A 57,671-nucleotide genomic window follows, 5' to 3' on the forward strand; every position below is an offset into this window, starting at 1 on the left:
TAGCATTCCCCGTTACTTCTGTCAACACCTTTTTTACAACTTTTTTATGTTTTTTTAATTATTTTGTAAGTACTTACTGATCAATGGTTTAACGATACATTTACCGTTGCTGTAATCCGCCATAAAAACCACTCTTTCCGCAACTCCAGAATACACATTATAGTCAAACGCTTCAATAGGATAATTCTTACGTATCTGCCTCCAGGTTGAAAAAATATAATCCGGCAAATATTGACGAACCTCGTCTTTATCCCGCCAAAAGGCCATAGCACGTTCATTTAATTCAGCTGTTTTCCATCCCATCCAGCTGGGAAGCCAGTTAGGCTGAGAAACAAATACATCAAATCTTAATATTTCTTTTACATTTGTTTTTTCGGAAGGATAACAGTCACATGTAAATTCCCACAACAATTTTGTTACACCGCGAGCATTATGTCCCTGAGGATACAAGCCTCTGCTTTCCCACCATTCTGTCAGCTTGCGATAAAAATCAAATGCAGTTCCATTATTTGCCTTTATAAGATATGCTAAAACGTTATTAAACTTACCTGTATTGTAGGTATTTTCAAAAACATCTTCCAAAACTTTAAGAAAGCGTAATTCTTCATATCCCATATACTTAGTCTGAACAACCTCATAAGGCGGTTCACTCATATACAGCAAACCGTGTTCTTGAGCCTGACTTTGCATAACCGTCCCCTGCAGCACTTTTAAAAATCCTAACTGCAGCATATGCGGTCTCAGTCCATAAACATCGTTAAATGATTTTATAAACTCTTTTAGTCCTTCATATGGTAAGCCAGCAATTAAGTCGAGGTGCAGATGGATATTATTGTTTTGCAAAAGCCGTCCGACATTATCTGCTAATTTCTTCCAGTTATTTTCCCTGCCGATGGCTTCCAATGTTTTTGTATTTGTGCTTTGAACACCAATTTCGAACTGAAAACGACCTTCTGGTACTGTTTCCAAGAATTTCAATGTGTTTTCTGAAAGCAAATCAGCTTTAATTTCAAAATGAAAGGTCGTCTCTGTATCAGCCATGGATAAGTAATGCATGATAGGCAGAAAATATGTTTCATCCAAATTATATGTACGGTCAACAAATTTTACCAGTGGCACTTTCGCTTCCATAAAGTGTTCTAAATCCAACAGTACTTTTTCGAGCGGACGTCTGCGAACAGAATGAGAAATACCAGATAAACAGTAGGAACACTGGAAAGGACAGCCCCGTGTACATTCATAATAAACTATTTTATTTTCAGCAACTATAGTTTCCAAATCAGGGTATGGAAACCCCAACTCTGCCATATCTTCAACAACTGTTACACCGCCATTAATTTGCACAGCACCATTTTTATCACGATAAGCAATGTGCGCCGGCACCTTATCGTCAGCATTTTTTAATGCTTTTAACAATTCAGAAAAGCAAATTTCTCCTTCACCCTGTACAATAAAATCTATTTCACTTTTTTCGTTAAAAATTCTTTCTGGCTCAAAAGCCACCTCAGGACCGCCAACAACTATTTTCGCTACAGGCAGTACTTTTCTGACTAACTCTATCAAGCTGTAGACATAAGTTTTATTCCAAATATGCACAGAAAATCCCACAACTTCTGGCTTGGCTCTTGTTATCTCTGCCAATACCGCCAAAAGCGGAGTTTGTATGGTCTCTTCGATAAGCGTTACTTCTATTGCGTTTTTTCTGCAGAATTCGTTTACATAACGCAGTCCCAATGCTGTATGAACATATTTACTGTTAATAGCTACTAAAATACTTTTCATAAAATCACGCCTCTAACCTTTCATATGCTGTCTGTGTTATAATAATAAAGTATTTTAGATTTTGCAAGGAGTGAATTTAATTTATGACTAAAAATAACGAACCCGAGCATGGCAGTTTAGTGTCGCGCAGTAGTATAGACAGCCGTTTTCAATGGAACATCAATGATATTTATCCCGATCAGGAATCTTGGAAAACAGCAAGTCAGCAATTTAAAAAGGATGTTGACGCTTTTAGTCAATATAAAGGCCAACTGCATGACTGTCAGACTTTAAAAACGGTATTGCGGGAACAGGAAAAACTTTCCATCATTATCAGTAAATTATATGCCTATGCAAGACTTCAGCAGGATACTGATAATGCCAATCAGCAATTTCAGGCTCTGGTGGGCGAAGCCGAAGCTTTAGCCGCCGCTTTCAGCAATGCTGTTTCCTTTGTTGAGCCGGAGCTTTTATCATTAAGTCAGGAAAAATTAAACGATCTATTATCTGACTCTGATTTTAGTGATTATCGATTTTATCTTAATAATTTACTGCGATTATCCAAACATGTTCTTCCCAAAGAGCAGGAAGAACTGCTTTCATTGAGCCAGCTGGCAACTTCAGGCCCAGCTGCTATTTTCCGCAGCTTAGTCAGTGCTGATATGCAATTTCCTCTGGTTAAAAATTCAGAAGGACTGGATGTAACTGTCAGCGAAGGCAATTATTTGCTCAATATGACCAGCAATGACAGATTACTGCGCCGTAATTCTTTCAAAGGCTTAATGACTACTTACCATAAATACCGCAATACGCTCGCCAATACGCTTTCCAGCAATTGCCGTGTCAGTGCGTTTTATGCAACTGCCCATAAATATCATGATACTTTAGAAGCCTGTCTCTCTGAAGATAATATACCGCCAAGTTTATATGACGGTCTGATTGAGACCGTTCACGAAAATTTAAAACCTTTACATGAGTATATAGCCCTAAAAAAAGAAATACTTGGATTGGATGAATTTCACGCTTATGATATTTACCAGCCAATCAGCAATGCCGCCGACAGCTTTGCCTGTGATTTTGATGAAGCAAAGGTCAAAGTAACAGCAGCGCTCTCTCCTTTGGGCTATGATTATCAGGCCGCCTTACAAGAGGGTTTCGATAAACAGTGGATCGATATTTACGAAAACAAAGGTAAACGAAGCGGAGCTTATTCATGGGGAATCTACGGAGTACATCCTTATGTTCTGCTGAATTATCAGCCCCGCTATAACAGTATATCTACTCTTGCTCATGAAATAGGACATGCACTGCATAGCTATTTCAGCAATAAGTCCCAAACATATATCAACAGTGATTATTCTATTTTCTGCGCCGAAGTCGCCTCTACCACAAATGAAATCTTACTTTTAGAGCATACCTTAAAAACAGCTTCTCCAGAACAGAAAATCTATCTTCTCAACCAATTTCTCGAAGCCGTACGTACTACCGTTTACCGTCAGGTACAATTTGCTGAGTTTGAAAAGTTCATCCATAATGAAATCAACGAGGGCCGTACACTGCAGGCTGAAATGTTGGAAACCTATTGGTTGGGCAGCAACAAACGTTATTATGGCCCTGCGCTTACTGTAGACGCAGAATTAGCCAGTGAATGGTCACGTATCCCTCATTTCTATACCCCATTTTATGTATATAAATATGCAACCGGTTACAGTGCAGCCACCGCCTTTGCCTCGGCAATACTCGAAAATAAACCTAAGGCAGTAGAAAAATATCTGCACTTCCTTGCTTCCGGCGGCAGTGACTATTCTCTGAACCTGTTAAAAACAGCCGGTGTCGATTTAACGACCCCTTTGCCGGTTACCGTAACACTGCACAAATTTGCAGAAAAACTACAAGAATTAAAAACTTTACTTGGAAAATAACAAAAAGAAACTCCGCTTGTTTAAATAACAGGCGGAGTTTCTTTTCTCTAAAATAAATCAAATAAATTTAGTTTTTAGACTCAACTCTGAACACATTTTTTAATTATTTTACATAAAAAGCCGCATAATGAATACTACTACTGCTCCAATAGCAGCAAAAATCAAAAATGTAGGCAGCAAAAAGAAAAAGATCGCTAAAATACCGCCTAAAATCAACAACGTCATCAAAATACCGCTTCCGCAACCAAAACTATGAACACGGATCTGCGGACCGCCGTTATTTTGTTCATAAGTTCTACGCTCTGTGCGCATATCTTCTACGCGGGTTCCTCCTTCTGCATTACCATCCTGCTCAATAGTAACGCCATCAAAGGTATCTCTTTCTTCAGGGCGCAGAACCTGTACTTCGGCTTCAATACTACAATGACAATATGGACACTCCTGCGTGCCACGTTCTAATTCTTTTCCGCAAAAACTACATTTCATAGCAAAACTCCTTTTTCACGTTAGGAAAGCGCCATCAGCAAAATTCCTTCTTCGTTGATGTAACGTGGATCGTGTTTTTCTATCCCCAAAGTTACCCATATTTCCTTTGCCATACGCCTCATTACGTCCAAAGGAACATTGTGGCACAACTCAGCAATTTTTTCATCATCATAATTGTAGACACCATTTGTCTTGATAAAATCAAAAATAGCTCCTGCAGCCCAAATATCAGGCATTCTTACTTCTCTGCAGAACTTAACCTTAAAATCAGACCACAACTGTATGACCAATTTAATATCGCGTTCAGCAAAATGATATGGCTCCATCATCTGTCTGATTCTCAGAATAACTCTGTCCTTATAATCTATTTCCGTAGGAAGATAGTTTTTATGCTCAGTTTCATAGTTAAAATTATTCAGATTTACAAAAGCAGAATATAAAAATACCATATGCCGAAGCAGCATCGGATTTCTGGCTATAAATGCTTCCCAATCCGCCGCAGGATCCTGAATATTATACCATTCCTTACACGACTTCAGTGTATTAAACAGACGTTTCTGCGCTACTTTGCCTATTTTAAGACAGCTTACATAATTCATTATCATACTTTCATTATAAAAAATATGGCCCAGCAAAATAGCGTCATTTAAATCTTCCGATTCTTCCAGCGGCAGACTTAACGTATATTTTTCTCCACTCAGCCAGTCTGTACAATAAAAAGCACCGTCATCTGTATAACTGTCAATTTTGAATATAGCCAGCCTTGCTTTGCATAATTCTTCTAAAACATCACGGTTACGTTTGGCAAACTCTTCGTCGTAATCGTCACTCTCAGGCAGGCAAGTCCGTTCATAAAAGAATTCCAAAGGTCTTTTATCACTACGCAGCAAATGATAGTCAAACAAAAAATAATCCCAAAAGCATTCACTGGTTTCTTCAATACTATCTTTTTTTTCATCTTCATAGCCCATTAAAATACCATAATATAAAAACGCAGCTCTATCGAGGTCCAAACGAAAATATTCTCTCTCAAAAAACCTATGCAGTACCTCAAGCAATTCCTGCAGGCGCTCTCCAATATTTAAAAATATTTTAGCAGGTATATCCGGAGTCGCATTCCACGCTCTTTCTGCATTTGCTTCATCAAAGCTTCCATCCGGTAAAATTATATTCATTTTACCTTCTTGCAGCAATATTTCAGCAGCAGTAGCAGGTACCGTATCATTAGAAATGGCATTTTTACCTTTCAAATATTTAAACAACCCGTCACATGTTTCTAAAAAATCTTGTGTATTCTTATAATCAGGAGTAAACTCTGAAATATTTCTGCCGCACCAAGCTATACAATCAATAAAATCATCCGCATTCATATCTCCCAGAAACGTTTCAGCACTGCCAAGATATAAACACAGCATCGTTAAATTATCCCAACTACGATATAAATCACTGTTTTTTTTGCCTTTCCATGCTTCCATTCGTAAAAAGCCTTCGGCATATTCTTGTCTGAGCAATGTGTTCCAGCCTTCATCATGGGCATAAAAATCTTCTACTAAATCATACACATTGTCTTTTTCATTATTCATTAATCTAAAATCCTTCTTTCCCTGCAATGCTGTTATTATATCATAGCGTTCCCATGCTTTTCAATTGAACATTCTGTGACAGTAAAAAAGCTCCGATATCAAATATCGGAGCTTTTGGAGTAAGCAATTCTTATTCTTCACCGATTACCAAAACTTCTGGCTGCAATTCAACACCAACACCAGCTTTTATTTTGGTCTGTACGTCCTTAATAAGCTGTAAAACATCAGCAGCTGTAGCACCACCAACATTAACAACAAATCCAGCATGCTTAGTAGAAATCTGGGCGCCACCTACCGTATAACCCTTTAGCCCGGCCTGATCAATCAGAGTACCGGCAAAATATCCTGGTGGTCGTTTAAACATACTACCTGCACTTGGCATTTCTAACGGCTGTTTACTAATACGCCGGTGACTGAAATCATCCATTTTAGACTTGATTTCATCTTTATTACCGGAAGGCATTTTTAAAGTTACTTCTGTAACAATAAGTCCACTGTTCTGTAAACTGGTTTTTCGATAACCAAAGTTCAGCTCTTCAGCAGTAAGAACACGTTCATTTCCCTGTAAATCCATAACCTTTACACAATTGACAATATTCTGCATCTCACCATCATAGGCGCCAGCATTCATATACACGGCACCGCCAATACTTCCAGGAATACCTACAGCGAATTCCATTCCGGTCCTTCCGCATTCCATCGCTTTATATGAAGCTAATGCCAGTGAGTAACCAGATCCAAAGACCAACAAGTCCTCTGCTTCATAAAAATGCCGCAGCATATTCCCCAGCTTTATAACAATACCACGGATGCCCTTATCGCGCACTAAAACATTTGATCCATTGCCAAGTAAAGTAAGAGGAACAACAGTTTCCTTGACCACTTTCAAAACTTCCCGTAATTGTTCAATGGACTCCGGCAAAACCAGAATATCAGCTGGTCCGCCAATTTTAAAAGATGTATGCCCACTCATCAGCTCATTCAAACGCACAGTACAGGAAACAGAACTTTTCAGTTGTTCAGCTAAATCCAAAAACTCTTTATTCACCAGCAACTTCCTTCACTACGTCTCCGATAGATTTTGAAATATCACCCATCATCATTTGAAAACGCATAAAGGCATGCAGATACTCCATAGCAACTGTATTTAACCCTAAAATGCCAGTAAGCTTTTGTAATTTTTCATTTTTTTCTTCCGGAACTTCCTGTCCCTGATATTTCGCTAATTCTATTTCCTGGCTCAATTTTAAAAATTCCTCAGCCATCTCTTTGCCTTTTGGATCTTGCTCAAGAGCAGCTTTAGCTTCTTTTAATTTTTTGTATTCCTGACTTTCGCGCATAGCTTTGGCCAATTCATTTGCACAATCGTAAACGTTCATGCTGGTTCACCTCTTAAATTTTTTTAGCTTTTATATTATAGCATATCTAAATTTTCTGTAAAGCTTTAGTTCAATCCCTGCAGCGGTACATTTAAATGACTGTAAACCGTATCCGGTTCATATTCAAAATGCCACCATTCCATGTCGCTGACAGAAAAGCCTTCCAAGCTCATCAGCTGATGCAGCAAATCACGCTGGTAACGTTCTAAATCTGTCCCCCCTGTAAACTTGCTATATTGTCTGATGGACGGTTCATCAAAATCGCTGATCATTTCCACTGGTTCACCTGTTTCAAGATAATAAAGGCTTACGTCAACAGCTCTGCCTGTATTATGAGAAAACCCCTGCTCCGGAGTTGGCAGCATTTGTTTTTTATCATCTGGGAACGCGTCATAGGCAAGTTTGGATACAGACCACGGTCTGTAGGCTTCCCAAATAACAAGGCCATAACCATAATCAGCAAGTCTTTTCTGAACTCGTCCTAAGGCCCCAGCCGCTACTCTATCAAGATAAGCCTTCTTGACATCAACAATAGACATTCCGAAACAATTATTGGTTCCTGCATAACGCAAATCAAGCTTTATACCTGTTATAGCTTTTGTAACATCGACTAACTCCGCCTGCTTGCCAGTCGTCAATGCTGAAGGTATAACCGCTTCTGATGCAGCCTTTTTTAACCCCTGCCAATCAGACGGCTGCGGAATACGAAAAGGCTTTTCTCTATCTGGCCCAAAAAAGGCCCTACTGTAACGATTGCCGCCTATTTTACACGTAATGCCATAACCATCAGGATCACGTTCAAAACGCACACTGGTTTCAGTATTGTTCATCGGTCCCGCTTCCAGAAGAGTATATGAATCAAAGCGTTCCTTTTTCAGCGGAAACTGATTGCTGTTTGCAAATTTATAATCTTCACGGGTCGTACGGTATAAAAGTTCCAATTCGCCATTGCGTTCCCTTATAACGAACTGCTCACCATTCCCATAATACATACCCAATAGGTATTTCAAATCCTTTGGACATTCTCTGGGTTCAAGTACCGCAGCCTGTACAGGCAGGCTTTGTACAACAAGTCCCGCACATAAAAGTATTGTTCCAAGCAGCTTTTTTATCATCGTATAAGCTCCTTACGCACATCAGCCAATGCATTAAGCCTTGCACGCACCTTGTCTATATAAGCTAAATCAATGTCACAATAAATGATTTCCTCTGCACTGCCACCTTCAGCTATAATTTTTCCCATAGGATCTACTACCATCGAATGTCCGTAAAAAGGAGCCCCTTTAAAATTACCGACACAATTAACAGCAACAATATAGTTATGATTTTCTGCCCCGCGGGCCTGTGACAGTAAAGTCCAAATATCCCCCCGGGCCGACGGCCATTCTGCAGGCACAAAAATTATTTTTGCTCCCTGAAGTGATAAATGCCTGTACAATTCAGGAAATCGCAGATCATAACAAATAGTAGAACCACAAACAACTCCGTTCAACTCATAAGTATCAAAATTATCACCAGCAGCAAAAAAACGTTCTTCATTAAATAAACCAAAAAGATGTACTTTGCTGTAAGACGCTACAACACTGCCCTGTTTATCAATAACTACGGTATTATTATAAATTTTTCCATCTTTATGACGCAAAGGAATAGACCCTGCAACTACTGCACAGTGATGATCATTGGCAATCTTTCGTACTGCAGCAATCGTACTCCCATCTATAGTTTCGGCTTCTTCTTCAATTCGTCCTAAAGAATACCCTGTGGTCCAAATTTCAGGCAATACGGCAATGTCGCTGTTAGCAGCAGCCTCCTGCAGTAAGTCAAGCCCATGTACAATATTCCCAGGCGTGTTTTTCTCTACTATTTCCATTTGGATCAATGCAACTTTCATTTTCTTTCCTCCGGCAATAAGCCCTGTGCATCTAACCTGCGCACCAGCATTTTTTCTATTTGCCTTGTAATTCTTGTCATTGGAAATTCCTTCCCCTGTAACGAACGTACCCAAAGCACAGTAAACCCCATCCGTTTTGCTCCCAACACATCAGTTAAAAGCTGATCACCAATGACTAACACTTTACCCTGCTGCCTACCAAAACGTTTAAGAGCTCTTTTAAACCCCCAAGGCATTGGCTTTACTGCCCAGCTTACTGCTTCAATCTGAGCATCTTCGCTGATTTTCCGCAGTCTTTCTCCACCATTATTAGAAAGCAACACTATTTCAATTTCATTTTTGCGAAGTAATTCCAGCCAATTCAGTACATCTGCATCCAGCTGTACTTCATCACGCGGCAGTAAAGTATTATCAACATCTAAAATAACTCTTTCTACCTGTTGCTTTTTCAGCCATTCAACCGGAATCGACGCAATACTGTCAAAACGAAAATCCGGGCAAAAAATTTTTAACATAAAACGACTTTCTCCTTCGGAAAGGTAACTTCAAATCGTGTACCGACACCCGGGATACTAAACACCTGTGCTTTAGCCCCGTGAACACGGATAATTTCCTTGGCAATCGCAAGTCCAAGCCCTGTTCCAGGTACATTACGGCAATGAGATTTATCCACTTTATAAAATCGTTCCCAAATAAACGGCAGATCCTCTTCTGGAATACCCGGTCCCTGATCTGCCACTGAAAGCAGCACACTGCCATCTTCTTGCCTTACTGCAGTAAAAGAAATAGTGCCATTATCCGGAGAATATTTCAGAGCATTGTCACCCAAGATCATAATAAGCTGTACAAGTTGGTCGCCATTACCTACTACAGCGATATTTTCATCTGCATGAATAACCAATGTCACATGTCGTTTAACCGATTTAACCATCAGCTTTTCTGTGACATTTCGCACAATTTCTGCTAACGGTAAAGGCTCTATTCCTGTCGTCAGCTCATCACTGGCCTGAAAACGACTTATATTGAGAAGTTCCCTGATCATGCGTTCTAACCTGATAGTTTCTTCATTTATCAAAGCACGGTAGCGCTGGATCATTTCTTTATCTGTAATAGTACCATCGCTGATAGCCTCATTATAACCACGAATAATAGTTATAGGAGTCCTTAATTCATGCGAAACATTAGCAACGAAATCACGGCGGATTTTTTCAGTTCGCTCTGTCTTATCAACAAAAGCACTGAGGTCATTACCAAGTGCATTCAAAGCCCTGCCTAAAGCAGCCACCTCATCTTCGCCATGTACTTCTACCTTACGTGTATAGTCGCCGGAAGCTATAGCAGCCGCACTGTCTTTCATTGATATCAAAGGCCTGATAATAGAACGTGATAATCTCCTGACCATAAATAAGCTTAAAATAAGCGCCAGTACACCTACGATCGAAGTATATATATATATATCACGCAGAAAACTATCGAAACCGCTCAGCGGCTCTGCCAGCAAAATAGCTCCATGTGCCCCATCCTGTTTACCATACGGCACACCAACCAGCATAACCTGTTCTTTATAATACGGATGGAAAATCTGTGATTTTACCGATTTACCACTGTAAACATCTTTCAAGATACTGCGTACTTTAGTAGATAAATTGCCGCCTTTTATCTCTTTTCCTAAGAGCTCGGTTCCCTCTTTCGAATTATAATTGCGGATCAATTTGTTACCATCTGCATCTTCATCAGTATTAACCAAAGAAGCAGCCAAAAGATCATATTTATTGTCAAAAAGCCAAATACGTGCTCCAACCAGCCTGTCTACAGCAACTATATAGCGGTGCAGCGTTGTTCGATCAGTATCACGCAGCATAAAATATTCAATGGTTTCAGCCATTTCATTACCTTTTTGCGCCAGCTCCTGCTCTTTAATCTTAAAAAAATAGTCGGCGATAAGGTAAGAAATACCCGCTGTCACGCCGACTACAATAACTACGATCAAAGCCATGAAGCTGTACATAAGCCGGGTACTTAAAGACTTATTCACTCTTCACCTCAAATTTATAACCAACACCCCAAATAGTGGTAATATCCCATTTAGAATTTTCTGGAATGTTTAGTTTTTGGCGAATACGTTTGATGTGCGTATCCACAGTTCGTGTATCACCATAATAAGAATAACCCCAAATGGTTTCCAACAGCTGGTTTCGAGAAAAAGCCTTACCAGGATTGGTTGCCAAGCACCAGAGTAATTCCATTTCTTTAGCAGTAAAGGTCATTTTCTGACCAAAAGCAACCACCTGATACTCTTCCATATCAATTGTCAACCCGTCATATTCTACCCGCGAACGACCTTCCTGTTTTTCCTGGGCTCCAGCACGTCGCAGAACCGCTTTTATACGGGCAACTACCTCACGGCTATTAAAAGGCTTCGTAATATAATCATCCGCACCGATCTCCAACCCTAAAATACGATCATCATCTTCATCTTTAGCCGTCAGCATAATAATAGGTAGATCAGACATTTTGCGTACTTGCTTGCAAACCTCCAAACCGTCCATGACTGGCATCATAATATCCAAAATAAGAATATCCGGCTTCTCAGATTGTACTTTTAAAATCGCCTCGGCACCATCAGCTGCTTCGATAACATCAAAGCCTTCTTTTTCGCAATACATCTTAAGAATCTCGCGAATATGCTTTTCGTCGTCGGCAATTAAAACTTTTTGAATATCCATACTAATCACCTCATAACTATTCTTGCTTATTATTATACAATAGTTTTCTTTAAAAAGCCTGTTTTTATACTGCTTTCACAAAAATATTACAACTTAAACAGATTTATGACAAATAAATACATTTTCAGTCTCGTTTTTCTCATAAAAAAAGCAGACAAGAAAACTTGTCTGCTGAAAGTTATATTTTTATAAAACGCGGCAGGCTCCGTAATAACGTTCGCCCCAGTAACCTGTGAACGCATCAGCCACAACCACACCTGTGCTGGTGCCGGCATGGATAAATTTGCCATCGCCAAGATAAATACCGCAATGAGAAGCACCTGGTTCATAGGTAGAAAAGAAAATCAAATCTCCCGGACGCAGTTCGCTCATGGAAATCTGACGGCCATAATATAACTGGCTGTCAGCCATACGGGGAATGCTGATTCCTGCACGTGCAAAAGCATATTGAGTAAAACCTGAACAATCAAAGCCATAAGTACTGGTACCGCCAAAAACATAAGGCGTTCCCAGAACGCTGTATGCTGCTCGAATGACATTACGCACTGCAGCACTGCGACCGGAACGATTAGGAGGCATGTCTTTCTGCATCAATGCACGATAAGTATCATTGCCGATAATTCCGTCTACCTCCAAACTTTTATCTGTTTGGAACTGCTTTACAGCAGCTTCTGTTTCAGGACCAAATTTACCGTCAACATTAGATACTTTATATTGTAATTCTACCAGACGTTTTTGAATATCAATGACTTCTTGCCCTTCGTCACCACGTTCAAAAGACGCCAAGGCAGTCGCAATGTTCATAAAACAAAACATCATTGTCAATACTACACATAACAGCTTTTTTTTCAGCAAGCACCGCACATCCTTTCTCAACTGTAAATAATTATAACATAAACTTACAATATTGTAAAACTATCTTACTTTTTTCCGAGATGACGTCCTACAAGATACAGCGGTCTCTGCTTAACTTCTTCAAAAACACGTCCGATATACTCTCCCAAAATACCAATGCCTACTAATTGAATACCTCCCAAAAACAAGACACTGGCGGTCATTGTCGCCCAACCTGGTACAGCATCGTCAATAACATATTTAACATAGAAAACATGCCCCAAAACCATCAGGCTGCAAAGCCCGCAGAACACGCCGCAGTAAAAGGCCCAGCGCAATGGCAGATTTGAAAAAGAAGTAATCCCATCCAATGCAAAATGCAGCATTTTACGCAGACTGTACTTTGATTGTCCCGCAAAACGCGGCGGAGCCACAAATTCAACCTTAGCGACCTTAAATCCTAAGGTATTGATAAGCCCTCTGATAAAGCGCGCTCTTTCACGATACAGACGAAAAGCCTCCACAGCTTTTTGGTCCATAAGCCTGAAATCGCTGCCTCCGGGAGTGATTTCCACTTTAGACATGATATTGATGAGTTTGTAGTAAACTGCTGACGAAAAACGTTTCATAAACGAAACATTCTCTGTACTTAGGCGGATCGTCTGGACAATTTCATTTCCATCTTCCCACAGCCTCAGTAAGTCCGGAACTAATTCAGGCGGATGCTGCAAATCTCCATCCATTGTAATAACAGCATCACCATCAGCATAATCCAACCCGCAGGTCAGTGCCAGCTGATGTCCGTAATTACGAGAAAGCAAATAAGCCTGTACGCGCTCATCATTGCGGACCAATTCCGCCAAAATCACAGCACTGCTGTCTTTAGAACCATCGTCAACAAAAGTAAGATCGTATTCGTATGGCAGTGCCGACATAATATCTGTCAGCCGTTGGTAAAATTCCCTGAGATTGGCCTCTTCATTAAAAACAGGCACGACAAAAGAAATATGTTTCATTAATTTACCCTCACCGTCAATTTAGAATACTTTTATATTATATCACTATTTTGAAATTAAAATGAAGTGATTATGTGAATTTTTAGAAAAAAGAAAAGCTGCCTGAAACAGGCAGCTTAATATCCAAGAATACGAGTGCTCAATAAGCCGAGTTCTGTTCCGCAAAGCGGTGATGATCATTTATCTAGGCCTGTAATTACTCGCAGGCTCCAGCGACACAACCCGGAAGGTTCAGCGGGCCGCTTCATCCCTCCCCTATTTGGTCTTGCTCCGAATGGGGTTTACCTAGCCGGCCGGTTACCCGACCGCTGGTGCGCTCTTACCGCACCGTTCCACCCTTACCTGCATAGCAGGCGGTACACATTTCTGTGGCACTATCCCTGAGGTCACCCTCGCCGGACGTTATCCGGCATTCTGCCCTGTGGAGCTCGGACTTTCCTCGTTAACGCCTAAGCATCACCGCGATCATCTTTCGCACTCATATCGTTTGTTAATTTAACACATAGAGATTATTTAGTCAAGCTTCATGCAATAAAAAACGCTGCAGCATTTTATTGTATTCCCAAGGATTTTTTCCTTCATTTTTACTGAACTGATTCATAATCGCATCAATTTCATCAGCATAATGCACAATAAAGCTTTCTTTCGTTGCACATGCAACCGGCGAACCTTTTTCCTGTTCACCATGGTGTGATAAAACAATATGCAACAGCTGCTGCAGCTTAGGTCCTGTTACTTTTGCCTTGCCAGCTGCCTCCTGCACCATCACCGCCGACATAGACACATGCCCCAGCAATCTTCCTTCCATCGTATATGGAAATCCTATATCCGAAGAAATTTCTCTAATCTTGCCAATATCATGCAGCAATGCTCCTGCAACGATCAAATCCTTATCCACGCCACCAATACGATCTGCCAACGACTGAGCAATACCGGCAACATCAACAGAATGCTGAAGCAAACCTCCGATATAAGCATGATGTAAACGCATTCCCGCCGGATTGATCAAAAATTTATCATATAAAGTCCCGCTGAAAATATTTTCCAAAATCAATCTTATTCCCGGGGTCATAACTCCTTTGATAAGTTTTTGCAGCTTATTTTCATATTCCTGATGATCAAAATCACCATTAGGCAGCAAATGGGTAATATCATCTTCTGGCATAATCTCTTCCATCCGTTGTAAAACCAGCTGCAGCGTCATATCATTAGAAAATTTATTAATATCTACCATGCCGCCAACCATCATTACTTTAGGACCTTCCATAGACCTCATCTTATCTACAATGCCAGCTTCAAAAACAATAAACGGCATTTTGCCGCTGTTATCTTCCAGTAAACCGCGCGCAAACACACCGCCATTAGACGAATTACCAATTTTCTGCACACGCAGCAATACAGCTTGACACACTTTAGTGCCAGCCTTAAAATCACTGATCATATTTGTCACCATCCTCTAAAGCATACCGGTTACAGGTATTGCAAAATTTTGCTTTCCTTCGCTACCAAAACCTGAGCATTGAATCCGCCTGACGTTAGACGCAGTGCAATTCTGTCAGCAAGCGTATTTATCATAGGTAATTCAGTTCCCTGATGTGTAGCATCAATTATATTCAAGCCGCTGTATACTGCGTTCTGTGCAGTATGATATTTCACATCTCCAGTCACAAAGGTATCTGCTCCGGCAGCCAGTGCCTCATCAATGAATTCAGCACCTGCTCCACCACATACAGCAACCTTGCTTACCCTGCGTCCAGCGTCACCTGCAATTATATTGTCTAACTTTAAGACGGTTTTAATTTTTTCACTGAACTCCTGCAGAGTCATCGGCTCATGTAAACATCCAACCCGTCCTAAACCTGCTTCTCCACCGGCAGCAGGAACTAAAACTTCAGTATGCAGCAACCCAATTTTCTCTGCCAAAACATCATTAACACCGCCCAATACACTATCAAGGCTGGTATGTGCACTATAAACAGCAATTTTATTTTCAGCACAATCTAGAAGTAATTTATGCTGCCAGCTCCTGTCGGTCATCTTTTTTATTGGATCAAAAATAACCGGATGATGTGTTACAAGCATTTGTACTTTATGTTCAACGGCCTGCTCTACTACTTCAGGTGATACATCCAAAGCAACCATAAGTTTTTTTACCGTATTACTACTGCGCCCAACCAACAATCCAACATTATCCCAAGGTTCTGCTAAATTAGGCGGAGCTATGCCATCCATTACTTTAATGATATCATTTACCGTAGCTTCCATCGCCTAATCCCTCCAGTTCCTGCAATAAAGTGTATATTTCCTGATATTTTTCACTTTGCCTTGCTTCTGCACTGCGGCACATATTCAGCAGCATCTTTTGATATTGACCGCATACTTTAGCAAAATGTTTTTTGAAAAGCGGCGGCCTTTTTTCCAGCAAGCGCGGCCCTATTTCACATTCCAAGGCGGTGAAAGCAGCCTCAGCGCCACGTTCCAGAACAATGATTTCATAAAGATGCCGTCCTTCTTCAACAAGAACTTCATCATCAATACGCCAGCCGCTGGCATTGACCCAACGTCTTAAAGAAGGTGCTCCGGCCATCGGCTGCAATATCAGCTTTCTGGCTTTCTGTGCGGTTTCCGGCGAAGCTTCAAGGATTTCTATCATTGTGCCGGCACCCATACCAGCTATTATAATCACATCTGTTTCGCCAGGCCTAATAATACTTAAACCATTGCCCATCCGCACTTCTATTTTATCATTCATACCATACATAGCAACTGTATTACGTGCGGCAGCACATGGACCCTCAGTAATGTCACCAGCAACTGCTTTGATAATCTGTCCACGCTCTGCCAGCCATGCCGGCAAATATGCATGATCTGTACCTATATCTGCTATGCTTACGTTCTGTGGAACTAATCTTCCAATCGTTTCCAAACGCGCACCAATATTCATATTTCCTCCCATACCATTACTTTATCATACAAATTATAACATATTCCTGCCTTTCAGTTGGTTATTTCTTTGTGAAACTCAAATGCCTTCCCTTAAAGATTTTAAGGGAAGGCATTCTGAATAACTTAACCTTTAGCAATCAATTCAATCAGCTTCAAGGTCATCTGGCAGGATTTTTCCAATGCCGGCAGCGGCAAAAATTCACAGTTAGAATGAAAATTATGTCCTCCGGTAAAATAGTTTGGCGTTAAAATTCCCTGCGTAGAAATATAGGAACCATCCGTACCACCGCGCATGGCAATAGTATTTGGTTTTATTCCCAGCTCTGACATCGCCGTATAAATATAATCTATACATTTTCTATTCTCATCATTGACAGCATCTGCAATATTTCCATAAGTATCTGTTATCGTACATACTATTTCTGCACGAGGATATAGCTTCTGTAAAGATTCAACATTTGTTTTTATCAAACGTTTTCTAGCCTCATAAGTATTTTTATTATGATCACGTATATCCAGCTGAACTACGGCCTCGCTTTGATTGGAAGTAATAGACTTCGCCCAGATGTAACCTTCCGTTCCTTCTGTATGCTCCGGTGTCTGCATTCTGTCAAAACTGTTTACCAAATCAACAGCAGCCAGAGTTGGATTTACCATTACCCCTTTCGCCGACATAGGATGTGCACTTACACCTTTTATTTTTACTACCGCGCTACCGGCATTGAAAGTTTCATAAACAACTTCGCCCAATTCACAGCAGTCAATAGTATAAGCGAAAGCTACCGGAAATTTACTGAAATCCATTTTCTTTGCTCCGCGTAACCCACATTCTTCATCAGGTACAAAGGCTACATAGATATCTCCATGCTGCAGATCTTTATTTTGCATCAAAGTTTCCAATGCGACCACTACATTTGCTATGGCTGCCTTATTGTCAGCTCCCAATACACTTGTACCATCACTGAAAACAATATCCTGACCTTTGTATTTTAATAATTCCGGATGTTCTGCCTCGCGAAGATAAATACCCTGTTTTTTATTCAGGCAAACGTCACCGCCGCTATAAGACCGCACCACCTGCGGTTTGATATCAGCTGAAAGATTAACATCAACAGTGTCTAAATGAGCAATAAACCCAACCGGCGGGACTCGTTCACTGCTTCCAGCAGGTAAATTAGCAGGCAATTTACCTGTAAGAACAGAATATTCACTAATCTCAAGATTAACTAAGCCCAGTTCGGCAAGATCTTTTTTTAATAATTCAGCTAAACTTCTCTGACCTTCTGTAGAAGGAACTACTGTCTGAGAAGCATCGCTTTGACTTGTTACTGCTACATAACGTAAAAAACGTTCTAATAAACGTGTCTGCATTCTTCTGCCCCCTTAATGATCGTTAAAACCGTCTCGGATAAACATAATCTGCCTGGAACCCCAGTGGTATATCCAGCCACCAGAATAAGTATAACATAAAGGTAAGAGAAACCAATAATGCTATAGTATACGGCAGCATCATGGAACTTAATGTACCAATACCAGCATTTTTTACATATTTCTGGCAATACAGAATTATTAAAGGATAAAAAGCAAACATTGGTGTTACAACATTAACCGCAGAATCACTGACTCGGAAAGCAACTTGTGTCAGTTCAGGCGCAATTCCTACCGCCATCAGCATCGGCACAAATATCGGAGCCAGAATAGCCCATTTTGCTGAAGCAGAGGTAATAATAAGATTAAGCAACGCAACAAAAACAATAATACCGAAAACAGTTACCTGCGGCGGTAAATCCAATGATTTTAAGAATTCTGCGCCGGATACAGCAATCAGCGCTCCCATGTTCGATGCACCGAACGCATACAGGAACTGAGCTGCAAAGAAATAAAATACGATCAGCTGCACTAAAGTTTTAGTAATCTCTTCCATTGCCGCCGTAACATCTTTAGGCGATTTGAATTTACCGCAGGCAATGCCATATACTAAGCCAACCAAAGCTGCAAAAATAAAAATCAGCGACACTATCGACTGCATTATCGGAGCCTTAAAGCTGGCAATAACGCCATCAGGAGCACGCAGGATAGAATCTGCAGGATACAGTGCGGCGGCAAGCCCGGCCAACATCAACAACAATACCGCTGTAGCTATTTTAAAAGCCCTGTTCTCCGAAGGCGTAATCGAGCTGTTATTTTCGTTGCCCAAGTCCAGATCGTCATCAAGCGGACAAGCCTTCCAAAGCCATGGGTTAGTAATCTTTTCAGTTACCCACCAGCAAGCACCAATAACTATAAACGTAGAAGCAAACGCATAAAAATAGTTGCATAATACGTTTACCTGATATCCCGGATCAATAATCTGGGCCGCACTTTGGGTAAACCCCTGAATAACAGGATCAATAGCCGAAGGCGTATAGTTGGCAGCAAACGCGCCGGCAATACCTGCAAAAGAAGCAGCAATACCTGCTAAAGGATGTTTGCCTACTGCGTAAAACATATAAGCGGCTATAGGGATAATGATGACATAACCAGAGTCGGGCCCCAAATGACTGAGCATCCCTACCAGAATAACTACCGGTGTGATCAGAACTTTAGGTGTTATAGAAAGTATCTTTTTCAACCCCGTATTAATGTAACCAGACCCATCGGCAATACCAATACCAAGTGTTGCTACGATAACCATACTGAGCGGCGGAAAATTTGCATAATTAGTGACCATTTTGCTCATTAAATCTACTAACGCCTTCCCGCTGAGCATATTAGTTATTTCGATCGGCTTACCGGTCGCCGGATGCACATAATTGAAATGTATCTGCGCTAAAACTGCCGACACTACACAAACCAAAAGAAAGGCACTGATGAAAAGAATCGTAATATCCGGTATTTTATTACCGATACGCTCTATAAATCCTAATATGCCTCCTACCTGCTGTTTACTTTGACTTTGCTGCAATTTTGAAGCCTCCTAACTAATTTTATCTGAGAAATATCATAATTTAATATTATAGCAAAAGTCAGTCGGCAATACCACTTACTGCAGCAACCTTTATAAAAAATTTGTACTCTTTTCATAAAAAACTGCCGCAAGCTTTTCGCTCTTGGCAGATTCTTTTCTTTACGCTTTTCTCACTGCAGCAACCATCTCTTCAACATATTTTTTTACCGGCCCTGCGGCATCTTTTCCATATTGCTCAACAATCTTCACAATCGCGCTGCCAACTATCGCTCCATCACTTAGCCCAGCCATTTTTTCAGCCTGTTCCGGCGTAGCGATCCCAAACCCTACTGCAACAGGAGTATCGGTGACTTCACGAATACGTTTGACTATCGCTCCAATATCTGTAGTTATATTACTGCGGATACCTGTAACTCCCAATGAAGAAACAACATAAATATACCCCATGGCCTCTCTGGCGATCATTTGAATACGGTCATCAGACGTTGGAGCTATCAGTGAAATAAGATCAACATCGTATTTCCTGCAATTAGAAAGCAGTTCATTTTTTTCTTCATAAGGCAAATCAGGTACGATAACGCCATCAATTTCCAGCTGACGGCATTTTTCCATAAACCGCTCAGTTCCGTAAATAAAAATCGGATTGACATAAGTTAAAAATACCAGCGGTACCTGAGTGACATTTCGTACTTCTGCAAGCATATCAAAAAGCTTATCCGTAGTAGTACCTGCATTTAACGCTCTGACATTGGCCCGCTGAATAACTTCTCCTTCTGCAACAGGATCAGAAAAAGGTATGCCTATTTCAATAATATCGGCACCTGCTGCGGCCATTGCCAATATCAGTTCTTTGCTAACTTCAAGATTGGGATCTCCTCCTGTAATAAACGGGATGAAGCATTTCTTTTTATTTTTAAAAGCCTGCCTTATTTTACTCATGTAAATCTACCCCCATATATCTGGCAATCGCCGCTACATCTTTATCTCCACGTCCAGACAAATTGACGACAATGATTTTCTCCTTTGACATTTCAGGCGCAACCTTCATCGCATAAGCCAGCGCATGCGCACTTTCGATAGCAGGGATAATTCCTTCCGTTTCAGATAAATAACTGAATGCCCGTACTGCTTCAGTGTCTGTAATGGCTACATAGCTGGCACGTCCGGTATCATATAAATGTGCATGTTCAGGTCCGATCCCCGGATAATCAAGTCCAGCTGAAATTGAATACACCGGTGCTATCTGACCATACTTATCCTGCATAAAATACGATTTCATCCCGTGAAAAATTCCCAGGCTACCACGATTAATCGTAGCCGCAGTCTCTTCCGTTTCAATGCCGCGCCCTGCAGCTTCAACGCCAATGAGCTGAACATCCGTCTCAGAAATAAAATCATAAAATAAACCCATCGCATTAGAACCGCCGCCGACACAGGCCATCACAATATCGGGTAAACGCCCCTCTTTAGCCAGCATCTGTTCTTTTACTTCTTTTCCTATTACACGCTGAAAATCACGAACTATTTCCGGATAAGGATGCGGCCCCATCACACTGCCTAAAACATAGTACGTATCATTAACATTCGCAGTCCACGAACGCAAGGCTTCATTGACAGCATCTTTCAAAGTCATCGTGCCAGTTTCAACCGGCACTACCTTTGCTCCCAGCAGCTCCATGCGGAAAACATTCAATGCCTGCCGCTCTGTGTCTTCCTTTCCCATATAAACAACACATTCCATATCCATCAAAGCTGCTGCTGTAGCCGTAGCTACACCATGCTGCCCAGCCCCAGTTTCAGCAATCACACGTTTTTTTCCCATTTTTTTAGCCAGCAGCACCTGCCCTAAAACATTATTGATTTTATGAGATCCGGTGTGATTCAAATCTTCACGTTTTAAATATATTTTGGCTCCTCCTAGATCACGAGTCATTTTCTCGGCGAAATATAATAATGAAGGCCTGTTCGCATATTCGCGATATAAAGCCTGTAATTCCTCCATAAACTGCGGTTCATTTTTATAATAATCATATGCACGCTCTAATTCCAAAACCGCATTCATCAGGGTTTCCGGAATATATTGTCCTCCATGCCTGCCATATCTTCCTTTAGTCATTTTCTCTGCTCCCTTTCACTGCGGCAATAAATGCACGCATTTTTTCAAAATCTTTACTGCCGTCAGTTTCCACCCCGCCGCTCACATCAACAGCATATGGTTTTACTTCTAAAGCCTCTTGTACATTTTTCGCATCCAAACCTCCAGCAAGAAAAAACGGACGCTGCAATTTAATATTTTTTAAAATCTTCAAGTCAAAGCGCTGACCGCTGCCGCCATAGCCAGCCTTTGTATAAGTATCAAGCAGCAGATAATCACATTCATAATCAATCGTACTCTCAAAACTCTCTGTATTTCTCACGCGCAGAACTTTTATCACAGGCAAATTTATTTTACGGCGCAGCTCCCTGCAATACTCCTGACTTTCGTCACCGTGCAGCTGCACCATGTCAATAATGCGTTCTGCCGCCAGCCGTTTGATAAAATTAATATCTTCTTTTACAAAAACACCTACAGTTCGAACCCTCAAATCCAGTTCTGCCCGCAGTTTTGCAGCTTGCTCGGCCGAAACCTGCCTTGGACTGGCCGCAAAAACGAACCCGGCATATTCCGGCAACAGTATGTTGGCAAATTCGATATCTTCTTTACGTTTTAACCCGCATATTTTAACCTTAGTCATTTATCTCACCTGAAAGCCGCTGTAAATCTAAAGTAATATTATTGCTTCTCATCAGCATCTCACCAATCAAAACACCATTTACACCAGCGGCACGCAGCAGTTTGATGTCTGCTGCACACTTAATCCCGCTTTCAGAAATAAATATTTTATCTTGTGGTACAAGCGGCCTCAAACGCAGGCTATTCTGTAAATCAACACTGAAATCTTTCAAATTACGGTTATTGACGCCGATGATTTCTGCTCCAGCATTTAGTGCAGACTCCACTTCTGACTCATCATGTGCTTCAACTAAAACATCCAATCCCACACTGGCGGCAATATCTAAAAATTCTCTGATCATAGATGTTTCCAACAATGCACAAATCAACAGTACAGCATCAGCACCAATAGTTTTCGCTTCATAAATCTGATATTCACTGATTATAAAATCTTTGCGTAAAACCGGTAATTTTACTGCAGTACTGATCGCCTGTAAATACTCGTCTTTACCTAAAAAAAACTGCGGTTCTGTTAAACACGAAATCGCCGCTGCACCTGCAGCTTCATAATCTCTGGCCAGTCGCAGATAGTCAAACTCTTTGCTAATAATACCTTTAGAGGGTGAAGCCTTCTTGACCTCAGTAATAAAATTCATCCCATCTCTCGACAAACGAGTACGAAACCCACGGTTATTTTTAGGTAAACTCTCAGCGTCAGATCTAACTTTATTTAAATCTTTTATTCTTTGCAGTTGCTCTACTCTGAGCCGTGTAGCCGCTGCAATTTCATCTAAAATCATCATCCACCTCAACCATTGCTCAGAACGATCAGCTGCTGTAATTTCTGCAATGCTTTACCATTGTCAAGCGTTATCCTGGCAAGTTCAATACATTCTTTAATTGAACCTTTGCCTCCCAAATACAAACTCAACCCAGAATTTAAAACTACTGCATCACGTTTTGCGCCTTGTTCCTTACCACTCAAAATATCATAGGTTATACCTGCATTGATTTTTGCATCACCGCCCATAAGATCACTTTTTTTGCATGGGGTAAACCCAAAAGCCTGTGGGTCAAGTGTATAAGTCGTGATTTCACCATCATTAATCTCTGCTATCGTATTCGTTGAAGAAACAGTTACTTCATCAATCCCATCATTGCCGTAAACAACAATGCCACGCTTAACACCCAAGTTAGCAAGTACTTTCGCTAAAGGTTCTACCAACTCTTTTTTGTAAACTCCCAAAAGCTGCAGACTGGCAAAAGCTGGATTTGCCAAGGGGCCAATAATATTGAAAACCGTGCGTATTCCAAGCTCTTTACGCACAGGACCGGCAAATCTCATTGAAGCATGATACGCCTGCGCAAACAAAAAACATAAATCGATTTCCTGCAGCAGCTCTTTATTACGTTCAGCCGAAAGATCTATTTTCACACCCAGTTCTTCCAAAACATCTGCAGCTCCGCTTTTGCTGGAAACGCTGCGATTACCGTGTTTTGCTACAGGAACCCCTGCCGCCGCAATCACAAAAGAACTTGTTGTAGAGATATTAAAGGTATTCGCACAATCGCCTCCAGTACCTACAATATCCAGTACATCTTTACCCGGATCGATATGTGTGCATTTCTCACGCAAAACCTTTGCACATGCCGTTATTTCTTCAATAGTTTCACCTTTCATACGCATAGCCGTAATAAACGCCGCAATTTGAGCATTAGTAGCTTCACCGCTCATTATTTCCCCAAAAGCACCTATGGTCTCTGCTCCAGTAAGATTTTGTTTTTCTGCTAATTTATTTATTGCTTCATTGATCATTATTTTCACTCCTTACTATATTGCTAAAAAATTCTTTAAAATACTTAATCCGTCAGGTGTCATAATAGACTCTGGATGAAACTGGACGCCATAAATATCATAATCGCAATGTTTCACAGCCATAATCTCTCCATCGTTCGTAGTCGCTATGACCTCCAGGCATTCGGGCTTGGAATACTTATCAATTATCAGAGAATGGTACCGTGCGGCAGGTATTGTCTGTGGCAACCCTTCAAATAATCTGCTGTTCTTGTCTATTTTGATCATACTCTGTTTGCCATGTACCAGCTCACGGGCATGTACAATTTTCCCGCCGAACACCTCACCGATCGCCTGATGGCCCAGACACACACCTAAGATCGGCATCTTCCCCTGCAACTTTTCTAAAACAGTTTCGCATATTCCTGCATTTTCAGGAAAACCAGGTCCTGGTGACAGAATAATATGCGAAGGCTGCAAAGCTTCTATAGCTTCCACAGTTATTTGATCGTTACGATATACTTTAACCTCATCAGTCAGCATCCCAATAAACTGAAACAGATTAAATGTAAAACTGTCATAATTATCAATAATAATTACCATTACTTTGCTCCTTATTATTCTTTTGCTGTTTCTCGCAGCGCCTTCATACAGGCCCCTGCTTTATTTACTGTTTCTGCGAACTCATTGTCAATCACAGAATCGGCTACAATCCCACCGCCGGCCTGTATATAAACTTTACCAGCACGTTTTACCATAGTCCTTATCGTGATACAAATATCCATATTACCGCCAAAATCTATATAGCCCATACCACCGCCGTAAATTCCTCGACGCTGAGGTTCCAGCTCATCAATAATCTGGCAGGCCCTGATCTTCGGAGCACCGCTTAAAGTTCCGGCTGGAAATACGGACTGCAAAGCATCCAGGCAATCTTTATCTGCTCTCAATCGTCCAGTAACACGGCTGGTTATATGCATCACATGAGAAAATTTTTTAATTTCCAGATAATCAAGTACTTTAACAGTGCCAAATTCACTTACGCGTCCCACGTCATTTCGGCCTAAATCTACCAGCATATTATGTTCGGCTATTTCTTTGGCATCAGCCAAAAGTTCTTTTTCCAATGCCTGGTCCAGTTCTTCTGTCGCCCCTCTTGGTCTTGTACCTGCAATCGGCATCGTCGTAATCTCGTGTCCATTCACCTTCACAAGAGTTTCCGGCGAACTTCCTGCGATTTCAACATCATCATTTTTCATCAACACCATATATTGAGATGGGTTCGTCGTCCGCAAGATACGATAAGCATTAAAAAGATCCTGATCGTAGTCTGCTGTAAATTTCTGTGAATAAACTATTTGAAATACATCGCCATTCTTGATATATTTTTTGCATTTCTGCACATTAGCTGCATATAGATCCTTACTTTGATTAGATTTTACTTCACCAAGTTTGGCCGCTATAAATGGCCTCTGAGCAACCGAGCTAGACAAAAGCGCTTCAACGGCCGTAATTTCCCGCTCAGCTTTTGCATAATTCACCTCTAAATTATCTGTGCGTACATTCACAATAATAAAAAGTTTCTGTTTTAAGTGATCAAACGCTACTATTTTATCAAACAACATCAAATCAAAATCAGGAAAATCTGTCGCTTTTGTCGGGTCAAATTGCAGACTCGGCTCACAATACTGAACAAAGTCATAACCAAAATAGCCTACAAAACCTCCTGTCAAAGGCGGTATCCCTCCGATTTTAGGAACCCTATATTCTGCCAGCACCTCTTTAATACAATTTACAGGATCCTTGGTCTTGAATTTTACTTTAGCACCGTTAATAACTTCTACAACTTTATCTTTAGCTCTCAGTTTGACGATTGGATCATAGCCGACAAAAGAATAACGTCCCCAGCGCTCACCGCCCTCCAAACTTTCCAGCAGAAAATAATCGTTGCTGCTGTTTTTTACAGCTGCTAAAAATGCCAGCGGCGTTGTCATGTCAGCCAGACATTCTTTCGCAACTGGAACTGCTGTATAGTCTTTTTGATAGGCTTTAACTTCTTCCAGCGTAAGATTAAGCACTGTTTTCACTCCTTCATCGTTAAAATAAATAAAAAACCTGCCCTTGTTATAACAAGGACAGGTTGAAAAAACATATACCTGCGGTACCACCTTGATTCACGAAAATAAATCGTGCACTTAAAGCAGAGTGCCAACACACCCCTCGCCCTTAACGCAGGCGTTGCGTTGCAGAGTACTTTCGGCAAGCCGATTTGACTGCACCCTCAGCGGTCCATTTATCAAACTGCATTTCTATCCGGTTCCCAGCTCCCCGAACTCTCTGTAAGCGCATTTTTTGACTTGATCTCCGCCTCTACGGTTTTGTGGTCGTTATTTAATTGTTGTAAGTTTAGCACCATGTTTAACAAGCGTCAACAAGTTTTTCGCAAATCACTAAATTTTTTTTTCAACTTTCTAATTTTGTCAATCAGTTTACACTTTTAATAAATTCACAGAAAATTCCTGTTATTTTAATATTTATACAGATTCACTCTTCCCCGCTCAAAACAATTCTGCACACATCACCATCGCTGTTAATATAAAAATCTAAACTTTTACCGATTTTACTGTTTTTGGGAAAATTATAACCATACATCATCACAGCACCGTCTTTATCATCTTTCAGATAAACGACCCTTGCCGGGATCCCATACTGGCCTATAACGCGGGCACCGTCGTCACCCGCACCAATACCACGCATTGTATAGATTACAGGAGAAGCTGTCATAAGCTCAACGATTTTCTTATTACCACGTTTAGCTTTAACCTGCAGCTGCTGAAAATCATAAACCTGACTGCTCCCATCTTTAGCTTCTTTTTTTACTTTTCCCAACGATTTTGCCGCTGAACTGTCAAAAATCTGACCCAAATGCCAATCCCCCAACGAATTATCTTCGTCGATCAATTCTTCAGCCTCAGGCTTTTCCAGATACTCGGCAAAAACATAACCACTTTTACCATTCCATTCAACTTTTTGCCACTCCCCGCTTTTACTGCCACTCAGACGAAAAAGCGAATGCCTTGGCAGGCATGCTAAAACATCAGCAGTAGTTGAAGGCCCCGAACGAAAATTCACGTCATCATCAGCCAAAACTGCAAATTCACCTTTTTTATAATCAGAAATTTTCTGCGTTGTATAATAAGCTTCACTTTTTGCAGCCAGTACAGTTCCTGTCTGCAAAAGCAAGCTCGTCCCCATCATAATGCCCAGCGCAACAGCTGCAAACCTTTGTATCAGCATTGCAGTTCCTCCTTCTTAATTCTTATGTTTTATTATATGCTAAAGTTTCTGGGAATACAAATCTGTAAAATTGAAATAAATGTAAAAAGCCTGCCTTAAAAAGGCAGGCTTTTTACATTTATTATTTTATATACTTAGCATCTAAACGGGCAAATGTTCCGTTCAACTCCATTTCTTCCATCCACATATTCACATAGTTAAGAAAAATCTGATCACCTTGCTGCATCAGTATGCCAAAGTTGTTTTTTGTAAATGGTTCCTCGATCAAAGGAGCCGCAAGTTTTGCATTATCACGCACATAACGGCGTGCTTCCATTGTCTCTGTAATCATAATATCTGCTTTTCCTTCCGCAATCAAACCTGGGATCTCTGCATTTTGCTGATGTACGATCAATGTACAGTCAGGCAGATTAGCAAGAGCAAATTTTTCATTAGTACCTCCCGGATTTACCATTACACGCACATCTTTTTTATTCATATCCGCCAGTGTTTTAAATTTTTTAGCATCGTCCTTACGACATAGAATAGTTTTGCCAAATACCAGATAACCATTGCTTTGCGCCATTTTTTGTTCTCTTGCTAAAGTGCGGGTGATACCGCACATTGCAACATCAAATTTACCAGCCAAAGTATCGGCAGTCAACGTGCTCCATGTAGTTGGTATAAACTTCACCTTAACCCCAAGCGATTGTGCCAGAAGTTCGCTTGCTTCTGTATCAAAGCCTTCATATCTTCCTGTCTCCCGGTTTAAATAACTCATCGGTTTATAATCGCCTGTAGTTCCAACCAAAAGACAGCCCCTACTTTGAATTTCGTCCAGTTTTGAAGCCTCTGCATGGGGAAACAAACCGCCAAGTCCAAGCATCGTTACAGCTACAAGGGTCATCATTACAATTTTCTTTACACTTACCATACTACCATCCTCCAATTTTAAGATCACTACCTTTTAATTGTAACTATAAAAAAGCTTTTTGTCTACGACATATTTTTCATTTGTTTTCAAGCTGTCTTTCTGCTATCATATTACATACAATATCTTTTGTGCATATTGAAGAAAGTCTGGTACTGCTTATGAAAAAATATCTATGGCTGATAGCTCTGATTTTTTTAGGCATCGGCATTTGGCAACAACAATATCTCAGCGTGCTTCGTAAAGCAGCTATGATCTGTCTGGAGTGTATTGGCATTGGCTAAACGAACCCTCATTCAAATCCTTACCGCATTTCTTTATAATGGTAATCTGCCGGGATTCCTTAATGGCCGAATCTGGCAGGGGCCAAGTAAAAGTATTTGCGTCCCCGGGCTTAACTGTTATTCTTGCCCAGGCGCTTTAGGAGCCTGCCCTTTAGGAGCGTTACAAAGCTCTTTATCAGGAGTGCTCCTACGCTTTCCGTTCTATGTTTTAGGACTTATGCTCCTCTTTGGTTTACTGCTTGGGCGAACTGTCTGCGGCTGGCTATGCCCATTTGGATTCATCCAGGAACTACTTTATAAAATTCCGTCGCCAAAGTTTGCTAAAAATAAAGCAACGAGGACTTTGACAAAGCTTAAATACATTATTGGTTTGCTTTTCGTTATTATTTTGCCAATAGTTTTTTTCTATGTCGTTGGTGTTGGCGCACCAGCCTTTTGTAAATATATTTGTCCTGCCGGTACTTTGGAAGCAGCATTACCGCTTTTAAGCACCAATCCCTTCCTCAAACAAAATCTTGGTATGCTTTTTAACTGGAAATTATTTCTACTGCTCGTCACTGTTATTGCCAGCATCGTCATCTATCGACCTTTCTGCCGCTTTATCTGCCCTTTAGGAGCCTTCTATAGTTTATTTAATAAAATTTCTTATTTTGGGATCCAGGTAGATAATGTCAAATGCACTGGCTGCGATGCCTGTATACGCAAATGTAAAATGGACTGCGTAAAGGTAGGAGACCGTGAATGTATTAACTGCGGCGAGTGCATCGATACCTGCCCTGCAAGCGCAATCTCGCTTGGACGTAAAGTGAAAAAAGCCGACACCAATGTTGCCGAAGCAACAAATAATCAACTTTTGTAACCATTTATAAAATTAGTATAACAAACGTTACAAGTATAAACTTTGTTATACTAAAATAAAGTTTATTATGATATCCTAAAATTTTACAAAGCGAGGTACTGTTATGAGCACACTCAAAAAAGTTATCTTAGGCGTAATCTTACTTACTGCCGTCGCTGTAAGCGGCGTACATTTTTTCGACCTCCCGCATATTGCCAAAGCAGAAACTAACGCGGCTCCGGCTTTTACTGTAACAGATATGAATGGACAAACTGTTTCCCTTGCTTCTCTAAAAGGTAAGCCTGTTTTCCTTAATTTTTGGGCGACCTGGTGCCCTCCCTGTGTTGGAGAAATGCCTGATATCCAAAGAATGTACGCGAAATATGGAGATAAAGTCCACTTTATTATCGTCAACATCGACGGCACCCAACCTGATGTAGCTGCATTTATGGAAAATCACGCTTTCAGTTTCCCTGTTGCGCTTGATACGAATGGAGCTGCTGCTTCAGCCTATGCCGTTCAGGCTATACCAACAAGTTACATCATTGATGCTGACGGCAATGTTATTGACAGCCATGTCGGCGCATTAAGTGCAGGTGATATGGAAAGTTTCATTACATCTGCTTTCTAAAACCTTAAAAACAAAAAAACGACTGCTATGCAGTCGTTTTTTATTTTATTCATATAACCCTAAAGTATTTTCCGAAAGATTAATCATAATATTTTTAGTCTGACTATAATGATCCAGCATCACCTTGTGAGTTTCACGCCCAATACCGGATTGTTTATATCCTCCAAAAGGTGCACCTGCCGGAATGGCATTATAGGTATTGACCCAAATTCTACCGGTCTGTACAGCTTTAGCCACGCGCATAGCACGATTGATATCCTGAGTCCAGACAGCACCGCCCAGACCATAAACGCTTTCGTTTGCCATACGGATAACATCCGCTTCGTCTTTAAATTTAATGACTACAGCAACCGGTCCAAAAATTTCCTCCTGAGCTACACGCATATTATTAGTAACATTGGTAATCAGAGTAGGAGCAACAAAATTACCATTCTCTAAACCATTATCAGTCAATTTATAGCCACCGCAGGCGATAGTAGCACCTTCCTGTTTGGCAATATCAATGTAACTCAAAATCTTTTTGACCTGATTTGCATCAATTTGTGCACCCATTTGTACGCCTTTATCAAGCGGCAGACCTACTTTTACTTTTTCAAAACGTTTGACTGCTTCTTCTACAAATTTATCGTAGATTGCTTCATGTACAAAAACACGTGATCCTGCGCAGCAAACCTGGCCCTGATTAAAAAGAATCCCCAGCAGTAACCCTTCCATAGCCAAATTCCAGTTGCAGTCTGGGAAGAAAATATTAGCTGATTTGCCACCCAGTTCCAAAGTGGCAGGAATCAATTTCTCAGCGGCAGCTTCGGCAACAGAACGCCCGACTTCAGTAGAACCGGTAAACGCCAGCTTAGCAAAGCCAGGATGTTCAAGGATATCGTTACCAGATTTTGATCCCTTACCGGTAATAATATTCAGAACTCCTTTCGGCAGTACACCTTCAAGCAATCTTGCCAGCTCAAGAATACTAAGCGACGTCTGACTGGAAGGTTTAATGACAATAGTATCGCCTGCAGCCAACGCCGGAGCTAATTTCCACGCTGCCATCAAAAATGGGAAATTCCAGGGAATAATTTGTCCCACAACTCCCAGCGGCTCGTGCAGCACCAAACTCATCGTATTATTATCCAGCATGGTCGCAGTACCTTCCTGCATTCTGATAGCAGCTGCAAAATAGCGGAAATGATCAGCGGACATTGGAATATCGATTCCTGATGTCTCACGTAAAGGTTTACCGTTATCCATAGACTCAACCTTTGCCAAGTGTGCGGCATTTGCATCAATAATGTCAGCTATTTTATTTAAAATATCAGCTCTTTGCTGCGCAGTAGTATCTTTCCATGTTTCAAAAGCTTTCTGCGCCGCTTTTACAGCATCATCAACATCCGCTTTAGTTGCTTCAGCACATACCGCCAAATGTTCACCAGTCGCAGGATCTGTAGAACTAAACGTAGCTCCATCTGAAGCCGGCCGCCATTCACCATTAATATATAAACCATATTCTTTCAATAAATTTTCTTGCATCATTTACACTTCCTTTATTGTTTTTTCGTTGCCGGCAGTTTATCATCGTCGGCTCTTTTATATATGATTATAGTAGATTTTCGGCATATGTCAATAAACTTTTATGTAACATCTACTACATTTTGTTGTTTTCTAATTTATTTAACAATATATTTTGTATTTTAAAACATATGCCGTTTATCATCATATTATAAAACGCGGTTTTAAAAACCGCGTTTTATAATATCTTCACCAAATTTAGCTTTTAATATATCGACCGCCTGATTACGTTTACCCAATCGCTCATCTTCGGCAAAATTTAGTACAGGCACCGCATCGGCAGGTTCTAAATGCGCTACGCTGACGCCTAATAACCTTACGCCTTCGATCCATTTTACAGACTGCATCAGCTTCTGCGCCAACGCAAAAATTTCTTCATCATAAGCTACAGGACCTTCAGCTGTAATACTGCGGGTAATGATTTTGAACGACGCAAACTTCACCTTTAAAGTTACAGTATAGCCAACAACGCCACTGCGCCGCAGCCGCCAGCCAACACGTCCGCATAAATCAAGAACAGCATGACGCCGCTCATCTTCCGTATGAAGATCTTGTTCAAAAGTACATTCTTTCCCAATAGATTTAGCAGCATAATCATTAACTACCGGTCTATCGTCCAAACCATGTGCCAGTTGTTTTACCAATGCAGCATTATTCCCCAGAGCTTTACGCAAAATACCCAAATCAGCATCTGCAATTTGCCCAATAGTCTCTATGCCAAACTGCAGCAGACTTTTTTCAGCACTACGCCCAATTCCAAAAATACGACGCACCGACATTGGCTTTAACATGACCTCAGCCTCTTCTGCCCTTATCACAACCAAGCCATCCGGCTTCTGCATATCCGAGGCCAGTTTTGCCAAAAATTTATTGGGAGCAATACCAACTGAAGCTGTTAAGCCAGTTTTTTCTTTTATTGATCTTTTTACTTTAAACCCGATATCACGTTCAGAACCAGCCAATAGCTCCATTCCTGAAATATCCAAAAACGCTTCGTCCACCGAAAGCTGTTCAACCAAAGGAGAAAAGCTGTCAAATATAGTCATGATCTGCCGTGATACTTCCTGATACCGCTTCATTCTGCCCGGCAAAAAGACTGCCTGAGGACATAAACGCCGGGCTTCCATCATAGGCATTGCCGAGTGTACACCATACACACGTGCTTCATAAGAGCAAGTAGATACAACGCCACGATCAGACTGTCCCCCGACAATTACCGGCAGTCCCATCAGATCAGGATTATCAAATTGTTCGACGGATGCAAAAAACGCATCCATATCCACGTGCATGATCCATCGCCGCATAAACAACCCTCTCAATACAGCATTAAAAAGTATACCGCCGGCACTAATAAAAACAGACCTATCAAATTATAGTACAGAAACATCAGCAAATAATGTCTGACCTGCGCAGGGTACGCCTCTGCAAACAGCTTATAAGATATCACACTCGCCATCGAAGCGATCAGCGTTCCCAGTCCGCCGACATTGACCCCAAGCAGCAAAGCTTCAGGCTGCGGAGAAAATGCAGCCAGCAGCATTGCAGCAGGGACATTGCTGATAAACTGGCTGACAGCAATTGCGGAAAAATATGTACCGGACGCACTTCCGAAAAAACTGTCTCGGATAATATTTAAAAAATCAAATTGTGTTAAATTACCAATGAAGATAAAAAAACCTGCAAACGTGAACAAAAGAGAATAATCCATTTGACTGAATAAACCGCGATCCAGCACCAGCATTACCGTCACCGTTATCATCAGCAGCAACCAATGATCAAACCAGTGCAAGACCGTCGCTACACACAGCAAAAACAGTAAATTTAAAACTATCAGACCCCAGCCACGTTCTACATTCACAGAGGTCAAGCTTACTTTTAACTGCCTGTCCTGCTGGCGCATTAAAAATACTGCCAGCAAAGCCACTGCTAAACATGTCGGTATCCATGTGACCTTAAAAAAAGCAACAATGTCAAAATTATAACTGGCATATAAAAACAAATTTTGCGGATTTCCCATCGGTGTCAGCATACTGCCAAGATTAGCCGCCAATGTCTGCCAAACAATTATTTTCCCAACATCAAGTCCTGCTTCTTTGCCAATAACCAAAGTCAAAGGAACAAAAGTTATTAAAGCCACATCATTTGTTACAAGCATTGAACTGATAAAAGTTATCAGCAGCAGTGCAGCAGTTATCTGACGCAGCGAAATACATCTCTGCAAAAGCCGTACGGCACAGCTATCAAGTACGCGACGCTTTTTAAACCCGCCTACAACTAACATCAGGCAATATAATAAAACTAAAACACGCCAGTCTATATACTCTGCCTTAGGAACAGCCGCAAGCGAAGAAACAACCGCCAGAACACAGGCCAGTAATAATATACCTTCACGTTTTACAAAGCTTTTTGAAAACTCCCAAATATCTTTTGTATCCAAATTTTTCACCATGCCCTTGATATGGTAAATTATAACATAAACACACGTTTTTGAAAATCACTTTGCCGGCTGCTTTTATTGACATAAGACAGTAATAACGTTATGATATTCACAATAATAAACCCCTTGAGGAAAGGAGGTTTCTACTATGTCGAGACCTATTAAATGGCGTAAGATCTGCTGTATGCCGCTCAATAAAACTTTTGCTCCCTGCGGCAGCAAGCCGCAGGGGAAAATAACCATGACTATTGATGAATACGAAACGATCCGGCTCATGGATCTGGAAAACTGCACACAGGAAACCTGCGCTATGGCAATGAATGTAGCCAGGACTACTGTTCAAAAAATCTACGAAGAAGCACGTTATAAATTAGCAGATGCTCTTATTAACGGCAAGGAATTATCTATCGAAGGCGGGGAATTCCGCCTTTGCGACGGTCATAATCAAAACTGTGTCCGCGCTTCCTGCCGTCTATTGCAGCGCGGAGAACTTCTGCAAAACAAATAATAATCTACCGGAGGCGTATCCCATGTCCGAACAAAACCGTCAATGCTCTGATACTGGCTGTGACAAAACATCCTGCGAAAATTGCGACCATGCTAATACTGCAATAAATTTTTCTGTTCCACTTCACGAAATGAGTACTGTAAAAAAAGTTATCGGTATTGTCAGCGGTAAAGGAGGTGTCGGAAAATCTATCGTCACTTCGCTTTTGGCTGCAGCCATGCAGAAAGCTGGCAAGAAAACTGCTGTTTTAGATGCCGATATCACCGGCCCATCAATTCCTAAAGCCTTCGGACTGCACGGCAAAGCCAATGCTACAGAAATTGGCCTGCTGCCAATGCAGACAACAAGTGGTATTGAAATCATCTCTACTAATCTTCTCTTGAATAACGAAACTGATCCTGTCGTTTGGCGCGGCCCGATTATTGCCGGTACTGTTAAACAATTCTGGAGCGACGTTATCTGGACGGACATAGAATATATGTTCATCGACATGCCTCCAGGTACCGGTGATGTTCCTCTCACTATTTTTCAGTCACTTCCCGTCGACGCTATCATCATCGTTACATCTCCTCAGGAATTAGTTTCTATGATTGTCGGTAAAGCTGTAAAAATGGCAGCCATGATGCAAATTCCTATTTTGGGACTGATCGAAAATTATTCTTATTTCCAATGCCCAGACAATGGTAAAAAATATCATATTTTTGGTCCCAGTCATCTGCAAGCCGCCGCTGACGCTTATGGACTTAAAATCCTGGCTGAACTTCCAATCGATCCTGATTTAGCTGCAGCCTGTGATTCCGGCAATATTGAAAATTATCAAACAAACATTCTTGATAACGTAATCAATCTATTAAAAAATATGAAATAAAATAGAAAACTGGCATCAGGTACTGATGCCAGTTTTCTATCATTCACGCAATTCTTTTATCAGTTCTAAAGCTTCAGCTTCACTGATGTCTGCCAATTCTCCACGCATATCAAAAAATTCTTTAAAATATTCAGCCCCGACATTATTAAAATAACACCAGCACCGTTCCTTACGACGCCATAATTCAAAACCATCCCGGCCAGCATGTTTTCTGATCAGCAGCAGGCATTGACCCGTACCGGTAGTCAGTTTTTGATAAATCATATTACTACCTCTCTTAACATACTTATTTTCTCTCTTTATACAATTATTATAGCACACTAGTACCCCCCCACAAGACATAACCACTTTAGCGCAACAGTACTTTTTCCGTTTTTGCAGCTCAGTTTGATATTCAACTCTGCTACAACTATAATATCGCTCTCCTTCTATCCATAAATATTGACAAGCAGGTCAATTTGTCTTAAAGTAAAATCAACAATAGGTATTTATTAGGAGAAATTTATGCGCACATGGAAAAACGGAATACTTTTACCGTTTTTATTAGCTTTACTCTGGTATATTATAAGTAAATTACAGATCTTCAGCTCTTATCTGCTGCCAAGTCCCGCTGCAACAGCCATTACAGCAGGAGAACTGATCAGCAGCGGTATGCTGTGGCAGCATTTACTGATAAGTCTGCAGAGAGTAGCCGGAGGCTTCCTCTGTTCAGTTGTTGTCGCTTTACCTTTGGGTATCCTGTGCGGACGCAGCAACGCTTTTCAGTCCTATTGCTGGCCTGTCCTGGAATTCCTTCGTCATGTGCCGCCTCTGGCTGCAATACCGCTGATAATCCTCTGGTTCGGCATTGACGAAGGCTCTAAATTAGTCATTATTTTTCTGGCGTCCTTCTTTCCGCTTTTTCTGAACACCTACAGCGGTATTAAAGGCTGCGACCGTAAGTTACTGGAAGTCGGCCGTTCTCTGCATTTCACTGCCTGGCAGCAGGCAATGCTTATCCAGTTGCCGGCAGCGCTTCCCGCTATTGCCGTAGGCCTGCAGCTTTCGCTGGGTTACAGCTGGCGGGCTCTTATCGGTGCCGAGTTAATAGCTGCTTCGTCCGGGATCGGTTATATGATTTTAGACGCTGAACAAATGTCACGTCCGGATATCGTATTAGTAGGGTTATTTGCCATTGGCATCGTCGGCAGCCTTATCGACTGGCTGTTCTTAACACTGACTAATAAAATACTGCCCTGGAACACAGAAACTGGTGATAAATATGCTGCTTAATACAACCGCACTCACTAAAACCTATACCATTTCCGGAAATCTTATCACAGCACTTAATGCCGTTGATTTAACTTTCTCTGAAAACAGCTTCACCTGTATCGTCGGAAAAAGCGGCTGCGGTAAAACAACATTACTGAGGTTATTGTCCGGCTTGGAACCTGCCACTTCAGGAACCATCAATTATGGCAAAACCGCCAAAATAGGCTTTGTTTTTCAGGAACCGCGGCTGATGCCCTGGCTGACTGTCAATGCCAACATAGCTTTTGCCGCTAAAAATGATCCCAGTCTTCCGGCTGCGCCAGACGAAGAGCTTCTAGAACTTTTGGGACTCAAAGCATTCCAACATTCTTATCCGTCACAACTTTCTGGCGGTATGGCACAGCGCACAGCTCTAGGACGCACTCTGTTTCAAAATCCCGATCTTATTTTAATGGATGAACCGTTCAGTGCTTTAGATTACTTTACACGTCGCAGTCTCCAGCAAATGCTTTTAGCCTTATTTCAACAACAGAAAAAAAGCGTTATTTTCGTCACCCATGACGTTGAAGAAGCACTACTGTTAGGGCAGCGTATTTTAGTCATGCAGGAGGGCAGGATAAAAATAGACCAGCGCATTGATATGGAATATCCTCGTCAGCAAGCATCTCTTTCTTTCCAGCAACTACGCCTGCAAATACTGAGCGCAATAGAAAATTAATCAGATAAGGTGGTAATAGAAATGCTTTCCAGTAAAATCATCAAAAAAATAACAGCCTGCTGTTGTATGGCGGCTGTTATGCTTGCTGCATCCGGCTGCAGTGACAGCAAATCTTATGTTTCCAATTCCAACGAACCCAAAGAACTTAAGATTACCTATGTTAAATCGCCATTGAACATTCCTTCGATTATTGACAAAAATCTGCAAACTGTCAGCAAAGAATTTGCAAAAACTGATACTAAAATTTCTTATCCTGAAATCAATTCCGGTGCCAAACAAACTGAAGCACTGGCAGCTGGAAGTCTTGATATCTGCAGTGCCCTCGGCGGCACTTCTGCTATTTTGGCAGCTTCCAACGGAGTTGATCTAAAAATTGTCGGTATCTACAGCCGCGCACCCAAAGCCTTCACCATCATGGCCAAGGATCCGAATATCACAACAGTATCAGACCTGACAGGAAAGAAAGTTGCCGGTCCTAAAGGAACAATCCTGCACCAGATACTTGTTGCCGCTTTGGCCAAAAACAATCTAAAGCCAGATAGTGTGGAACTACTCTCCATGGATATTCCTCCCTCTGTCAACGCTATGCTGAACGGAAATGTCGATGCCGCACTCGTAGCAGGCTCAGATGTTCTGCGTGCTCAAAAAGCAGGCGCCCACATCATAATCAGCGGGGAAGGCCTTGTTGACGCCACGATCGTCATCGCCGCACGCGGAGATTTAGTAAAAAACAATCCTGATATTCTTAAACGTTATCTTTCAGCTCATCGTAAAAATATTGACTATATGAATCAGGAGCAAGCTAAGGCATACGATTTTACCGCTCAGGCAACAGGGCTTGCCCCTGAAGACGTTGTAACCATGGCCCCATGGTATGACTTCGATCCTGAAATAAAAACTTCTGATATCGAAGATTTGAATGCTACGCAGGAATTTCTTTTAGCAACAGGCCTGCAAAAAAATAAGATCGATCTGACACCTTATATTATCAAACTTTAAAAATAAAAACTTTAAATAAGTAAAAACTCCGCCAGCAGAGGCTGGCGGAGTTTTTATATTTAATTCAGTCCTTCACGTTCAACTATACGGTCTAAAATTTCACCGGCCTTAAAAATAACCAGATTACATTTTATTTCATCATTACGATATTTCGCTTTGAGATCAGAACAGTCTATTGTTCCCATTTCCTTCGTAAAGGTTTCAATAAATTCCTTTTCCAACGCTTTGATACGGCCGCTTTCATGCCCGTTACGGCTTACATACAGGCTGCTCAATACCATAACGCCGCCGGTTATAACGCCACAGCTGCTTTCTACCCCCATACCACCGCCAAACCCGGCAGCAAGTTTTAAGGCCTCACCGGGCAGCTTCATATTATAAGCCCAATTCGCACCATAAAGAATTTTTTCCGCACAATTCAAATCCATAGCGCTTCCAAAACCATCCTGTAATAACTTTAGCAGCATCTCGACCCCTCCAATATGCCTTATAAATTAACTTCAACTATGCTACCTGACTTTCTAGTCGCTGTCAGGTCGATTAAACGCTGGTTATCTGACCCGCGAAACGGCAGATCAAGATTACGCTGCGCCAAAATAAAAGGCCCGTCAACCAAAACATCTATTTCCTGCAAAACAGGAGAATCCTTTACCTCGTCATACCAATAACCAGTGTAACACCAAATTGTAAGTTTTGGGTTTTCTCTACGCACCAGCTTCAGAAACTCTAAAATGTCGTCCGCCTGCGCCAACGGATCCCCGCCGCTTAAAGTAATACCTCTGTGCAGCGGCGTCAGCTTTGGAAAAACTTCGTCGGCCAGCTGCTGCGGAGAATACTCCGTACCTCCCTCAAAAGGTAACAGATCAGGATTATGGCAGCCTTCGCAATGCCGCGGGCAGCCCTGAAAAAAAATCACAGACCTGATCCCCGGACCATCCACAATAGACTCTTCTAAAATAGCGGCAACTTTAAGCACAATAGACGCCTCCTATTCAGTACAACAGGTTTCCCGACAATATTTTTGGGTCAGAGTCCTTTCGCAAACAGGACAATAATCACTGTCAATGATACCAGTGTAGCCGCATTCTTCACAATAATCAATCGGGAAATTAATACCTACATAACCACAGTCACATTCCAGCATATGTCTAAGAACATCTTCCACTGCCCCTAGATTATGGACAGGAGACGAGGCAAACTCAACATAACTTATATGGCCACCGTTTGTAAATTTATGATATGCACCTTCTAAGCGCATTTTCTCAAAAGCACTGATCGGATAAGATACCGGTACATGAAAGGAATTAGTGTAATAAGCTTTATCCGTAACACCGGGAATAATACCATATTCCTTGCGGTCCATACGAATAAAGCGCCCTGACAAACCTTCGGCAGGAGTTGCAATAAAGCTGTAATTCAAATCATATTTATCGCTCATAGCATCCACTTTTTCACGCATATGACCAATGATATCTTCACCAAGCTTTTGTGCTTCCTCACTTTGTGCATGATGGCACCCCAGCAAAGAAGTCAGTGTCTCAGCCAAGCCAATGAAACCAACGCCCAAAGTACCATGCTTGATAGCCTCTTCAATCCTGTCGTCACTGGCCAGTTTATCACTGTCCAAATATAATCCCTGCCCCATTAAAAACGGTAGATCACGGACTTTAAGATTTGCCTGCACTTGATAGCGATGATAAAGCTGATCTCGTACAAGATCCAGCAAATCATCCAACAGTTGGTAAAAGGTGTCTATGTTGCGCTCAGACTTAATTGCCAAACGCGGCAAATTAATTGTAGTGAAGGACAAATTACCGCGGCCTTCTGTAATTTCAGGTCCGCGACGATTAGCAATAACACGTGTACGGCAGCCCATATAAGCTACATCCCCGCCATAAGGTTTATTAAAGCTAGTATCCATAAAACTAAAAGTCGGATTCAAACGCTTGGCTGCAACTGAAATAGCCAGCTGGAATAAATCATAGTTAGGATCACCTTTGTCCAGATTTATACCGCGTTTAACACGGAAAATAACATTCGGAAAAATAGGATTCTCCCCGCGTCCAAGACCTTTAGCATATGCATTCAATAAATTACGCGTCACCTTGCGACCATTTTCAGAAGTATCAAGACCCAGATTTAAACTCGAAAACGGTACCTGCGCACCAGCCCTGGAGTGCATACTGTTCAAATTATAAACAAGCGCTTCCATCGCCTGAAATACTTCTTCCTCAGAAGCACCTTCCATAAAAGGCGCTATATCAGTATCAAAATAACCAAAAGACTGTCCACCGAACATATCATTCTGAGAGCTTTGCAGAATAATTGCCGCTAAAGCTGTCGCAGAACCTGGACGTCTGGGAGGACGGATAAACCCATGTCCATTATTAAAACCTTTGGCCAGCAACCGACCTAATGGAATATTGAGGCAATTTAATGTTTTTCCATAAAAATCAAGATCATGGATATGGATATCACCTCGCTTGTGAGCCGTAGCCATTTCTTCAGGGATCAACCGATTCAGATAAAATTCCCGACTGGCAGCCGATGCTATCTGAAGCATTTTTGCAGAAGGAGAGTTAGAAATATTAGCATTGTCGCGGTCAGTTTCCTTTAATATCTCTGCCACAGTGTCCATCAGCTCACTGCGAGAGCTGCGCATACCAGTTCTTCTAGCTCTGTACAGAATATATGATTTAGCCGTACGGGCATGTCCGCTTTCAATCAGTACTTTTTCTACAATATCTTGAATATGTTCAACATCAACAGTCTGCTTATTTTCATTTTTTAAGGCTTTTAAAACATTCAAAGTCAATTCCATTGCCAGCTGCCTGTCGGCGCCGCCTACTGATTTAGCCGCTTCAAAAATAGCATCCGTGATTTTTGTTTCATCAAACTCCACAACCCTGCCGTCACGCTTACGGATCATCATTCCTTATCACTCCGATCAATACTTTCATTGTTTTTCATAATACGTTGTAATTCCTGCATAAAATTATTAACGTCAGCAAACTGCCTATAAACAGAAGCAAACCGTACATAAGCGATCTGGTCAGTTTTCTCTAAATGATTCATTACCGCTTCGCCGATAACTTCGCTCCTGATCTCTGCTTCTCCGCGCATCCTCAGTTCCCGTTCGATATGCTCAGCAATTTCCTGGATTTTCTCATAAGAAATAGGCCGCTTTTCAAAAGCTTTGATCAATCCACTCAAAAGTTTTTTAGCGTCGAACAACTCCCGACGTCCATCTTTTTTACTTACCATCAAAGGAGTTTCCTCATATTTTTCATAAGTAGTGAACCTGCGTCCACAATCAGGACATTCTCGACGACGCCGAATAGAAACGCCATCATCCACAGCACGGGAATCAACAACTCGACTGTCACGATAAGAGCAAAACGGGCACTTCATAACGTCACTTCCTTTTACAGCTTTATTTATATCAGCGCTTTTATTATATCATAACTTTCAGTTTATTCAAACAATATCTTGTGTTTTTCATCCACATTTCTATCATATATGCCCAAGATATAGAAAAACTCCCTTTGCATAAGCAAAGGGAGTTCGCATTTGTAAGTTTAACCGCGAATCCAAGGCGGAATTTCAGTATCGGAGGTTGGCGGTTTGATAACACCAGAACCATACGAAGGAGCTTGTCCCGGCTGCGCAGGAGCAGCAGCCTGTTGTTTTTCACTGCTGTGCTGCTGTGCATAGCTGTTGTTATAACTTGGACGGGAAGCGCCACGCGCTCCGACAGCAGGATTTCTGCGCTCAAAACCGGTAGCAATAACCGTAACACGGATCTCATCTTCCAACTCTTCATTAATAACAGCACCAAAAATGATATTAGCTTCAGCATCAACAGCTTCAGTAATAATATTAGATGCTTCAGTAACATCGAACAGTGATAAATCTTTACCGCCGGTAATATTAAAGAGTACACCACGTGCCCCTTCAATAGAAGCTTCCAAAAGCGGACTCTTGATTGCAGCTTCAGCTGCTGCACGGGCTCCGCCCTCACCTTTGGCCGTACCGATACCCATTAAAGCAGACCCTGCATCAGACATGATAGTTTTCACGTCAGCAAAGTCGGCATTGATAAGTCCTGGAACTCCGATTAGGTCAGAAATACCCTGCACACCCTGACGCAGTACGTCATCAGCAATACGGAAAGCATCAAGCATCGAAGTACGACGATCAATTACCTGCAGCAAACGATCATTAGGTATGGTGATCAAAGTATCAACTTTATCTTTCAAATTAACTATACCGTTTTCAGCCTGCGTCATGCGACGTTTGCCTTCAAAAGAAAACGGTTTGGTAACTACTCCGACTGTCAAAGCGCCAACTTCTTTGGCACACTCAGCCACAACATGCGCAGCGCCGGTACCTGTACCGCCGCCCATACCTGCTGTTACAAAAACCATGTCAGCACCGCGCAGAGATTCCAGCAACTGATCTCTGGACTCCTCGGCCGCTTTTTCACCGACTTCAGGATTGGCACCGGCCCCAAGACCTTTGGTCAGTTTTTCGCCGATCTGAATACGGTTGGGAGCTTTCGAAAGCAACAAAGCCTGGGCATCACAGTTTACGGAAATAAATTCCACACCCTGAACACCGGCTGAAATCATCCGGTTGACAGCATTGTTACCGCCGCCGCCGACACCGATAACTTTTATATTGGCTAAATTTTCAAAACTTTTCTCTTCAAATTCTTCAAACATCGTATTGTGCTCCCCCTTATGTATTTGGGTCAAAATGAAAAATCAAAACCATTGACATTTTACATTCAACATTAATAGTCTTTTTTCCTGCTTTTTATAAAAATTTTTTTATTTTTTCAAAAACAGATGTCTGATCGCCGCCAGATTTTGGAAAATGCGCATCCCAAAAATCAGGATACCAACCAGATACAAGTCGATACCAAGAATCATACCAACGTAGCACAAAAAAGCCGCCAGCACAGCGTTAGTAAAAAATCCCGTAATAAAGACCGTATTATCATAAGACCCTTCCATGCTGGAACGAATCCCGCCGAAAGCAGTATCCAATGCCGCCATCAAAGCTACAGAAAGCATTTTACCATATTCAGGCGGTATATAAACCGGGAAATACAATCCGGCACAGATGCCTGCCGCCAAACCAGCAAGAACATAAAAAATCATTTTTCTGCCGCCTCCTTCTCTGCATCGGAAGCTTGCCCTTCTGCTATTTTGGCATACTCAAAACTTTTACGGCCTTTAAAAGCCGGAATAACGATATCATCAGACTGACTTAAATCGGCCTGGATACCCCAAAATTTGAAGTTTTCCAGAACGCCGCCGCGCAATTTGAGCGCACTTTCTAAATTGTTAGGATTCCCAATAGCTTTTATCTCATAAGGCGGTGCCGAACGATTGTTATTTACCGATAAAGTCGGACCCGCACAGCGGATCTCGCTCATCGCTACAATCCTTTCGCCGTTGATGGCAATAGCCTCAGCGCCTGCGGCACGCAGCTCATTGATAACTCTTAATAAATCATCATCATGAATAATATACAAGTTAGGATTTTCTCCAGGTTTGCTGGCAATCTTACTGTCATCCAAAACCAGTTTGATACCCTTACCATGCATTTCAAAATCACCTGCAAAAGCTTTTAACCGAACTATTTCTCTGGCAACAACCTCGTCACCTGCTTTTGCCTGCAGCTTTTCCATTTCTTTAGATAATTCATCTCGTTCTTTTTCTACTGCTTTCAAACGGTCAGACAAATCCTCGGCACGCTGAATATTAATAGTTTTTTGTCGTTCTGTAGTTTTAAACTGTGTAGCCAACATAAAACCGAGTACGGCGCAAACCAGTGCAATTAAAATTTTTGCATGTTTGTTCGCAAACATTTTATCCTCCGTGTAATTCTTGCTATGTTACTGTTTCAATTTAATATATGGCTTCGTAAATGTCAAGTCAATAAATTCAGCTTGTATGTTTTTTGCTTTTATTTCATTAAAAACAGTAACAAATAAATTAAGTTTATCCATAATCTTATAAACATCACCCAATAAAATCGGATAACCATATTGCAGATAGAACTTAACATTATTCTGCTGGTCTACAGCAATTTCGGAAATATGCGCCACAGTATCACGATCCAATTGACTCAAAAATTCCAAAATCAGTAAAACCTGCTTTTCACCGATTCTGTCTCCAAAGTAAATATTACCTGTAACAATACCTGATAATACAGGAGCGTTGGCATCCTTGATTCCATCACTGACTTCCATCACCACGCCTGTATAATCTACCTTTGCATATCCGTTATAAGAGCAGGCCAGATATACTGCCGGCCGCCGTTCTGTGATCTTCACGCGCATCACACCAGGCCAACTGTAAGAAACATCAGCCTTCTCGAATCTTACGTCATGAGTCAGCGCCTTCTGTACCTGCCATGGTGATATCACAAACAAATTAACAGGCTCCTGCACACCAGAGATCTGCAGAATATCTTTAGCCGTAACCTTATCGCTGCCTTCGACATTAATACTGCCAAAAGCAAAACCCGGCTGACGAACCCAATGCCAGCCAGCAGCCAGCAAAGCAGCACATATTATGCAAAAACAGATGAAACGCAAAAGGCGCACCCGACGCCTTCTCCGCTCTTTTCGCAAACGTTCACTTGTCGACTGCACCTTTCTCACCTCACTTCGTCAATATCAGCAGTATCGATCTTACTATTTATCGTTCAAAGATGCCGACAAAAGAATCTTCTCACACAAGTCAGGGAAAGATATCCCCACAGCAGCTGCTGCTTTCGGCACCAGGCTGGTAGCAGTCATTCCTGGAACTGTATTAGCCTCCAGTACATAGCCTTTACCTGCTTCATCAAGCATCACATCCACACGCGCAACACCACTGCATCCCAAAACCTTGTAGGTTGCAACAGCCAGTTCCTGCACATGCCTTGTCGTTTCTTTATCAAGCGGCGCCGGAACTAAATATTCAGTTTCACCTTTGGTATATTTAGAATGAAAATCATAAACCCCGGAATGCGGTACGATATTGATAACAGGCAATGCAACAGCCATGCCCCCATCCTGCATAATGGCAACAGTAAGCTCTTTGCCCTGAATAAACTCTTCCACAACAACCTCACGGGAATAAGTAAAAGCCTTCTCCATAGCAGAATTAATATCAGTATCATTTTTTACGATCTCAACACCAATACTGGATCCCTGTGTCGCCGGTTTAACAACAACAGGCATCTTTTTAAAAGCAGATAGAATCTCACCGCAAAAATCATGCGTTTCTCCCTTTACAAAAATCAACGATTTAGGAGTAGCAATACCTGCGGCCTGCATGATGCGTTTAGATGCCGCTTTATCCATGCTCAACGCACTTGCAAGCATACCTGAACCAGTATAGGGAATTTCCAGCATCTCCAGTAAAGTCTGCAGCCGACCATCTTCACCATACATTCCATGTACAGCATTAAAAACTACTTTTGCACTGCATTCTTCCAATTGCAGTGCCAGTTTTTTCGGTTCCAGATCTATTTCGGCAACATTGTAGCCTTTTTCACGCAGAGCCCCAGCAATAGCGGCACCAGTAACCAGAGAAATTTCTCGTTCAGCCGACGGACCTCCCATTATTACTGCAACAACATCGTTTTTATTCATCATTATCTACCTCTCTCAAGCTCGGTAACAAGCTCTTCACCGACCTTAAAAATATCGCCGGCGCCAACAGTCATAATCAAATCTCCCGGCTCGGCAATTTTAAACAAGTACTCCTCTAACTTCGGCAAAGTAGGAATAAACGTAACCTGCTGCTGTGTCGCCTCAGTCACAGCTTCTGCCAGTGAAGCCCCACTTACACCATCAATTGGGAATTCACCTGCAGAATAAATATCAGTCAATATCAGCTGATCGCAATCAGCAAAGCATCGGCTGAATTCATCAAACAATAATTTTGTGCGGGTATAACGGTGCGGCTGAAAAGCACAAATCAACCTTTTAGGCTGGGTCTGCCTGGCCGCTTTTAACGTAACACCGATTTCCGTCGGATGATGCGCATAATCGTCAACAACCCAGATCCCATCAATGCGGCCTTTTGTTTCAAAACGTCTTCTAGCACCGCTGAATTTCTTCAATGCAGGTAAAATCTGCTGCATCGGTATCCCCATTGCCTGTGCCGTCGCTATTGCTCCCAAAGAATTAAGCACATTATGCTGTCCTGGTACGATCAGCTCAACGGTGCTGACAAAAACTCCTTCTACATATAAATCATAGCAGGTACCATTGACACTGTATCGGATGTTTCTCGCCTGATAACGAGCGTCTTCATGCTCCAGGCCATAGCTGATAACAGGAGTTGTCGTTTCTGATGCCAGCTTGCGCAGTTTTGGACTGTCCATACATAAAATTGCTGCGCCGCCGTCTTTGACATTAGACAAAAACTCTGTAAAAGCCAGATAAATATTTTCTTCGCTGCCATAATGGTCCATATGATCGTTTTCAATATTTGTAACAATGGCATACTTAGGATAAAACTTTAAAAAAGAACCGTCGCTTTCATCAGCCTCAGCTACCACATATGGTCCTGCCCCATTACGGGCGTTACCGCCCAAGCTGCCAACCTCACCGCCAATAATAATGGTCGGATCGATATCCGATGCAGCAGCAATACAGGAAATCATTGCACTGGTAGTAGTTTTGCCGTGAGCACCTGCCACAGCCACCCCATCAGCATGATTAAGAATCTCTGCCAGCACATCTGATCTGTGCAGAATAGGTAAATTACGTTTTTTCGCTTCCATCAGTTCGGGGTTATTTTGATGGATAGCACTGGATATAACTACGGCGTCGACATCGTCGACCTGACATTCGGCATGACCCATGTAAACCAAAGCGCCCTCTTGAGCAAGCTTAGCTCCCATATGACCGGCATTAAGATCAGAACCTGATACCTGATAACCGCGTTTGAGCAAAACATGCGCAATAGCACTCATTCCGGCTCCTCCAATACCGATAAAATGAATGTTTTGCAGACCTTTAAGCACTAAAAGCCCTCCTCCGTCATTTTCTTACTAAGTTCAACGCCTGCTGCGCGATTTCTGCCGCCGCCTCAGGTCTTCCCAAACTTTTTGCAGCTTTTTTCATAGCCTGCAGTTGGTTATCGTTGATCAGTAATTTTTCTATCTCTTCCAACAATTTTTCGCCTGTCAGTTCTTTATCCAAAATAACCTTAGCTGCTCCGGCCGCCTCTACGGCCTTAGCGTTAAATTCCTGGTGATTGGCTGTAGCGTAAGGATATGGTACAAGCACAGCAGGAACACCCTTTGCTGTCAACTCTGCCAAACCGATAGCTCCGGCCCGAAATACAGCCAGATCGGCAGCTGCCAAAGCAACCGGCATATTATGCAGATATGGCCTGATCATAATGTTATCGTCCAATGATCCGGCCTTCCTCATTTCAGCCATATAATATTCATAATTAACTTCACCGGTAGCATGCAGCACCTGCACATCTGAGCGTCCCGACAGCTCGCGCTCTACATACTGCATGGCATTATTGATGCTGCGGGCCCCTCGGCTTCCACCTGATACAAGAATAGTTTTTTTGTTTGCATCAAGCCCAAGCTCAGCAACAGCATCCTTACGTTTTTTCTGCATGATCTCACTGCGAATAGGATTCCCTGTAAAAATCTTTTTTGACGAACCGCCAAAATATTTTTCGGCCTCACTATAACCTAAAAAAACCTTTCTCACATAACGTGCCAGAATTTTATTAGTTACACCAGGCATTGCGTTCTGTTCCTGAATACATGTGGGAATACCTTTTAAAGAAGCTAAAAACACGATTGGACCACAAACATAACCGCCAGTACCAATAACTAAATCCGGCTTCAACTTATCAAGCAGGCTGTAGGCATCTTTAAGCCCATGCAGCAGTTTTATGCCTGAACGCAATGTGTCTAAACTTAAACTGCGTTTAAAACCTGCAACATCAATAAATTCCAAATTATAACCGTAACGTGGAATAATATCTTTTTCCAAACCTTGCCTTGTCCCGACAAAGGTAATTTCCACATCAGGACGGATAGCCTTGATTTGATCGGCAATAGTCAGCGCCGGATAAATATGCCCGCCGGTACCGCCGCCAGAAAGTATAACTTTCACAGTTTTTCCTCCTAGCCTTTACTTTGGCAATGCCGCAACCAAATTTTTAAAATAACGGCCGCGTGCAGGGAAATTTTCAAACATATCATACGAAGAACAGGCAGGTGACAGTAATACTACCTGTGGCGCAGCAGCCAGCTTATACGCCAGCTCAACAGCCTCATCCATTGTCTCTACTTTTCTGATATCGCCTACGCCTGCTGCTGCGGCGGCTTCATAAAAACGTTCTTTCGCTTCACCCAATAAAATCAGCACATCTGCCTTGGCCTGCACTAATTTCATCATCGGTTCCAAAGATGTCATTTTATCATGTCCGCCTGCCAGCAAAATTATATGCCCGTCAAAAGCTTCCAAAGCTTTTATTGTCGAATCAGGATTAGTTGCTTTCGAATCATTATAATATGGTACACCGTTAACTGTCATCACATACTCCAAACGGTGCTCAACACCTGTGAAATCCAGCAAAACCCTGCGCATATTTTCAATAGTGACCCCGGCAAAAAAACATGCCGCAATAGCCGCCAGTACATTTTCTTCATTATGACCGCCAAATACACGCAAGTCTTTTTTATGACAAACAGTATAAAGCTGTCTGTCCCAGGCAATAGTAAAATTACCTCCGTTTAAATATACGCCACGATTAAGCTGCTCCCTGCGGCTGAACCAGCAAACCCTTGAAGGGGCCAATTCGCCCCAGCCGCGTATAATAGGATCATCATAATTTAAAATCACGATATCATTCTCACGCTGTTTTTTAAATATATTACACTTCGCCGCACCATAAGCTTCCATCGTATGGTGGCGATCTAAATGATCGGGAGTCAGATTCAAAATTACTGCTACATCTGGGCGAAACTCACGCACACCTTCCAGCTGAAAACTAGACAGTTCCGCTGCAAGCCAGGCGTCAGCTCCTAAATTCTCAACTTCCTTAGACAATGCCTGTCCAATATTACCGCCAACGGCCGTTGGCACAGGCAAAGTTTTCAGCATTTCTCCTACTAAAGTAGTAGTTGTTGTTTTTCCATTCGTACCCGTAATTCCTATAATATGCCCATGATAACTGCGGTATGCCGCTTCTACTTCACTTATGACCTCTATTCCCATCTGCACGGCCATATCAGTCAAAGGATTAGCCAAAGGAATACCAGGCGATAAAACTATCTGTTCTACTTCCTGCAGCAAAGTTTCCCCATTGCCGCAGTACAGGCCACCACCTTGCTTTTTCAGCAGTTCCAGCAAAGCATTATCTATCTTTGTTTCCTTATCGCTATATAGAAGCACCCTGCAGCCTTGTTTCGCCAAAGCGTCAGCAGCTCCGCAGCCACTGATGCCAGTACCGTATACTAAAACCGTCTTTGTCATTAGCAGCCGCCTCCGTTCCCCAAACACCATAACCCGATACCGATTAAACCAAGCAGCAAACTACTGCCCGCAAAAACTTGCACAATCTTTGTTTCTTTCCACCCGCCCAATTCAAAATGATGATGAATAGGCGTCATACGAAAAATACGCTTACCGCCTGTTTTCTTAAAATAACCGACCTGAATAATAACCGAAGCTGCTTCCATAACATAAATCCCGCCAAGAATAATCAGCAACAGCTCTGTCCGTGTCAACAGGGCCAACGCAGCAATTCCTCCGCCCAGTGCCAAAGAACCTGTATCGCCCATAAAAACTTTAGCCGGATAACGATTGAACAGTAAAAAGCCCAAACAAGCACCCGTCAATGTCAAAGCAAAAATACTGAGGTCCATACTGCCTGACTGATAAGCAATATAAGCATAAGCCAACGTTACCGGTACTGTTACGGATGCAGCCAGGCCATCTAACCCATCAGTAAGATTGACAGCATTCGTAGTACCTACCAGAAGCAAAAACGCCAGTACGTAATATAGGCTTCCCAAGGGAACTGACAATGAGGTTCCTGGAATATTCAACCCCAAATTTACATGCGGCTGCAATTCAAGATAATAAACATAGGCACCAGCCAGCAAGAATTGTAAAAACAGTTTCTGTTTAGCTGTAAGCCCAAGATTACGTTTCATTACCACTTTAATATAATCGTCAACAAAACCAATCAGCGCATGCCCAAAAGTCAGAAGCAATGCAATCAAAACTGCCGGCGTCAGCTTGCACCATACCAGCACTGCAACCAGAACTGCAGTCAGTATCATCAACCCGCCCATTGTCGGTGTGCCACTCTTTTTTTGATGTGCCTGCGGCCCGCAGTCACGAATGCTCTGACCAAATTTCAATTTATGAAGCAGCGGTATCAGCACAGGTCCACTGGCTGCGCAGATCACAAAAGATGTCGCCAATGCTCCCCAAAGGCTGTAATCCATTTTCTATCAATCTCCAAACCTTATAGCTATAGCTGTTTATTTTTTAAAACTAACTCCAAAAGAGAATCCACCTGCATCGAATGCGAACCTTTTAAAAGCACTATGTCATGCGACTGCAGAAGGCTATCCAAAAGCTTGGCCGCTTCATCTCGGCCAGCACACCAATATGCTTTGCCTCCCAAAGCTTCAACTGCCGCGGCAATAGCTTTTGCTTCATCACCATAAGCGATTACCATATCCGTCTTTTCGCGAACAGCAAACTGACCAACTCTGCGATGAGAATCGAAAGAAATATCACCCAGCTCCAGCATATCAGCCAACACTGCAATCGTGCGGGCGCCGTGGGCAGCTTTCTTTGCTTCATGTAAAGTTTTTAACGCTGCTTCCATTGAAGCAGGGCTGGCATTATAGGCATCATTGATTACCGTCATAGTACCTATATGCACTATTTCCTGACGGCTGCCTGTCAGTTTTGCTGTCATTAAAGCTTTAGCACTATTATTTAATTTTACACCAAAAGCAGCACCCACTGCAATCGCTGCCAAAGCATTTTGTACATTGTGTTCACCAATAAATGGCATATTCACTTCCGTACGTTCTCCTGATCTGCTGTCAATGCAGGTAAATACACTCCCATGAGCAGTTGTTACCACATTATCACCGCGGAAAGTAGCTTTACCTGAATACCCATAAGTAACAACCTGTGCCTTAGTTTTATCCGCCATTGCTGCAACATATTCATTATCAGCATTCAGCACCGCCAATTGTTCCTGTGTCAGATCTTCAACTAGCTCACTTTTTGCTCTGGCAATATTTTCCATACTTCCCAGAAGCTCCATATGTGTTTCACCAACATTAGTCACAACCGCTACATCAGGTTTTGCAATATCGCATAATTCCCTAATCTGACCCAAGCCGCGCATTCCCATTTCGACAACAGCAATCTCTGTATCAGCCTTAACGCTCAGCAATGTTTTTGGCAAACCAATTTCATTATTAAAATTTTCCTGAGTTTTGATCACCTTAAACTTAGTCGACAAGCAGGCAGCAATCATATCCTTAGTAGAAGTTTTACCATTAGAACCAGTAACAGCAACCACCTTTAAATTTTTATTACTCATTCTGTATGCATGCGCTATCTGCTGATAAGCAAGCAGCGTATCCTCAACAGTAATAATTACAGTTTCAGAGGGCAGTTCAGGCACAGGCTTTGACACCAGCACTGCCGCCGCTCCATGTTCCAACGCCATTTTACAATAAACATGACCGTCAAAACGCTCACCACACAAAGCTACGAACAATTCACCACTGCTTTCAATCCGCGAATCAGTCGTAATCCCTGTGAAAACAAGCTCCTGCATATTTTCACAATGTCCACCTGTTGCCGTTATTATTTCCTGCAAGCTCAACATACAATCACCTTTTCTTCCAGTATTCCTGCACTACTTCACGATCATCAAAGTGAATAGTTTTATCTGCCAGAATTTGATAGTTTTCATGGCCTTTACCGGCGATCATAATTACATCATTCGCAGCAGCCTCAGACAAGGCATGATAAATAGCGTCTCTGCGCTCTGCAATCAATTCCACACTCTTCCCTTCCGGAACATCCTTCAGCGCCTCTGCAATCTCGTCAATGATAACTGCCGGATCCTCAGTACGCGGATTATCAGAAGTAACTACGACCCTATCTGCCAGCTCCAAAGCGATCCTTCCCATAATAGGCCTTTTTTTATTGTCACGGTCACCACCGCAGCCAAATACTACCCACAGTTTGCCTTCCGTAATACTACGAGCAGTTTTCAGCACATTTTCCAAACCATCAGGAGTATGAGCATAATCAACAATAACAGTATACGGCTGTCCTGCTTCCACTAACTGGAAACGTCCAGGAACACCGTCGAAACCATTTAAAACATCAACAATAGTTTTTTTATCAATTTGTTCTGCCAACGCAATAGCCACAGCCGCCATAACATTGTAAACATTAAATTCACCCGTAATTTTTAAAAGCAGATCCATCTCGCCCACCGGCGTATGCAGCTGTAACCGCATTTGTTTAGCCTCAACTTTAAAAAACAACGGATAAATATCATTATTACGTCCTTCGCCATAAGTCAGTATTCTTGTTTTTGTGCGGTCGCATAAAATCGGCGAACTTGCATCATCCATATTAAAAACTGCTGTTTTATTCTCTTTTTTACCTTCATGCAAATGTTCAAACAACAGCCCTTTCGCATCGCGATAGTTTTCCAGTGTTTTATGAAAATCCAAATGATCCTGCGTTATGTTGGTTAAAGCAGCAGTGTCATATTCACAGCCGGCAACACGATTAAGTGCCAGTGCATGCGACGAAACCTCCATGACCACATACTCGCATCCGGCTTCTTTCATTCTGTATAAAGCACGCTGCAGATCTACTACGTCTGGAGTAGTATTATGAGCTACAATAGCCTCGTCCTCGATCATTATATTGATAGTTCCTATAAGCCCAACCTTAAATCCGGCCTTACGTAAAATAGCACGCACAATATTGGTAGTAGTGGTTTTACCATTCGTTCCCGTTACCCCTATCATCCGCATAGTTTTACCTGGATAATCATAGAAAAAGGGAGCGATAACTTCCATTCCCAATCGGGTATCAGCCACCTTTAAAAGCGTCAATCCATCAGGACATACCTCTGGAACATCCTCAACCAAAGCTGCACCGGCACCAGACGCAGCAGCCTGCTCCAAGTATTTATGCCCATCCACATGTGCCCCTTTCAGACATATAAACAAACTGCCTTCTCTCACTTCGCGCGAATCAGCAGTTATATCCTTAATGATTTTATCGCAGTCACCAACAACCTGTACTTCAGGCAGTACAGCAACGATTTCTTCTAACAGCTTTTGCATATAGCATACCTCCAAAAGTGAAAGGGCAGCCTATATACAGGCTGCCTTCTAAAATCTTCATATATTATAGCATATTTTTAATAAGAAGGCTATGAAACGATTATTTTGCATAAGCATAGCCGTCATAAGCAACTTTACGGCTATCAGCCTTCACATAGATATTATTACGGGCAACTGTCATACCCAATTGTTTTTCAGCTATACTGGTGACTCTTTCCGGCCCCTTCAGCTGCTCAACTTCAATTTTTATTTCCGAATTTTTTAAAAGCAACGTAGCTTCCTGCTGCTTCAATGCAACAAGCTCATCACCTGTACGGACCAGGCTTTCGCTGCGTGCGACCGCAGCAAAATAAGCCACCATCACGAGCAGTACTAACACGGCAGCACGGCGACGCACAAGTTTATAGTCAACTTTTTTGACTTTGCGAACCCGCTCTACAGGTCTCTCATATTCAATTTCTTCCCATGCGTAGTTATCATACTTACGTGCTAACATGTTCCACCCTCCAAATCAGCGTTTGATCGCATAACGTAACCGTGCGCTGCGCGAACGCGGATTCGCCTCTATTTCCGCATCGCTGGGAACTATATTCCCCACTTTTTTTACAAGCGGCTTTCTGCCGCAAACACAAACTGGAAGCTGCGGCGGACATATGCACCCTTTCGCCAGCTGTGCCAGTGTTTGTTTCACTATCCTATCTTCTAAAGAATGAAATGTAATCACTCCTATACGCCCGCCGCTTTTCAAACGTTCGACCGCCTGCGTTACAACATTTTCCAAAATATTCAATTCATCATTCACTTCAATACGGATTGCCTGAAACGTACGTTTTGCAGGATGCGGACCATCCTGCCGCGCTCCCTTGGGAATTGCCTTTTTGATCACATTCACAAGTTCAAAGGTAGTTTTAATAGGCTTTTCAGACCGTTCCTTAACGATAAACTGAGCTATTCTTTTACTCCAGCGTTCTTCACCATAACGGTAAATAATATCCGCCAGTTCTTCTTCTTTGTAACGGTTAACTATATAATAAGCATCTTTTTTACTTTCTTTATCCATCCTCATATCCAAAGGACCATCATGCATATACGAAAATCCACGCTCCGGTGTGTCCAGTTGATAAGAAGATACACCAAGATCAAAAAAAATTCCGTCAATCTTATCAATATCCAAGCCATCTAAAACATCGTCGAAATTCTTAAAATTTGACTTAGCGATTTTTATTTTACAAGGCAGTCCCTGCAATCTAACACTTGCAGCTGCAATCGCGTCATCGTCCTGATCAATAGCGACCAGCGTGCCCCGCGAACTGAGCTGCATGGCAAACCCTTTGGAATGTCCCGCACCACCCATGGTGCAGTCCACATAAATTCCATCTTTGTCAGTTATAAGCCAGTTGATGCTCTCTTCCAGCAATACGCTTTTATGTACAAATTCCATTATCATGGCCGCCTGTCCTTAGATTCCTAAATCAAGATCTGCCAACTGTTCCGCTAATTCGCCCACATCTTCGGCATTTTCTTCGTTATATGCGTTCCAGCGTTCTGCGTCCCAGATCTCAGCCCTGTTGCCAACGCCGACAATAACGGCATTTTTATCCAGTCCTGCAAACTCGCGCAGATTAACAGGTAAAAGTACCCGTCCCTGTTTATCGCACTCACCTTCGGCAGCACCGCCAAAAAAGAAACGGTTAAAATCACGGGCACCCTTACGGGTCATCGGTAAAGAATTGAGCTTTGCTTCTAAAAGCCGCCATTGCTCAAGATCATAAACAAATAAGCAGCCGTCCAGCCCTTTTGTTAAAACAAACTTTGTTCCCAAAGCCTCGCGGAGCTTTACAGGCATAAAAAGGCGTCCCTTTGCATCAAGGTTATGTTGAAACTCGCCCATTAACATTTTGAGACGCTCCTTCCTCCACTTTGCTCCACTTTTCACCATTATAACCTCATTTTTGTGAAATTACAACATTTTTTTACTAATATATAAGAAATTATATAAAAAAAACTTCCGCAAGCATTAGCTTGCGGAAGTTTAAATCTTTTTAGTATCAGTAATTGGTGCTTCTCAGTTCAAAATAGCCCTGCGGATGGTCGCAGACCGGGCATTTTTCCGGAGCTTTTTCAGCAACAACAATTCTGCCACAGTTGCTGCAGATCCAAACCTGTTTTTCTTCACGTTTGAATACTCTGTCATTTTCGATATTGGCGAGCAGTGCCAGATATCTTTCTTCATGCTCTTTCTCGATTTTGGCAACTTCTTCAAAAAGGAAAGCGATTTTATCAAAGCCTTCTTCTCTTGCTTCCTTTGCAAAACCTGCATACATGTCGGTCCATTCATAATGTTCACCGGCTGCAGCGTCTTTCAGGTTAGCCATAGTATCGGGCAGGCTGGCATGCGGAATACCGCCGCTCATTAAAATTTTGAACCAGATCTTAGCATGCTCTTTCTCGTTACCTGCAGTTTCTTCAAAAATAGAAGCGATCTGATTATAGCCTTCTTTTTTAGCGATACCAGCATAATAAGTGTATTTATTTCTCGCTTCAGACTCACCTGCGAAAGCGGTATGCAAATTAGCTTCTGTTTTACTTCCTTTAAATTCCATTGGAAACTCCTCCTTTAAAACAATAATTTTTTTATATACAACCCGTTGCGGGCGTACGTTCTTAGTTCTTCTCCTTGGCTTCCAGCTTTTGACATTCAGGACAGACGCCGTTAAACACGATGTCATGGTCTTCCATTTTAAAACCGGTGACTTCGCCTACTTTTTCGTCCAGCCCTTCTATATAGTCCATATCCTCAACATTCATAAACATACCGCAATGAGTACATTTTATGTGATAATGCCTGGTCAGGATATGGTCAAAACGATCAGCGCCGCTTGGTACGGAAACCTTGCCCAACAGGCCGCTTTCTACCAGCGAATTAAGATTTCTGTACACAGTGCCTTTGCTTATATCAGGATATTCCATAGTAATACGGTCATACACTTCTTCGGCAGTGGGGTGATCTGCTAAAAATCTTACGGCAGCTATAACTAACTGCCTTTGGATAGTATTTCTCTTAGTCATATATACCTCTCCTATCGAAACTTATTCTTAATTAGAATTATACACCCAATTAAATCATTGTCAAGCATTTTCACTGTTTTTTCACCTGCACAAACAGCATTTTTACCAGTCCGGACAGTAACTGTTTTTGCAAATTGCGAAATCAATATCGATAAGTTTTTTTTATAAAATAGTACTTAAACAAATCAGATAATTCATAAAGGAATCAGCTTCATTGACAACCGGGAAGCAGGCGACGTATAATTTAGGCAGCAGTTAACCGCTCCAACACAAGCAGCTTCAATAATAAAACATCTATCGAGGTCCATATGCAAACACTAACATTAGACAAACTTGCCATTGGTCAAAAAGCAACTATCACTACTGTCGGCGGTGAAGGAATCCTGCACCGCCGTTTTTTAGATATGGGACTGACCCCCAAAACCAAAGTCATGGTACGTAAAAAAGCCCCCTTAGGCGACCCGATCGAAATTTTTCTGCGTGGCTATGAGCTCACTCTAAGGCTGGATGACGCCAATAAGATCACCGTTGCACCGGAGGAACCATGAGCCTGACCTTCGCCCTCGTCGGCAACCAAAACTGCGGCAAAAGCACACTTTTCAACTATCTGACCGGCAGCAATCAGCACGTCGGCAACTTTCCCGGCGTCACGGTCCAGAAAAAAGAAGGCCGCCTGCTGAACAATAAAGATGTCACCGTCATTGATCTGCCGGGCATTTATTCGCTGTCGCCCTATACCTCGGAAGAAATCGTGACCCGTGACCTGCTTTTACGCAGCAAACCTGATATCATCATCAACGTTATCGACGCTACCAATATTGAACGCAGTCTCTATCTTTCCCTGCAGCTCATCGAACTCAACACCCCGATGATCATGGCCCTGAATATGATGGATGAACT

Annotated in this window: 61 protein-coding genes and 1 other RNA gene (1 of these 62 cut by a window edge); 11 read left to right on the forward strand and 51 right to left on the reverse strand. The window is 41.9% G+C overall.

The genetic code is table 11. From position 1 onward, the window contains the following. Window positions 1-54 precede the first annotated feature (54 nt). Window positions 55-1,782 carry a B12-binding domain-containing radical SAM protein gene (locus tag PFJ30894_RS09890; RefSeq protein ID WP_125669727.1) on the reverse strand — a complete coding sequence of 576 codons (1,728 nt, stop codon included), beginning with the start codon at window positions 1,780-1,782 and terminating at the stop codon, window positions 55-57. 83 nt (window positions 1,783-1,865) lie between these two features. Between PFJ30894_RS09890 and pepF the strand changes: the two genes are divergently transcribed. Continuing rightward, window positions 1,866-3,683 carry an oligoendopeptidase F gene (gene pepF / locus PFJ30894_RS09895; protein WP_125669728.1) on the forward strand — a complete coding sequence of 606 codons (1,818 nt, stop codon included), beginning with the start codon at window positions 1,866-1,868 and terminating at the stop codon, window positions 3,681-3,683. A gap of 108 nt (window positions 3,684-3,791) precedes the next feature. Here the strand turns inward: pepF and PFJ30894_RS09900 are convergent, their stop codons facing one another. The 26 genes from PFJ30894_RS09900 to PFJ30894_RS10030 all read right to left on the reverse strand — a co-directional run bounded on the left by PFJ30894_RS09900 (window position 3,792) and on the right by PFJ30894_RS10030 (window position 28,209). Continuing rightward, window positions 3,792-4,169: an NfeD family protein gene (locus PFJ30894_RS09900; protein WP_021717387.1), complete on the reverse strand. Its 378-nt coding sequence runs from the start codon at window positions 4,167-4,169 to the stop codon at window positions 3,792-3,794. Between the two features lie 20 nt (window positions 4,170-4,189). Further along, window positions 4,190-5,752 carry a hypothetical protein gene (locus PFJ30894_RS09905; protein ID WP_021717388.1) on the reverse strand — a complete coding sequence of 521 codons (1,563 nt, stop codon included), beginning with the start codon at window positions 5,750-5,752 and terminating at the stop codon, window positions 4,190-4,192. A gap of 130 nt (window positions 5,753-5,882) precedes the next feature. Beyond that, window positions 5,883-6,803, reverse strand: coding sequence for a UDP-N-acetylmuramate dehydrogenase (murB, locus tag PFJ30894_RS09910; protein ID WP_370832936.1), 921 nt, complete (start codon window positions 6,801-6,803; stop codon window positions 5,883-5,885). Further along, window positions 6,793-7,131, reverse strand: a complete 339-nt coding sequence (locus tag PFJ30894_RS09915) for a YlbF family regulator (RefSeq protein WP_021717390.1) — start codon at window positions 7,129-7,131, stop codon at window positions 6,793-6,795. The genes murB and PFJ30894_RS09915 overlap by 11 nt, the downstream gene beginning before the upstream one ends. A 65-nt stretch (window positions 7,132-7,196) precedes the next feature. Continuing rightward, on the reverse strand, window positions 7,197-8,246 hold the full coding sequence (locus tag PFJ30894_RS09920) for a M15 family metallopeptidase (RefSeq protein ID WP_125669729.1): 1,050 nt from the start codon (window positions 8,244-8,246) through the stop codon (window positions 7,197-7,199). Then, complete coding sequence (locus PFJ30894_RS09925; protein ID WP_125669730.1) at window positions 8,243-9,022, reverse strand: carbon-nitrogen family hydrolase; 780 nt, start codon at window positions 9,020-9,022, stop codon at window positions 8,243-8,245. The genes PFJ30894_RS09920 and PFJ30894_RS09925 overlap by 4 nt, the downstream gene beginning before the upstream one ends. Next, on the reverse strand, window positions 9,019-9,537 hold the full coding sequence (locus PFJ30894_RS09930; protein WP_125669731.1) for a YqeG family HAD IIIA-type phosphatase: 519 nt from the start codon (window positions 9,535-9,537) through the stop codon (window positions 9,019-9,021). The genes PFJ30894_RS09925 and PFJ30894_RS09930 overlap by 4 nt, the downstream gene beginning before the upstream one ends. Further along, window positions 9,531-11,057, reverse strand: a complete 1,527-nt coding sequence (locus PFJ30894_RS09935; protein WP_021717394.1) for a sensor histidine kinase — start codon at window positions 11,055-11,057, stop codon at window positions 9,531-9,533. Before PFJ30894_RS09935 ends, PFJ30894_RS09930 begins: the two co-directional genes overlap by 7 nt. Continuing rightward, a complete protein-coding gene (locus PFJ30894_RS09940; RefSeq protein WP_021717395.1) occupies window positions 11,050-11,748 on the reverse strand; it encodes a response regulator transcription factor in 699 nt (232 codons plus the stop codon). Before PFJ30894_RS09940 ends, PFJ30894_RS09935 begins: the two co-directional genes overlap by 8 nt. 186 nt (window positions 11,749-11,934) lie before the next feature. Further along, window positions 11,935-12,612, reverse strand: a complete 678-nt coding sequence (locus tag PFJ30894_RS09945) for a C40 family peptidase (protein ID WP_370820492.1) — start codon at window positions 12,610-12,612, stop codon at window positions 11,935-11,937. Window positions 12,613-12,668: 56 nt separating this feature from the next. Next, a complete protein-coding gene (locus PFJ30894_RS09950; RefSeq protein WP_021717397.1) occupies window positions 12,669-13,598 on the reverse strand; it encodes a glycosyltransferase family 2 protein in 930 nt (309 codons plus the stop codon). 128 nt (window positions 13,599-13,726) lie between these two features. Continuing rightward, an RNA gene (gene rnpB / locus PFJ30894_RS09955) (RNase P RNA component class A) lies at window positions 13,727-14,079 on the reverse strand. Between the two features lie 36 nt (window positions 14,080-14,115). Next, window positions 14,116-15,039, reverse strand: a complete 924-nt coding sequence (locus PFJ30894_RS09960) for a 3'-5' exoribonuclease YhaM family protein (protein ID WP_021717398.1) — start codon at window positions 15,037-15,039, stop codon at window positions 14,116-14,118. A gap of 29 nt (window positions 15,040-15,068) precedes the next feature. Further along, window positions 15,069-15,863, reverse strand: a complete 795-nt coding sequence (locus PFJ30894_RS09965; RefSeq protein WP_046430728.1) for a Nif3-like dinuclear metal center hexameric protein — start codon at window positions 15,861-15,863, stop codon at window positions 15,069-15,071. Next, entirely contained in the window at window positions 15,844-16,542 is a 699-nt protein-coding gene (locus tag PFJ30894_RS09970; protein WP_167457065.1) for a tRNA (adenine(22)-N(1))-methyltransferase, read from the reverse strand. The genes PFJ30894_RS09965 and PFJ30894_RS09970 overlap by 20 nt, the downstream gene beginning before the upstream one ends. A gap of 125 nt (window positions 16,543-16,667) precedes the next feature. After that, the gene (gene pepT, locus PFJ30894_RS09975; RefSeq protein ID WP_125669733.1) at window positions 16,668-17,915 is read right to left on the reverse strand and encodes a peptidase T; all 1,248 of its coding nucleotides are present in this window, start codon (window positions 17,913-17,915) and stop codon (window positions 16,668-16,670) included. A 22-nt stretch (window positions 17,916-17,937) separates the two neighbouring features. Next, window positions 17,938-19,488 carry an AbgT family transporter gene (locus PFJ30894_RS09980; RefSeq protein ID WP_125669734.1) on the reverse strand — a complete coding sequence of 517 codons (1,551 nt, stop codon included), beginning with the start codon at window positions 19,486-19,488 and terminating at the stop codon, window positions 17,938-17,940. A 162-nt stretch (window positions 19,489-19,650) separates the two neighbouring features. Beyond that, window positions 19,651-20,430 carry a tryptophan synthase subunit alpha gene (trpA, locus tag PFJ30894_RS09985; RefSeq protein ID WP_125669735.1) on the reverse strand — a complete coding sequence of 260 codons (780 nt, stop codon included), beginning with the start codon at window positions 20,428-20,430 and terminating at the stop codon, window positions 19,651-19,653. Beyond that, window positions 20,423-21,607, reverse strand: a complete 1,185-nt coding sequence (gene trpB / locus PFJ30894_RS09990) for a tryptophan synthase subunit beta (RefSeq protein ID WP_113078098.1) — start codon at window positions 21,605-21,607, stop codon at window positions 20,423-20,425. Before trpB ends, trpA begins: the two co-directional genes overlap by 8 nt. Then, window positions 21,600-22,226, reverse strand: a complete 627-nt coding sequence (locus PFJ30894_RS09995; protein ID WP_125669736.1) for a phosphoribosylanthranilate isomerase — start codon at window positions 22,224-22,226, stop codon at window positions 21,600-21,602. The genes trpB and PFJ30894_RS09995 overlap by 8 nt, the downstream gene beginning before the upstream one ends. Beyond that, window positions 22,219-23,007 carry an indole-3-glycerol phosphate synthase TrpC gene (gene trpC / locus PFJ30894_RS10000; protein ID WP_231997896.1) on the reverse strand — a complete coding sequence of 263 codons (789 nt, stop codon included), beginning with the start codon at window positions 23,005-23,007 and terminating at the stop codon, window positions 22,219-22,221. The genes PFJ30894_RS09995 and trpC overlap by 8 nt, the downstream gene beginning before the upstream one ends. Before the next feature lie 5 nt (window positions 23,008-23,012). Then, window positions 23,013-24,020, reverse strand: coding sequence for an anthranilate phosphoribosyltransferase (gene trpD, locus PFJ30894_RS10005; RefSeq protein WP_021717406.1), 1,008 nt, complete (start codon window positions 24,018-24,020; stop codon window positions 23,013-23,015). A gap of 15 nt (window positions 24,021-24,035) precedes the next feature. Continuing rightward, on the reverse strand, window positions 24,036-24,602 hold the full coding sequence (locus PFJ30894_RS10010) for an anthranilate synthase component II (RefSeq protein ID WP_125669737.1): 567 nt from the start codon (window positions 24,600-24,602) through the stop codon (window positions 24,036-24,038). Window positions 24,603-24,616: 14 nt separating this feature from the next. After that, window positions 24,617-26,077, reverse strand: coding sequence for an anthranilate synthase component I (trpE, locus tag PFJ30894_RS10015; RefSeq protein WP_231997898.1), 1,461 nt, complete (start codon window positions 26,075-26,077; stop codon window positions 24,617-24,619). 466 nt (window positions 26,078-26,543) lie between these two features. Then, window positions 26,544-27,296, reverse strand: a complete 753-nt coding sequence (locus PFJ30894_RS10025; RefSeq protein ID WP_125669738.1) for an SH3 domain-containing protein — start codon at window positions 27,294-27,296, stop codon at window positions 26,544-26,546. A 121-nt stretch (window positions 27,297-27,417) separates the two neighbouring features. Beyond that, window positions 27,418-28,209 (reverse strand): transporter substrate-binding domain-containing protein, encoded by a 792-nt coding sequence (locus tag PFJ30894_RS10030; RefSeq protein WP_125669739.1) that lies wholly within the window; start codon window positions 28,207-28,209, stop codon window positions 27,418-27,420. Window positions 28,210-28,367: 158 nt separating this feature from the next. Here PFJ30894_RS10030 and PFJ30894_RS12060 point away from each other — a divergent pair, with 158 nt between their 5' ends. The 3 genes from PFJ30894_RS12060 to PFJ30894_RS10040 all read left to right on the forward strand — a co-directional run bounded on the left by PFJ30894_RS12060 (window position 28,368) and on the right by PFJ30894_RS10040 (window position 29,959). Then, window positions 28,368-28,490: a CD1871A family CXXC motif-containing protein gene (locus tag PFJ30894_RS12060; protein ID WP_256317431.1), complete on the forward strand. Its 123-nt coding sequence runs from the start codon at window positions 28,368-28,370 to the stop codon at window positions 28,488-28,490. Further along, window positions 28,483-29,349 (forward strand): 4Fe-4S binding protein, encoded by an 867-nt coding sequence (locus tag PFJ30894_RS12135; protein WP_125669740.1) that lies wholly within the window; start codon window positions 28,483-28,485, stop codon window positions 29,347-29,349. The genes PFJ30894_RS12060 and PFJ30894_RS12135 overlap by 8 nt, the downstream gene beginning before the upstream one ends. Before the next feature lie 103 nt (window positions 29,350-29,452). Continuing rightward, window positions 29,453-29,959, forward strand: a complete 507-nt coding sequence (locus tag PFJ30894_RS10040; RefSeq protein ID WP_125669741.1) for a TlpA family protein disulfide reductase — start codon at window positions 29,453-29,455, stop codon at window positions 29,957-29,959. A gap of 45 nt (window positions 29,960-30,004) precedes the next feature. On the opposite strand, the gene PFJ30894_RS10045 is transcribed toward PFJ30894_RS10040, so the two are convergent. The 3 genes from PFJ30894_RS10045 to PFJ30894_RS10055 all read right to left on the reverse strand — a co-directional run bounded on the left by PFJ30894_RS10045 (window position 30,005) and on the right by PFJ30894_RS10055 (window position 33,959). Further along, a complete protein-coding gene (locus tag PFJ30894_RS10045) occupies window positions 30,005-31,483 on the reverse strand; it encodes an aldehyde dehydrogenase family protein (protein WP_125669978.1) in 1,479 nt (492 codons plus the stop codon). Window positions 31,484-31,686: 203 nt separating this feature from the next. Next, window positions 31,687-32,826, reverse strand: coding sequence for a DNA polymerase IV (locus PFJ30894_RS10050; protein ID WP_125669742.1), 1,140 nt, complete (start codon window positions 32,824-32,826; stop codon window positions 31,687-31,689). Between the two features lie 11 nt (window positions 32,827-32,837). After that, the gene (locus PFJ30894_RS10055; protein WP_167457066.1) at window positions 32,838-33,959 is read right to left on the reverse strand and encodes an SLC13 family permease; all 1,122 of its coding nucleotides are present in this window, start codon (window positions 33,957-33,959) and stop codon (window positions 32,838-32,840) included. A 148-nt stretch (window positions 33,960-34,107) separates the two neighbouring features. Here PFJ30894_RS10055 and PFJ30894_RS10060 point away from each other — a divergent pair, with 148 nt between their 5' ends. Beyond that, entirely contained in the window at window positions 34,108-34,467 is a 360-nt protein-coding gene (locus PFJ30894_RS10060; RefSeq protein WP_125669744.1) for a DUF134 domain-containing protein, read from the forward strand. A 22-nt stretch (window positions 34,468-34,489) separates the two neighbouring features. Next, on the forward strand, window positions 34,490-35,335 hold the full coding sequence (locus PFJ30894_RS10065) for an Mrp/NBP35 family ATP-binding protein (protein ID WP_231997900.1): 846 nt from the start codon (window positions 34,490-34,492) through the stop codon (window positions 35,333-35,335). A gap of 39 nt (window positions 35,336-35,374) precedes the next feature. On the opposite strand, the gene PFJ30894_RS10070 is transcribed toward PFJ30894_RS10065, so the two are convergent. Next, window positions 35,375-35,599, reverse strand: coding sequence for a hypothetical protein (locus tag PFJ30894_RS10070; RefSeq protein ID WP_125669745.1), 225 nt, complete (start codon window positions 35,597-35,599; stop codon window positions 35,375-35,377). 240 nt (window positions 35,600-35,839) lie between these two features. Here PFJ30894_RS10070 and PFJ30894_RS10075 point away from each other — a divergent pair, with 240 nt between their 5' ends. Genes PFJ30894_RS10075 through PFJ30894_RS10085 form a run of 3 tightly spaced genes read left to right on the forward strand, consistent with a single transcriptional unit; the run spans window position 35,840 to window position 38,303 of the window. Continuing rightward, window positions 35,840-36,607, forward strand: coding sequence for an ABC transporter permease (locus PFJ30894_RS10075; protein ID WP_125669746.1), 768 nt, complete (start codon window positions 35,840-35,842; stop codon window positions 36,605-36,607). Continuing rightward, on the forward strand, window positions 36,597-37,304 hold the full coding sequence (locus PFJ30894_RS10080) for an ABC transporter ATP-binding protein (protein ID WP_125669980.1): 708 nt from the start codon (window positions 36,597-36,599) through the stop codon (window positions 37,302-37,304). The genes PFJ30894_RS10075 and PFJ30894_RS10080 overlap by 11 nt, the downstream gene beginning before the upstream one ends. A gap of 21 nt (window positions 37,305-37,325) precedes the next feature. Continuing rightward, window positions 37,326-38,303 (forward strand): ABC transporter substrate-binding protein, encoded by a 978-nt coding sequence (locus PFJ30894_RS10085; protein WP_021717421.1) that lies wholly within the window; start codon window positions 37,326-37,328, stop codon window positions 38,301-38,303. A gap of 59 nt (window positions 38,304-38,362) precedes the next feature. Here the strand turns inward: PFJ30894_RS10085 and PFJ30894_RS10090 are convergent, their stop codons facing one another. The 20 genes from PFJ30894_RS10090 to PFJ30894_RS10185 all read right to left on the reverse strand — a co-directional run bounded on the left by PFJ30894_RS10090 (window position 38,363) and on the right by PFJ30894_RS10185 (window position 56,771). Further along, complete coding sequence (locus PFJ30894_RS10090; RefSeq protein WP_021717422.1) at window positions 38,363-38,770, reverse strand: C-GCAxxG-C-C family (seleno)protein; 408 nt, start codon at window positions 38,768-38,770, stop codon at window positions 38,363-38,365. Between the two features lie 20 nt (window positions 38,771-38,790). Further along, window positions 38,791-39,279: an anaerobic ribonucleoside-triphosphate reductase activating protein gene (nrdG, locus tag PFJ30894_RS10095; RefSeq protein ID WP_021717423.1), complete on the reverse strand. Its 489-nt coding sequence runs from the start codon at window positions 39,277-39,279 to the stop codon at window positions 38,791-38,793. A 12-nt stretch (window positions 39,280-39,291) separates the two neighbouring features. Next, window positions 39,292-41,235, reverse strand: a complete 1,944-nt coding sequence (gene nrdD, locus PFJ30894_RS10100; RefSeq protein ID WP_125669747.1) for an anaerobic ribonucleoside-triphosphate reductase — start codon at window positions 41,233-41,235, stop codon at window positions 39,292-39,294. Beyond that, window positions 41,232-41,714, reverse strand: coding sequence for a transcriptional regulator NrdR (nrdR, locus tag PFJ30894_RS10105; RefSeq protein WP_021717425.1), 483 nt, complete (start codon window positions 41,712-41,714; stop codon window positions 41,232-41,234). Before nrdR ends, nrdD begins: the two co-directional genes overlap by 4 nt. Before the next feature lie 167 nt (window positions 41,715-41,881). Beyond that, a complete protein-coding gene (gene ftsZ / locus PFJ30894_RS10110) occupies window positions 41,882-43,027 on the reverse strand; it encodes a cell division protein FtsZ (protein ID WP_021717426.1) in 1,146 nt (381 codons plus the stop codon). A 108-nt stretch (window positions 43,028-43,135) separates the two neighbouring features. Continuing rightward, window positions 43,136-43,468: a small basic family protein gene (locus PFJ30894_RS10115; RefSeq protein WP_021717427.1), complete on the reverse strand. Its 333-nt coding sequence runs from the start codon at window positions 43,466-43,468 to the stop codon at window positions 43,136-43,138. Next, window positions 43,465-44,181: a DUF881 domain-containing protein gene (locus PFJ30894_RS10120; RefSeq protein ID WP_021717428.1), complete on the reverse strand. Its 717-nt coding sequence runs from the start codon at window positions 44,179-44,181 to the stop codon at window positions 43,465-43,467. Before PFJ30894_RS10120 ends, PFJ30894_RS10115 begins: the two co-directional genes overlap by 4 nt. 27 nt (window positions 44,182-44,208) lie before the next feature. Beyond that, a complete protein-coding gene (locus PFJ30894_RS10125) occupies window positions 44,209-44,970 on the reverse strand; it encodes a cell division protein FtsQ/DivIB (protein WP_167457067.1) in 762 nt (253 codons plus the stop codon). Window positions 44,971-45,012: 42 nt separating this feature from the next. After that, window positions 45,013-45,957 carry a D-alanine--D-alanine ligase family protein gene (locus PFJ30894_RS10130; RefSeq protein WP_044491613.1) on the reverse strand — a complete coding sequence of 315 codons (945 nt, stop codon included), beginning with the start codon at window positions 45,955-45,957 and terminating at the stop codon, window positions 45,013-45,015. A 2-nt stretch (window positions 45,958-45,959) separates the two neighbouring features. Then, the gene (gene murC, locus PFJ30894_RS10135; RefSeq protein ID WP_021717431.1) at window positions 45,960-47,339 is read right to left on the reverse strand and encodes a UDP-N-acetylmuramate--L-alanine ligase; all 1,380 of its coding nucleotides are present in this window, start codon (window positions 47,337-47,339) and stop codon (window positions 45,960-45,962) included. A gap of 16 nt (window positions 47,340-47,355) precedes the next feature. Next, entirely contained in the window at window positions 47,356-48,459 is a 1,104-nt protein-coding gene (gene murG / locus PFJ30894_RS10140; protein ID WP_021717432.1) for an undecaprenyldiphospho-muramoylpentapeptide beta-N-acetylglucosaminyltransferase, read from the reverse strand. Between the two features lie 18 nt (window positions 48,460-48,477). Then, complete coding sequence (gene murD, locus PFJ30894_RS10145; protein WP_113078086.1) at window positions 48,478-49,824, reverse strand: UDP-N-acetylmuramoyl-L-alanine--D-glutamate ligase; 1,347 nt, start codon at window positions 49,822-49,824, stop codon at window positions 48,478-48,480. Beyond that, window positions 49,824-50,804, reverse strand: a complete 981-nt coding sequence (gene mraY, locus PFJ30894_RS10150) for a phospho-N-acetylmuramoyl-pentapeptide-transferase (RefSeq protein ID WP_125669749.1) — start codon at window positions 50,802-50,804, stop codon at window positions 49,824-49,826. The genes murD and mraY overlap by 1 nt, the downstream gene beginning before the upstream one ends. Before the next feature lie 26 nt (window positions 50,805-50,830). Further along, complete coding sequence (locus PFJ30894_RS10155; protein WP_125669750.1) at window positions 50,831-52,216, reverse strand: UDP-N-acetylmuramoyl-tripeptide--D-alanyl-D-alanine ligase; 1,386 nt, start codon at window positions 52,214-52,216, stop codon at window positions 50,831-50,833. A gap of 4 nt (window positions 52,217-52,220) precedes the next feature. Continuing rightward, entirely contained in the window at window positions 52,221-53,702 is a 1,482-nt protein-coding gene (locus tag PFJ30894_RS10160) for a UDP-N-acetylmuramoyl-L-alanyl-D-glutamate--2,6-diaminopimelate ligase (protein ID WP_021717436.1), read from the reverse strand. A gap of 100 nt (window positions 53,703-53,802) precedes the next feature. Further along, window positions 53,803-54,198, reverse strand: a complete 396-nt coding sequence (locus tag PFJ30894_RS10165; RefSeq protein ID WP_021717437.1) for an FtsB/FtsL family cell division protein — start codon at window positions 54,196-54,198, stop codon at window positions 53,803-53,805. Between the two features lie 15 nt (window positions 54,199-54,213). Beyond that, on the reverse strand, window positions 54,214-55,143 hold the full coding sequence (gene rsmH, locus PFJ30894_RS10170; protein WP_021717438.1) for a 16S rRNA (cytosine(1402)-N(4))-methyltransferase RsmH: 930 nt from the start codon (window positions 55,141-55,143) through the stop codon (window positions 54,214-54,216). 18 nt (window positions 55,144-55,161) lie between these two features. Continuing rightward, window positions 55,162-55,599, reverse strand: coding sequence for a division/cell wall cluster transcriptional repressor MraZ (mraZ, locus tag PFJ30894_RS10175; RefSeq protein WP_021717439.1), 438 nt, complete (start codon window positions 55,597-55,599; stop codon window positions 55,162-55,164). 151 nt (window positions 55,600-55,750) lie between these two features. Continuing rightward, window positions 55,751-56,305 carry a rubrerythrin gene (rbr, locus tag PFJ30894_RS10180; protein WP_021717440.1) on the reverse strand — a complete coding sequence of 185 codons (555 nt, stop codon included), beginning with the start codon at window positions 56,303-56,305 and terminating at the stop codon, window positions 55,751-55,753. A 61-nt stretch (window positions 56,306-56,366) separates the two neighbouring features. Then, entirely contained in the window at window positions 56,367-56,771 is a 405-nt protein-coding gene (locus tag PFJ30894_RS10185) for a Fur family transcriptional regulator (RefSeq protein WP_021717441.1), read from the reverse strand. Between the two features lie 308 nt (window positions 56,772-57,079). Here PFJ30894_RS10185 and PFJ30894_RS10190 point away from each other — a divergent pair, with 308 nt between their 5' ends. Both PFJ30894_RS10190 and feoB read left to right on the forward strand, forming a co-directional pair. After that, window positions 57,080-57,319: a FeoA family protein gene (locus PFJ30894_RS10190; protein WP_125669751.1), complete on the forward strand. Its 240-nt coding sequence runs from the start codon at window positions 57,080-57,082 to the stop codon at window positions 57,317-57,319. After that, a protein-coding gene (gene feoB, locus PFJ30894_RS10195; protein WP_125669752.1) for a ferrous iron transport protein B crosses the window boundary here: on the forward strand, window positions 57,316-57,671 show its beginning. The gene runs 1,660 nt beyond the window's last position; only the first 356 of its 2,016 coding nucleotides appear in the window; the start codon lies at window positions 57,316-57,318; the stop codon falls past the right edge of the window. Before PFJ30894_RS10190 ends, feoB begins: the two co-directional genes overlap by 4 nt.

Source organism: Phascolarctobacterium faecium, assembly GCF_003945365.1.
In the GTDB taxonomy this organism is placed as follows: Bacteria; Bacillota; Negativicutes; order Acidaminococcales; family Acidaminococcaceae; genus Phascolarctobacterium; species Phascolarctobacterium faecium.

Coding starts and splice junctions, on each gene's coding strand:
- PFJ30894_RS10050 (WP_125669742.1), bottom strand. CDS start 32,826: ATGCGGCGATGGATCATGCACGTGGATATGGATGCGTTTTTTGCATCC.
- PFJ30894_RS09905 (WP_021717388.1), bottom strand. CDS start 5,752: ATGAATAATGAAAAAGACAATGTGTATGATTTAGTAGAAGATTTTTAT.
- PFJ30894_RS10160 (WP_021717436.1), bottom strand. CDS start 53,702: ATGCAAAAGCTGTTAGAAGAAATCGTTGCTGTACTGCCTGAAGTACAG.
- PFJ30894_RS12060 (WP_256317431.1), top strand. CDS start 28,368: ATGAAAAAATATCTATGGCTGATAGCTCTGATTTTTTTAGGCATCGGC.
- PFJ30894_RS09995 (WP_125669736.1), bottom strand. CDS start 22,226: ATGACTAAGGTTAAAATATGCGGGTTAAAACGTAAAGAAGATATCGAA.
- PFJ30894_RS09925 (WP_125669730.1), bottom strand. CDS start 9,022: ATGAAAGTTGCATTGATCCAAATGGAAATAGTAGAGAAAAACACGCCT.
- PFJ30894_RS09890 (WP_125669727.1), bottom strand. CDS start 1,782: ATGAAAAGTATTTTAGTAGCTATTAACAGTAAATATGTTCATACAGCA.
- PFJ30894_RS10025 (WP_125669738.1), bottom strand. CDS start 27,296: ATGCTGATACAAAGGTTTGCAGCTGTTGCGCTGGGCATTATGATGGGG.
- PFJ30894_RS10070 (WP_125669745.1), bottom strand. CDS start 35,599: ATGATTTATCAAAAACTGACTACCGGTACGGGTCAATGCCTGCTGCTG.
- PFJ30894_RS10085 (WP_021717421.1), top strand. CDS start 37,326: ATGCTTTCCAGTAAAATCATCAAAAAAATAACAGCCTGCTGTTGTATG.
- PFJ30894_RS10065 (WP_231997900.1), top strand. CDS start 34,490: ATGTCCGAACAAAACCGTCAATGCTCTGATACTGGCTGTGACAAAACA.
- pepF (WP_125669728.1), top strand. CDS start 1,866: ATGACTAAAAATAACGAACCCGAGCATGGCAGTTTAGTGTCGCGCAGT.
- PFJ30894_RS10090 (WP_021717422.1), bottom strand. CDS start 38,770: ATGCTGCTAAAGTTATTACAGGATGGTTTTGGAAGCGCTATGGATTTG.
- mraY (WP_125669749.1), bottom strand. CDS start 50,804: ATGGATTACAGCCTTTGGGGAGCATTGGCGACATCTTTTGTGATCTGC.
- trpB (WP_113078098.1), bottom strand. CDS start 21,607: ATGACTAAAGGAAGATATGGCAGGCATGGAGGACAATATATTCCGGAA.
- trpD (WP_021717406.1), bottom strand. CDS start 24,020: ATGATCAATGAAGCAATAAATAAATTAGCAGAAAAACAAAATCTTACT.
- ftsZ (WP_021717426.1), bottom strand. CDS start 43,027: ATGTTTGAAGAATTTGAAGAGAAAAGTTTTGAAAATTTAGCCAATATA.
- PFJ30894_RS09920 (WP_125669729.1), bottom strand. CDS start 8,246: ATGATAAAAAAGCTGCTTGGAACAATACTTTTATGTGCGGGACTTGTT.
- PFJ30894_RS10130 (WP_044491613.1), bottom strand. CDS start 45,957: ATGAATAAAAACGATGTTGTTGCAGTAATAATGGGAGGTCCGTCGGCT.
- PFJ30894_RS10155 (WP_125669750.1), bottom strand. CDS start 52,216: ATGTTGAGCTTGCAGGAAATAATAACGGCAACAGGTGGACATTGTGAA.
- nrdD (WP_125669747.1), bottom strand. CDS start 41,235: ATGATGATCCGTAAGCGTGACGGCAGGGTTGTGGAGTTTGATGAAACA.
- PFJ30894_RS10185 (WP_021717441.1), bottom strand. CDS start 56,771: ATGACTAAGAGAAATACTATCCAAAGGCAGTTAGTTATAGCTGCCGTA.
- PFJ30894_RS09950 (WP_021717397.1), bottom strand. CDS start 13,598: ATGAAACATATTTCTTTTGTCGTGCCTGTTTTTAATGAAGAGGCCAAT.
- PFJ30894_RS09960 (WP_021717398.1), bottom strand. CDS start 15,039: ATGATCAGTGATTTTAAGGCTGGCACTAAAGTGTGTCAAGCTGTATTG.
- PFJ30894_RS10040 (WP_125669741.1), top strand. CDS start 29,453: ATGAGCACACTCAAAAAAGTTATCTTAGGCGTAATCTTACTTACTGCC.
- PFJ30894_RS09915 (WP_021717390.1), bottom strand. CDS start 7,131: ATGAACGTTTACGATTGTGCAAATGAATTGGCCAAAGCTATGCGCGAA.
- PFJ30894_RS09940 (WP_021717395.1), bottom strand. CDS start 11,748: ATGGATATTCAAAAAGTTTTAATTGCCGACGACGAAAAGCATATTCGC.
- PFJ30894_RS10045 (WP_125669978.1), bottom strand. CDS start 31,483: ATGCAAGAAAATTTATTGAAAGAATATGGTTTATATATTAATGGTGAA.
- PFJ30894_RS10190 (WP_125669751.1), top strand. CDS start 57,080: ATGCAAACACTAACATTAGACAAACTTGCCATTGGTCAAAAAGCAACT.
- PFJ30894_RS10030 (WP_125669739.1), bottom strand. CDS start 28,209: ATGGTAAGTGTAAAGAAAATTGTAATGATGACCCTTGTAGCTGTAACG.
- murD (WP_113078086.1), bottom strand. CDS start 49,824: ATGACAAAGACGGTTTTAGTATACGGTACTGGCATCAGTGGCTGCGGA.
- trpC (WP_231997896.1), bottom strand. CDS start 23,007: ATGATGATTTTAGATGAAATTGCAGCGGCTACACGGCTCAGAGTAGAG.
- nrdR (WP_021717425.1), bottom strand. CDS start 41,714: ATGAAGTGCCCGTTTTGCTCTTATCGTGACAGTCGAGTTGTTGATTCC.
- pepT (WP_125669733.1), bottom strand. CDS start 17,915: ATGCAGACACGTTTATTAGAACGTTTTTTACGTTATGTAGCAGTAACA.
- mraZ (WP_021717439.1), bottom strand. CDS start 55,599: ATGTTAATGGGCGAGTTTCAACATAACCTTGATGCAAAGGGACGCCTT.
- PFJ30894_RS10060 (WP_125669744.1), top strand. CDS start 34,108: ATGTCGAGACCTATTAAATGGCGTAAGATCTGCTGTATGCCGCTCAAT.
- rsmH (WP_021717438.1), bottom strand. CDS start 55,143: ATGGAATTTGTACATAAAAGCGTATTGCTGGAAGAGAGCATCAACTGG.
- rbr (WP_021717440.1), bottom strand. CDS start 56,305: ATGGAATTTAAAGGAAGTAAAACAGAAGCTAATTTGCATACCGCTTTC.
- PFJ30894_RS10115 (WP_021717427.1), bottom strand. CDS start 43,468: ATGATTTTTTATGTTCTTGCTGGTTTGGCGGCAGGCATCTGTGCCGGA.
- PFJ30894_RS10010 (WP_125669737.1), bottom strand. CDS start 24,602: ATGGTAATTATTATTGATAATTATGACAGTTTTACATTTAATCTGTTT.
- PFJ30894_RS10120 (WP_021717428.1), bottom strand. CDS start 44,181: ATGTTTGCGAACAAACATGCAAAAATTTTAATTGCACTGGTTTGCGCC.
- PFJ30894_RS10075 (WP_125669746.1), top strand. CDS start 35,840: ATGCGCACATGGAAAAACGGAATACTTTTACCGTTTTTATTAGCTTTA.
- trpA (WP_125669735.1), bottom strand. CDS start 20,430: ATGAGTAAAATAAGGCAGGCTTTTAAAAATAAAAAGAAATGCTTCATC.
- PFJ30894_RS09965 (WP_046430728.1), bottom strand. CDS start 15,863: ATGGAAGCTACGGTAAATGATATCATTAAAGTAATGGATGGCATAGCT.
- PFJ30894_RS09900 (WP_021717387.1), bottom strand. CDS start 4,169: ATGAAATGTAGTTTTTGCGGAAAAGAATTAGAACGTGGCACGCAGGAG.
- PFJ30894_RS10080 (WP_125669980.1), top strand. CDS start 36,597: ATGCTGCTTAATACAACCGCACTCACTAAAACCTATACCATTTCCGGA.
- PFJ30894_RS09930 (WP_125669731.1), bottom strand. CDS start 9,537: ATGTTAAAAATTTTTTGCCCGGATTTTCGTTTTGACAGTATTGCGTCG.
- PFJ30894_RS10165 (WP_021717437.1), bottom strand. CDS start 54,198: ATGTTAGCACGTAAGTATGATAACTACGCATGGGAAGAAATTGAATAT.
- PFJ30894_RS09970 (WP_167457065.1), bottom strand. CDS start 16,542: ATGAATATTGGTGCGCGTTTGGAAACGATTGGAAGATTAGTTCCACAG.